The sequence below is a fragment of the Fictibacillus sp. Mic-4 genome, assembly GCF_049843615.1.
GTDB classification, from domain to species: Bacteria; Bacillota; Bacilli; order Bacillales; family Fictibacillaceae; genus Fictibacillus_A; species Fictibacillus_A gelatini.
On sequence record NZ_JBBHZM010000003.1, the window covers coordinates 57,672 to 115,342 of the forward strand.

The window sequence follows — 57,671 nt, forward strand, 5'->3', positions numbered from 1 at the left end:
TTCGCTTGCTATTTTTACAGGAATGATGGAAGAAATTACGGTCAATAAAGATAAAATGGAAAAAGCAGTCTCGCAAGACTTTTCCAATGCGACAGAACTTGCTGATTACCTCGTCAATAAAGGCATTCCGTTTCGTGAAGCTCACGAAATTGTTGGCAAGCTCGTTCTAACATGTATTGAAAATCATATATACTTATTGGACTTGCCAATGAACATATATAAAGAAGCGTCCTCTTGCTTTGAAGAAGATGTGTATGATTTCCTTCACCCATACAAAGTGGTAGAGCGAAGAAATTCTTTAGGAGGAACCGGTTTCAGTGCGGTCCAGGCAGCCATTGAAGAAGCAAAAAAACGAATCTAAAAAGATGAGGCGTATATGCCTCATCTTTTTTGACGAGACGAAGTTGAATTCGGAGAATAGCCAATTTTATCTTATTCAACAATTAACTTCAACTAGTGCTTTAGCTATTGTTTCGTGTTTACATTTCAATTGAATAGGGTAAAGATACAATATACCCAACACCTGGATGAATTCATAAGATGAAGGAGACGATCGAAGATGGATACAAAAACACTCTTATTACCGAACTTGGAAATGGCATATGTTGATGAAGGGGAAGGAAAGACTATCGTTCTTCTTCATGGTTTTTGCGGAAGTCATAAATATTGGACAAAACAAATTGAAGAACTGGCAAAAGACTACCGCGTCATTGCACCTGATCTTAGAGGTCATGGGAAATCGACAATTACAAATGAAACAACAACAATAGAAAGCATGGCGGATGATATCAAGTGGCTACTTGATAAGCTGAACATCGAAAAAGTAACGATGTTTGGCCATTCGCTCGGAGGATACATTACTCTGGCATTCGCCGAAAAATATGAAGAGATGTTAGAAGGCTTTGCGCTCGTTCATTCGACCGCCCTCCCCGATTCAGAAGAAGCGAAAAAAGGAAGAATGCTTAACATTGAAAGAGTCAAACGAAATGGTATTCATTCGTTAGTGGATCACTTAATTCCGAAGCTGTTTTCTGCAAAAAATGTAGAGGAGAAGGCAAAAGCGGTGGAAGTGGCGAAGGAAATCGGTTATGTAACTTCGCCGGAGGGCGCGATTGCCGCACTGGAAGCAATGAAAGACCGCCCGGATCGAAATAGCCTACTTGAAAATACATCTTTGCCTGTATTATTAGTTGCCGGTAAAGAAGACAGTGTGATCCCGCTGGAAAATGCGTTTTCTGCAACAAAAGAAACCATTATTCAATATACGATAGAAAAGGCAGGCCATATGAGTATGTATGAAGAGCCGGACGAATTGATTCATGTGATGCGGAGCTTTTTGCGATCCCATTAAATGAGATGACTGTGGAATATTGGAATAGTAACATTTCCTTCGTTGATAAACAATAAGTGATGATGTCACTTTTGAGGAGGAAATGGAGAATGGAAAAAGATAAAAAAAATCAAACGATAGAATTTGATGCTGAGGGTGTTGAAACTGTCAGCCAACAAATTCAAGAAGCTTATCAAAGCGGTGTTATTGATCCAATCGGGCAAAATGAAAGAAGAACACAACTTGATGAAGAAGAAAGCTTAGATTAAAGCTTAAATAAAGAATCATCCGAAAGGATGATTCTTTATTTGATAATATGAAGTTCTTTAGGAAACTTAGTCAGGCTTTCAGGACCATTTTCAGTCACGTAAATGTCGTCTTCAATACGAACACCGCCGATATCTGGCACATAAATGCCCGGTTCAATCGTAAAGGTCATTCCCGCTTTAACTTGCTCATCATTATTTGAACTCATCGATGGGAATTCATGAACTTCCAGTCCTAAACCGTGGCCGATTCGGTGAGGGAAGTATTCGCCATAACCTGCTTCTTCAATCACTTTTCTTGCCGCCAGGTCAATGTCACCAAGCCGGGTTCCCGGTTTTGAAACAGCGATTGCAGCTTCTTCAGCTTTTTTTACAATTTCATAAATTTCTCGTTGCTTTTCGCTTATACTTTGGTAAGCAAACGTACGGGTAATATCTGAACAATATCCGTCTACTACAACACCGAGGTCAAACAATACGAAATCGCCCGGTTGAATTTCCCTTAACCCCGGGGTGCCATGAGGCTGGGCGGACTTCTCGCCAAAAAGAACCGTCGTTGAAAACGACATTTCCGATACACCTTTTTTCTTTACTTCAAATTCGATTTGTGCCACCATTTCTTGTTCCGTTTTCCCTTTTGCAATAGTAGACATGCCAACTTCTACGGCAAAATCGGCTAATCGAGCTGCTTCTCTCATCGCTTTAATTTCATCTTCAGATTTAATGATTCTCATTGCATTTAACTGATGTTCAGCAGAAACGAGCTCAGCATTTGGGAAAAGCGATAAAAGATTCAATCCGCGCTCGTACGAAATCTGTTCTTTTTCAACCGCAATGGACTCAATAGCCCTTATATTACGTTTGCTAACGGCTTTACCAAGCAAGTCCCATGGATTTTCAGAATCAGAATAACCGATAATTTCGTCTTTAAATCCAGCTGCTCTTGCCTGAGGAGCTTCCATGCCAGGACAAACAAGGATCGGTTCTTGATCCGGGAAGACCATTACCCCGAGCAATCTTTCATGAGGATGGCAAAGAAAGCCTGTCAAATAATATACATTTGCTGTGGAAGTAACGAAAGCACAGGAAATGTTTTGTTCACGTAACGAATTCGCAAATAATTGAATACGTTCTTTCATGGAAATGTACTTCCTTTCTTTTAAAATAACTCCATAGTTACTGTACCACTTAGAAAATGGGTTGTAAAATGAAGCTTATTTAATACAAAATTTGCAGGAAATCGGGTATGATGGACGAAAAGATATAAGCGAAGGAGTTGATTGTATGAAGGTCACTTATCACGGCCATTCAGTTATTGAAATTCAAACGGAGAAACACAACATTTGGATCGACCCGTTTATTTCGGGAAATAAACTTTGCGATGTAGAAGCCGATCAAGTGAATCCGGATGTCATTTTATTAACTCATGGACACGGAGATCATGTTGGAGATACATTTGAAATTGCAAAGAGAACGAATGGTCTTGTCGTAGCACCAAATGAACTTGCGAATTATATCGCAAGTAAGGGGATTGATAGTCATCCGATGCACATTGGTGGCGGCTATCAGTTTGAATGGGGCTATGTAAAACTGACTCAGGCTTTTCATGGGTCAAGCTATACGGAAGAGGACGGGACGATTATTTATACCGGAATGCCCGCCGGACTTTTGTTTACCGCCGAGGGCAAAACCATATACCACGCGGGTGATACCGCCTTATTTTCCGATATGAAACTCATCGGTGAGCGAAACAAAGTGGATGTGGCATTTTTGCCAATTGGCGACAATTTTACAATGGGTCCTGAAGACGCTTTAACCGCAGCCGAATGGATAAACGCCGGTCTTACTGTCCCGATCCACTATAATACGTTCCCGATTATTAAACAAGATCCGAATGACTTTGTATCGCGTTTAAACGTGAAAGGCAAGGTGATGGAACCAGGAGAAGCTTTGGAACTTTAAAACAAAGTTGCTAATGGCAACTTTATTCGTCTACCTCCCTCTGGACTTGCATAAAGTACTAATAGGGAGGTAATTTCATATGATCAACATGTCAATGTTTCGTATTTTAGCGATGATCGTCTTGCTTTATTATGCAATCCCTCGTTTAGATTTCTCCGGAAATGGCCTTTCATTTGCTTTTTCGGTAACTTGGTCAATTTATGCAGTTCTCGTCATCGGTGGACAAGTGTTGGCGATCAAAGAAGCCTCTAAGAAGCGGCTAAACGTCCAGTCCGGTAAATCGAAGGAAAATAAGCCACAAAAATACCGTTCGTATAGTAGATAGAATTGTCTTTCCGTTCAAATATCTGTATACTTAAACCTGTATCAGTACACTAAAGTATAACAGGTTATACAGATAGTAAACTAAAGGAACGGTGAGAAGTTTGGCAACCAAACACGAACAAATCCTTGAATATATTGAATCGCTAACGATTGGTGAGAAAATTTCCGTAAGGCAAATCGCAAAAGCGCTTTCCGTCAGTGAAGGGACGGCATATCGTGCCATTAAAGAAGCGGAGAATCAAGGCATTGTCAGCACAATTGAACGGGTTGGCACGATTCGCATTGAACGAAAAGTAAAAGAAAATATTGAGAAACTTACCTTTGCTGAAGTCGTTAATATTGTAGAAGGCCAGGTTCTTGGCGGACGTGAGGGCCTTCATAAAACGCTGAATAAATTTGTAATCGGGGCAATGAAACTTGATGCCATGATGCGTTATGTGGATCCTGGCAACCTGCTTATTGTTGGGAACCGTACAAATGCCCATCAACTTGGTTTAAAAGCGGGTGCAGCCGTTCTTATCACAGGTGGTTTTGATACGGATGATGAAGTAAAAGAACTGGCTGATTCGCTAAAACTTCCTGTTATTTCTACAAGCTACGATACATTTACAGTCGCAGCTATGATTAACCGGGCGATATACGACCAATTAATTAAAAAGGAAATTGTCCTCGCCTCCGATATCTTAATTCCCATTTCCAAAACGTACTTTTTACATGCAACGGATCGAATAGAAAAATGGCATGAATACAATCAAAAAACGAACCATAGCCGCTATCCTGTTGTGGATGACAATTTAAGGGTCGTCGGTGTTGTTACATCGAAAGATATTATTGGAATGGATAAACACCTGTTGATTGAAAAAGTAATGTCGAAATCGCCGATCACAGTCAATGAAAAAACGTCAGTCGCCTCATGTGCACATATGATGATTTGGGAAGGGATCGAACTCCTTCCGGTTATCAATCAATCACATAAATTGCTTGGCATTTTGACGAGACAGGATGTATTAAAATCGCTTCAAATGATTCAAAAGCAGCCTCAAGTTGGAGAAACGTTTGATGACCTTATCACAGCAGGTTTAACAGAAATAAAAGATTCTCATGATGTGAAATACCGCTGTGAGGTAACTCCGCAAATGACGAATTATTTAGGAACCGTTTCTTATGGCGTCATAACAACATTAGTGACAGAAAGTGCAAGCAGGGCACTCAGAAAAGTAAAAAAAGGGGACCTCGTCGTCGAGAATATTACCTTTTATTTTATTAAACCTGTCCAAATTGAACATACGATTGAGATTGTTCCAAAAGTGCTTGAAGTAAGCAGGAAATTCGGAAAAGTGGATGTCGAAGTTCATCATGAAGGGGTTGTCGTTGGAAAGGCTCTTCTAATGGCGCAAATCATTGACCATCGATCATAAGAAAACCATGCTCAGGTACATGGCTTTCCTTATGATTTTGCTTTAGTCGCTTCCTCAATCGCAAGAGGCAACAGGTGGCGGTACATTTTATAACCGAATATCATCATGACTAGGCCATATAAAGAAAAGATAATCGCTACCCATAACTGGATTCGGCCCTCCAACATGGAAAGTTGATTAAGGCCAAAAGAGAATAAGAAACAGCCTAAAGCGATTTTTCCTTTTGATCCGACCCATCTTTTTTCAAAAGGAGCTTTCGTTCGGAATTCCTTCGCTTTAAAAAAAATATAGAGACTAAAAGAAATAACGATGAGAATTACAAAAACCGGCATTCGATAACCTCCATTTCTTATTCTATTGTATAGGTTCTTAAAAAAAAATGCCAGATTCCAAAAAAGGATTTTATTAATCGCTTGCGGAAGTTAGGGGGATGCAAATGAAAGAAAAAATACTGAAAGAAATTCAAAACTATGAAACGATTATTATTCACAGACACGTTCGTCCTGATCCAGATGCTCTCGGGTCACAAGGGGGACTTGGGAAAATTATTCAAGCGAGCTTTCCGGAAAAGAACGTCTATTTGGTTGGCGAAGAGGATGAATCGTTAACCTTTTTAGTAGAAATGGACCATATTGCCGACAGTGCCTATGATGGCGCGCTTGTCATTATATGCGATACGGCAAATGTTCCGAGAATTAGTGATGATCGCTATACGTTAGGAGACAAACTTATTAAGATTGACCATCATCCGAATGAAGATCCTTATGGCGATATTATGTGGGTTGATCCTACAGCAAGTTCGGTTAGCGAAATGATTATGGAGTTTTATGAATTTGGCAAAGATAAGGGGCTTGTTTTGTCCGATGATGCGTCAAGACTGTTATATGCAGGAATAGTTGGAGATACCGGAAGATTTTTATATTCCAACACGAGCGAAAGAACGTTCCAATATGCTGGAAAACTGATCCAAAAAGATTTTTCTCCGCAAGCGATTTATGACAAAATGTATGAAGTAAGAGAAAATGTTGTACGATTAAACGGATATGTTTTGCAAAATTTTTCAATCATTGACGGGTGTGTTGGCTACATTTATCTTTCGAAAGAAATCTTAAATGAATTTAATGTCACTGTTAGTGAAGCATCACAGCTAGTGAATAGCTTTTCGAATGTGGCAGGACTTAGGGCATGGGTGTTTTTTGTAGAAGAGCCCGATCAAATTCGGGTAAGGCTCAGGTCAAAAGGGCCGGTAGTCAATAAACTGGCAGCGAAGTTCAATGGAGGAGGCCATCCGCTGGCTGCAGGAGCGACCGTTCATACGATGGATGAAACGAAACAAGTGCTCGAGGAATTGCGAATGGTATGCAAGGAATATTATAAACAATAAAAGACCTCTCAAGGTTTACTCTTGAGGGTCTTTTTTACGTGAGGATTTTAGTTCTTCTCTTGAGGAATGAACCAGGAACCAAGATCTGTCACATCCTCATGAACAGGGATTTGAAGTTTTTCAATCTCCTTTTTGATTAATTGAGCTTCTTCTTTTGTATCAGCAAAAGCGGAAAACCCATTTTGAAGTTCTTTTACTTTTGCCCGGGCAATTTCTTTACGATTAATAATCATACAAATTACCCCCTTTTAAATGAGTTACTTTTATTTTATACAATAACAACTTGAATTGCTATTAATCTGTTTGAATTGTCACAAAATAGTAAAGAAAGTCTGCCAATAATCGCAATTATTTTATGAGGGGGATCACTTTCACATGAACTTCCATCGTTGTGTATAAAAATAAATGTTGGACGACCACTCTGTATTTGTTATCATCTACAATGAATTCTTTATTTTGCAACGTTCGGATCACAAGATCTTTCATTGCTGCAAGAGATTCGATATTTTTGCCAAGCAAGTTTTCTAATTCATCTTGCACTTCCTGGGAGATTTCATACATTGTGATGCCGGGCAGGCGCAGGTCGTTTTTGTTCGTAATTTGAACTTGAATTTCCTGCAGCTTTAATTTTTTTTCTTGCTCCTTGTTACTTTTTTCATATTCGCCGATCCAATGTTTGATTTTACCGTTTAAATCTTGAATTCGATCCTGGTACTTTTTGATTTCGTGAATGTAATATTCCTGGAGATTGCCGAATTGAATTAAAAAAAATACCCAGCCAATTAGAAAGCCCAGGAGCACACCGGCAAAAAAACGCTGATATCCCTTTCTTGTAAAAAAGTAAGACGGAATCCTCATAAATTCAAACTCTCCTGTGTCAGCCACTTAATTAATAGCGTCCCCGTATTGGCTCCGGCCATCGCAACAAGTATAATGATGATTTGTTTAATGATTTCAGTAGAAACGCCATGGAAAAAATTCCGTTCAAATAGATTAAATGTATCAAATGTTCCGCCAATCGCTGAAACAATTGCCCAAATTTTTAGCTGATCGGCGATTTTCACCGTTTCTAAAATAGGAGCTTTACCGACTAAAAACGCTGCAAGGCCTCCAATGATTGCACCGCCAAGAATGACGCCGAATGATGTAAAGAAACTTATCACTACTTTCGCTACATAATTCGCTATCGATTCTTCCATACATCATCCCTCTCTCTTTTAAAAAGATGTTTCGTGTCTCTAGTTTATAAGTATGGGACAGGGAGGGTGAGTATGCTTGTTTTATATGTGGGCCAAAAAGTTGTACAATAGTTGTTAGAGATGCAAGAATATAAGGATGTGTACAAATGGGAATGGTTCCATTGCATATACATAGTGAATACAGTTTACTTGAAAGTTCATGCCGGATAAAAGAACTTGTCTCCCGTGCAAAATCACTCGGTTATAAGGCGCTTGCCATTAGCGATAAGATTAACATGTACGGTGTTATCCCTTTTTATAAGGAATGTGTTAAGCAAAATATTCAGCCGATTATTGGCTTAGAGATAAATGTGCTTTTAACGCCTGGCGAAAATCACCTTAAACCAGCAGAGATAGCGAAATTGCTCTTCTATGCAAAAAATCAAAAAGGATACGAAAATTTGTTGCAGATAAGTTCTCTTTTGTTATCGAATCCCTCTTATCGCGAGCCTTACTTGCAAAAAGAAACCATTTTTCGGCATAAAGAAGGTTTAATTGCTATTTCTTCGGGAATAGAAGGAGAAATTCAACAGCTTATTCTTCGCAACAAAAAGGAGCGGCTGCAGGAAGTATTAGAGCTTTACAAAGAGTGGTTTAAAGAGGACTTTTATCTAGGGCTTGAAGATCACGGGATCGGAAAAGAGAGAATGCTAAACCTTGAGCTTGTCAAATTGTCCAGGGCGAAGGGCATCCCGCCTGTCGTTTCAAATGAAATCTATTATTTAAAAAAGGAAGATGCGAAAGCTCACGACATACTTCTTTGCATTAAAAATGGGCAGAAAATAACCGACCAGAACCGAATATCCTTGCCAGGGAACGAGTTTTATTTAAAATCAGAAGAAGAGCTTTTTGAAAGTTTTGAATATGTGCAAGAAGCGATTGATAATACAAGGAAAATTGCAGCTTCCTGCCAGCTTAACCTGGCATTTGGACAGAAGCTATTGCCAGAGTATCCGCTTCCTCCCGAAGTTTCTGCTTCCGATTATTTACGCAAGTTATGTTTAAACAATGTGAAGGAGCGCTTTTCCCATGTTTCAAATGCCGTAAGAGAGCGGTTGGACTATGAATTATCGGTTATTGATAAAATGGGGTTTGCCGATTATTTCTTAATTGTTTGGGATTTTATGAAATTTGCCCATGAGTCCGGAATGATCACAGGACCAGGAAGGGGATCGGCAGCAGGATCGCTTGTCGCCTATGTGCTCTATATAACTGATGTTGATCCTCTCCAACATGAATTGCTGTTTGAGCGGTTTTTGAATCCGGAACGTGTTACGATGCCGGACATTGATATAGATTTTCCCGACACGAGGCGGGATGAAGTCTTGCAATATGTAGCTTCGAAGTACGGTAGAGATCGGGTTGCGCAAATTATTACGTTTGGGACGTTAGCTGCTAAAGCTGCTGTAAGGGATGCAGGAAGGGTGATGAACCTGCCCGCTTCATTAATCGATTCCGTCTCAAAACAGATTCCTTCTCGTCCGGGAATGTCGTTAAATCAAGCGATAGAAGAATCACCCGGGTTAAAAAAATTAATCACCGAGTCTAAAGAAGTTAAAGCATTGATGGATATCGCCATGAGCCTTCAAGGACTGCCAAGGCATGTTTCGACACATGCGGCCGGTGTCATTATTAGCGGAAGGCCATTAACGGATATTGTTCCCGTTCAATCCGGACATGATGGCATAAGCTTAACTCAGTATAGTATGGAATGGCTTGAGGAAATCGGCTTATTGAAGATGGACTTTCTCGGCCTTAGAAACCTTTCTTTAATTGAAACGATTTGTACGCTTATTGAGTCAGGCACTGGAAAAAAAATTGACCTCAAGTCCATCCCATTTAATGATCAAGCGACTTTTGAATTATTAAGCCTTGGAGATACAACAGGCGTTTTTCAACTTGAATCCGATGGAATGAGACGGGTCCTGCAGCAGCTTAAGCCGACAGAATTTGAAGATATTGTTGCGGTCAACGCTCTTTATCGGCCCGGGCCGATGCAAAACATACCAACATATATTGCTGTCAAACATGGGAAGAAGAATGTTCAATATCTTCATCCGGATCTTGAACCGATTCTCCGTTCGACACATGGGGTTATCGTTTACCAGGAGCAAATTATGAAAATCGCGTCAACGATGGCAGGGTTTTCATTAGGTGAAGCTGACCTTCTGAGACGGGCCGTCGGAAAGAAAAAGCGTGAAATTCTTGACCGGGAACGCACCCATTTTGTTACGGGGTGTTTAAACAAAGGGTATGATGAGAAAACGGCGAATGATTTATATGATTTAATCGTTCGATTTGCAGATTATGGCTTTCCTCGCAGCCATGCGGTCGCCTATAGTGTCATCGCCTATCAGCTCGCCTATTTAAAAGCGAATTTTCAGCTTTATTTTATGGCTGCACTACTTTCGAGCGTAATTGGCAATGCTGATAAAGTCGAGCAATATGTCAAAGAATGCAAGGAAAAAAATATACGTGTACTTCCGCCTTCCATTTTGCATAGCCATTCTTATTTTTCGGTAGAAGGCAACAACATTCGATTTGGTTTGCTCTGCATAAAAAACGTGGGGCATCAGGCGATCGGTCATTTAATACGTGAACGGAAAAAACAACCTTTCAAAGATCTATTTGATGTTTGCGCCCACTCTCCTGCGAAGATGGTGAATAAGCGAACGTTGGAGTCCTTAATTTTCGCCGGGGCAATGGATGATTTTGGAATAGACCGGGCGAGTTTAATTGCAACATTAGATACTGCTATTGAATACGGGGAAACGGTCCAGAACGCATATGAAGAAAACCAAATGCGGTTGTTTAACGATCGTGAAAACATGAAAAAGCCGTCCTACATTGAGGTACCTCCTTTTTCAGAAACAGAACGTCTCCGTTTTGAACATGAGGCGCTGGGATTTTACTTGACAGGCCATCCAATCGAAAAGTTTACCGAAAAGATCAACCAGCTTGGCGCAATTACTGTTCGAGACGCCGCGCAGTTTGAGAAAAAGGTGATAAGGATGGCAGTTATGGTTATAAAAACAAGAATAATTAAAACCAAAAAAGGTGACATGATGGCGTTCTTGACAGGTAGCGACGAGACCGGGGAATTGGAAATGGTTGCATTTCCCGAGCAGTACCACATGTACCACCCCCTTTTGCAGAAAGGCGTATTTCTTTTGCTGGAAGGGAAAATAGAAACAAGAGGTGGTTCGGCCCAGCTTGTCATTCAGAAGGCAGCCCGTCTTGAAGAAATTAACATACAAAAAAAGCCGACATTATATTTAAAAATCAGAGAGCAATCGACAGACCATTTAAATAAACTTAAATCTTTGTTAGAAAATTCTAAAGGAAATACAGAAGTTGTGTTGTATTATGAAGTTAATAGAAAAACTGTGAAACTAAAAACAAAGATTCACATTTCGCAAACATTGCTTTATCACATAAAAGAGTTAATTGGCAAAGAAAATGTCGCTTTAAAGGAGCAATAACTTCTTTACAGCAAAATGTCATCTGTTATAATGATAAGGTCAATCGTGGTTAGACCACTTTCTGTGCGAACTTGTTTACTATTAAACAAAAAACAATACAAATAGATCAATTTAGGAGATGAAATAATGTCTACTTTACGCGAGGAAGCATTGCACATGCACAGGGTAAATAAAGGGAAATTAGAGTCAAAATCTAAAGTTCCTGTACGTAACGCAAAGGATTTAAGTTTAGCCTATTCACCCGGCGTTGCTGAACCGTGCAAGGATATTTATGATGACAAATCGAAAGTTTATGAATATACAATGAAAGGAAATACTGTAGCTGTAGTATCTGACGGTACAGCCGTACTCGGCCTTGGAAACATTGGACCTGAAGCTGCGCTTCCTGTAATGGAAGGAAAAGCGGTATTATTTAAAAGTTTTGCGGGTGTTGACGCATTTCCTATTTGTTTAAATACTGCAGATGTGGACAAAGTTGTTGAAACCGTAAAATTGCTCGAACCAACTTTTGGCGGAGTTAACCTTGAAGATATTGCCGCTCCAAGATGCTTTGTAATTGAAGAACGATTGAAAAAGGAAACGAACATTCCTATTTTTCATGACGACCAACATGGAACGGCAATTGTAACGCTTGCCGGACTTGTTAATGCCTTAAAATTAACCGGCCGTGAAATAACCGAAACGAAAGTGGTGATTAACGGAGCTGGTGCTGCGGGAATCGCGATCATTAAGCTATTAAACCGCTTCGGTGTGAAAGATATCGTCATGTGTGATACGAAGGGCGCGATCTATGAAGGCCGTCCGTACGGAATGAATGCGGTAAAAAGTGAAGTGGCGAAATTTACTAACCGTACAAGGAAAGAAGGAACGCTTAAAGACGTAATTGCTGGAGCTGATGTATTTATCGGGGTTTCGGTAGAAGGAGCGCTCACTCCTGAAATGGTCAGCTCAATGAATGAAAATGCCATCATTTTTGCAATGGCCAACCCGACGCCGGAAATTATGCCTGATAGCGCAAGAGAAGCAGGGGCGAAGGTTGTTGGAACCGGGCGTTCGGACTTCCCTAACCAGGTCAACAACGTTCTTGCATTCCCGGGCATCTTTAGAGGGGCGTTAGATGTCAGGGCCACCCATATCAACGAAGACATGAAAGTTGCGGCCGTTCATGCGATTGCAAACCTTGTTTCAGAAGATGAGCTTCGTCCGGATTATGTAATTCCTGCACCATTCGATCCACGGGTAGCGCCTGCGGTTGCTGCTGCAGTTGCAAAAGCTGCTATGGAAACGGGCGTTGCGCGTATTCAAGTGGATCCGGAACAAATAGCTGAAAAGACGAGAACTCTTGCGATTATTGGAAAAGAGTAAGACGGAGTTTGAAAAAGGTGGTGTTACCTTGCTAAAAGATTTTTTCTCGAAAAACGCCAAAAAGAAAAAATATGCCACAATACCTACAGCAAAAATAAAACATGATGTTCCAGAAGGCTTAATGTCAAAATGTCCGGAATGCAAGCACATCATGTATACGAAAGAATTAAAAAAGAACTTGCTTGTTTGCCAGTCTTGTGGCTATCATTACCCAATGAATTCATATGAGCGAATTAACAGTTTGCTCGATGAAGGCAGTTTTATAGAGTATGATAAGGAAATGATCTCTGATAACCCATTGAATTTTCCCGGCTATTTGGAAAAGCTTGAAGGAGATCGAAAAAAAACCCAATTGAATGAAGCAGTCGTTACAGGTGAAGGAACGATTAACGATTTCCCGCTTGTCATAGCGGTCATGGATTCCCGTTTTCGGATGGGAAGCATGGGGTCCGTGGTCGGGGAAAAGATCACAAGAGCCATCGAGAAAGCCGTAGAAAAGAAACTTCCTTTTATCATCTTTACGGCTTCCGGCGGCGCACGTATGCAAGAAGGCATTTTGAGCCTAATGCAAATGGCCAAAACGAGTGTTGCCTTAAAGCGATTAAGTGAAAACGGGCAGTTGTTTATATCCGTGATGACCCATCCGACTACAGGAGGGGTATCCGCAAGCTTTGCCTCGGTAGGCGATTATAATTTTGCCGAGCCGGGCGCTTTGATCGGATTTGCCGGCAGACGAGTCATCGAACAAACGATTCGCCAGGAGTTGCCGGAGGATTTCCAAACGGCTGAATTTTTATTTAAACACGGCCAATTGGATAAAGTAATAAAAAGAAGCGAATTGAAAGAAACGTTGACGAAAGTCTTGAAAATCCACGCAGGAGGGAGGGAATAGGCATGACGACGGAACTGGAATTTGAACGTCCGATTCGTGAACTGAAAGACAAGATTGCGGAATTGCAATCGTTCATGAAAGAGAAAGACATTGATTTAACCGAAGAAATTACCCGCCTAGAAGAAAAGTTAAACAATCTAGAGAACGAAACATATGAACATATGAAACCGTGGGATCGTGTGCAAATTGCCCGTCATGCTGAACGCCCGACGACCCTTGACTATATTTCGTATTTGTTTACGGATTTTATTGAGCTCCATGGAGACCGCCTGTTTGCCGATGATGAAGCGATTGTCGGCGGCATTGCCATGTATGAAGATCTGCCAGTAACAGTTATCGGTCATCAGCGGGGGAAAGATACAAAGGAAAATATTCGCCGCAATTTCGGAATGCCTCATCCTGAAGGCTACCGAAAGGCATTACGTTTAATGAAGCAGGCGGAAAAATTCAACCGTCCGGTCATTTGTTTTCTTGATACAAAAGGAGCTTATCCAGGAATGTCTGCGGAGGAGCGCGGTCAGAGTGAAGCCATTGCGCGAAACCTTGTAGAAATGGCGGGACTCACAGTGCCTATTGTCTGTTTCGTTATCGGTGAAGGGGCAAGCGGTGGAGCTCTTGGGATTGGAGTAGGAAATCATGTACATATGCTTGAGAATTCATGGTATTCCGTTATCTCCCCAGAAGGAGCGGCTTCTATTTTGTGGAAAGATGCGACGAAAGCGAAATTAGCGGCCGAATCAATGAAAATTACTGCACCTGATGTAAAGGAACTAGGTATCATTGATGAAGTGATTGAAGAAGTTAAAGGCGGCGCCCACCGTGATCCAAAAGAACAGGCCGAACGGATTAATGTTGTTCTTAAGGCATCCCTTCAAGAACTGTTAAAATTATCAAAAGAAGAGCTTGTTGAACAACGTTATGAAAAATACAAAAATATGGGACAATTTACGTTTGTAAACGATTCCATTGGTGTAAATTAAAGAATGTGCTTTCTCCCGGCGGAGAAAGCACATTCTTTATCGTTTTCGTTTGTTGTGTTAAAGCAGTGAAAGTGATATTTTAAAAACATGAGATTACATAAGAGGTGAAAGGATTTCATGAAACGAATTGGCGTATTGACAAGCGGCGGAGATTCTCCGGGAATGAATGCTGCCATCCGGGCGGTCGTTCGTAAAAGCATCTATCATGGCATCGAAGTCTATGGCATTTATAATGGGTATTCGGGTTTAATTTCCGGCAATATAAAAAAATTGGAGCTCGGTTCTGTCGGTGATATTATTCATCGCGGAGGAACAATGCTTTATACGGCAAGATGTGAGGAATTTAAAACAGAAGAAGGGCAAAAAAAAGCTATCGAACAATTAAATAAATTTGGCATTGAAGGTCTTGTAGTCATTGGTGGGGACGGGTCCTTTCAAGGTGCGAAAAAACTAACAGAACATGGCTATCCTACTATAGGAATTCCGGGTACAATTGACAATGATATTCCTGGGACGGATTTTACAATTGGTTTTGATACAGCTTTAAATACGATTATTGAAGCGATTGACAAAATCAGGGACACAGCAACTTCCCATGAACGGACATATGTGATTGAAGTAATGGGCAGGGATGCCGGGGACCTCGCTTTATGGTCGGGACTCGCTGATGGCGCTGAGTCCATTCTAGTACCTGAAGAAAACTATGATATGAACAATATAGTCGAGCGATTGTTGAGAGGCCATGAACGCGGCAAAAAACATAGTATCATCATCGTAGCGGAAGGTGTAGGAAGCGGTGTTGACATTGCGAAACAAATTCAAGAAGCGACAAAGTTTGAAACGCGAGTGACCGTTCTTGGCCACATTCAACGAGGCGGCTCTCCGACGGCTTTCGACCGTGTGTTAGCAAGTCGGTTTGGCGCCCGTGCAGTAGAACTGTTGCTCGAAGGAAAAGCCGGGCGTACAGTGGGCATTCAAAATAACCGGCTTGTTGACCATGATATTACGGAAGTATTAGCTAAAAAACATAGCATTGATCATCAATTATATCAATTGTCACAAGAACTTTCTATTTAATAACAAAACAGGAGGCTTTTTATGAGAAAAACGAAGATTGTATGTACGATTGGCCCGGCAAGCGAAAGTGTTGAAACATTAACGGAACTGATAAAAGCTGGTATGAATGTCGCCCGTCTGAATTTCTCTCATGGTGATTATGAAGAACACGGGGCAAGGATTGAAAATATACGAAAAGCGGCCAAACAATTAGGAAAAACGGTTGCCATTCTTTTAGATACAAAAGGCCCTGAAATCCGGACGCAGAACCTGGAAGGGGGAGAAGCACACCTTAAAGCAGGTGAAGAACTGATCATTTCGATGTCCGAAGTTTTAGGAAATGAGAAAAAAATTTCCATTACCTATCCTGGTTTAATAGAAGACGTCCATGTCGGTTCTAAAATTTTGCTTGATGATGGATTAATCGAACTTGAAGTTACAGCAATCGGAGATAATGAGATTACGACGAAAATTTTAAATAGCGGTACATTAAAAAATAAAAAGGGCGTCAACGTTCCGAATGTGAGCGTAAAATTGCCCGGGATTACGGAAAAAGATGCGAAGGATATTGAATTTGGAATTGAACAGGGCGTTGATTTTATCGCTGCATCGTTCGTAAGAAGAGCAACGGATGTGCTTGAAATTCGTGAAATTTTGGAAAAGCATAACGCAACGGACATTCAAATCATTCCAAAAATAGAAAACCAGGAAGGTGTCGACAACATTGAAGACATTCTGGCGGTATCCGATGGATTGATGGTTGCCAGAGGCGACCTTGGCGTCGAAATACCGGCTGAAGAGGTGCCGCTCGTTCAAAAAGAATTGATCAAAAAATGCAATGATCTTGGGAAACCGGTTATTACAGCAACACAAATGCTTGATTCGATGCAACGTAACCCGCGTCCGACCCGCGCTGAAGCAAGCGATGTAGCTAATGCGATTTTCGACGGAACGGATGCGATCATGCTTTCAGGAGAGACAGCTGCGGGCAACTATCCGGTTGAAGCAGTTAAAACGATGCATAAAATTGCAGAACGGGCCGAGTCTGCCCTCGACTATCGTACGATTCTTCAGCAACGAAGCAAAGAAAGCAAAACGACAATTACGGATGCCATCTCTCAATCGGTTTCGTTTACGGCGCTGAATTTGGAAGCAAAAGCGATCATTACGGCGACGGAAAGAGGGCTAACCGCACGAAATACGGCGAAGTACCGTCCGAAAGCTCCGATTATTGCGGTAACGAGCTATGAGGAAGTCTGCCGGAAATTAGCGCTCGTATGGGGGGTTAATCCGGTTCAAGGAGAAAAGGCAAAGACGACGGACGAAATGTTCCAAATTGCGGTTGAAACGGCATTGGACAACCAATTAATCGATCATGGTGATTTAGTCGTCATTACTGCTGGTGTTCCTGTAGGCGAAACAGGCTCAACGAACTTAATGAAAGTCCATGTCATCGGGGACGTATTGGCAAAAGCGCAAGGAATCGGTCAACAATCCGCGTCAGGAAAAGTTGTTATTGCAAAAAGTGCAAAAGAGGCTGTTGAAAAAATGGAGGATGGCGGGATCCTTGTAACGATAGGCACAGACCGGGAAATGATGCCTGCGATCGAACGGGCCTCTGCAATTATCACAGAGGAAGGCGGAATTACAAGCCATGCCGCCATCGTTGGAGTCAGTCTTGGCAAGCCTGTCATTGTAGGTTTGAATGATGCAACGAGGCTGTTTAAAGACGGTCAAGTGATAACCGTTGATGCTTCTAAAGGCGATATTTATGAAGGCAGGAAAAATATATTGTAATATATAAAGAAGGGAGTCCCCCTTCTTTTTTATTTTTTCATAATAAACGCATACAATTCGTGAAAAACGTTAGCCAAATATAAAGCGCGGATAATGACAAGAAGGACAGGACCAATAATGAGACCGAGAAACCCATACCATTGAAATCCGACAAAGAGTGCTATTAATGTGGCCAGCGGATCAAGGCCAATGGAAGAGGATAGAATTTTCGGCTCCATAATTTGCCTTTGCACAATAACGACACCGTATAGTATCGCAAGACCGATCGTAAGCGGGTAATCGCCGGTAAAAAAGCAATAAGCGATCCAAGGAACAAAAACGGTGCCGGTTCCGAGATAAGGCAATAAATCGACTGCGCCAATAATGATCGAGATGGTAATGGCATATTCGATCTTTAAAAGTAAAAGTCCAATCAATACAATACACGTTGTAAACGAAATTAACGTTAGCTGCGCTTTTATAAATCCAACTAACGCTTTTTTTAATTCATTGAACACACTCTGGCTGCTTTTCATCACCTTATCGGAACAAAATTTTTGAATGAGGCCAAGCAACCTGTACCAATCTTTTGAAATAAAAAAGGCGGCAAGCAATGAAAAAACAAAAACTGTTAAAAAATTGGGAAGGCTGACGATTATCGAAGAAAGGCCATTAATAACAGCTTGGGCAACATTGCCGACAGTAGTTGAAATATTGGTACCGAATCTTCCGATATTGTCCATAATTTTTTGCTGATGGCTTTCCTCTAAACTGTTAAACAATGAATGAATATTTTTATAAAGCGGTAAAATGTGGCTTTTGAAAAAATCTTCAACAAATTGCGCAAGCTCCCTAATGTAGGCAGGAAGGCTGCTTGCGAGATAAGCGAAACCTGTCATCATTTCCTTAACGAGTAGAAGAACGATTCCGGAAAGAGCCGCCATTAAAACGACAAGGGTAATCAATACAGCAATTCCCCGCTTAAATTTTGCTTTTTTTTCAAGAAAATTTACCATCGGGTTAATAAAAAGCGCAATTATTCCTCCGATGATAAATGGATAGGCTACTTTTGAAATGGAATAGATAATAAATAGGAAAAGCATGCAAATACATACAATAAGGAGAAGGCGTAAAAAACGATAGAGATACTCTATATTCAATGAACATCACCGTCCATCTTCAGCTTTCGATAATTAACAGAAAGGTTGTGGAACATGGTTGAATCGAGCTTATTTTTAATTGCATTGCTCGTTGTTGGTTTTATTGCGAAAAACCAATCGCTTATGATCGCTGTCGGTCTATTGCTTGCTCTAAAATTTACCGGACTTGGAGAAAAAGTTTTTCCTTTTATCCAACAAAAAGGAATTAACTGGGGAGTTACGATCATCACTGTAGCAGTCCTTATTCCAATTGCTACAGGAGAAATCGGAATGAAACAGCTTCAGGAATCATTAAAATCGGTATTTGCGTGGGTTGCGCTTGCTTCAGGAATTATTGTCGCCATACTTGGAGCAAATGGCATAAAACTGTTGCAAAGCGATCCGCAAATAACGACAGCTCTTGTCGTCGGAACGATCCTCGCTATCGCGGTTTTCAATGGGGTCGCGGTCGGTCCTTTGATTGGAGCGGGAATCGCTTATTTTATAATGAGTATTGTCCGATTTTTTGGATCGTAATTTTCATCATATTTTGAGTAATTATGATATAAAAGTGCATAATCGTTCACAAAGTTTAATTTTTTGTTTATAATTAATATGTATGTTGATAACCCTTTAAATAGTCTTAAGTTTTGTTGATGTCGACATGTAAGCTCTTACTTTTAAAGAGGTTACTTTTAAACTTTCTCAAATGGGGAATAGTAATTTAGACACATTTTGAATTCCCTCTTTTTGAGAAAATGATAAGAAAGGGAGAGAAAGCCATGACAACTACAAAAGGATTAGAAGGAATTGTAGCGACAACATCCTCAATAAGCTCTATCATTGACAATGTACTTACATATAGAGGGTATAGCATTGATGATCTTGCCGACCACGCAAGTTTCGAAGAAGTGGTGTACTTATTATGGAATGGCAGCTTGCCAAATAAGAGTGAATTAGAAAAATTTAAAGCGCAAATCACCGAAGAAATGGAAGTTCCGAATGAATTGTTAGAACATTTGAAATCACTTCCGCTTAAAGGCGTACATCCAATGACCGTTCTTCGGACAATGGTTTCAATGCTTGCTTTTTATGATGAAGATGCAGAAGATATGTCACCTGAAGGAAATTATAAAAAAGCCATCCGCTTGCAAGCAAAGCTGCCTACGATCGTAACAGCATTTACTAGAATTCGTGATGGGAAAGAACCAGTTTCCCCGCGTAAAGATTTAAGTTTTGCCGGGAATTTCTTATACATGTTAACTGGAAATGAACCTGATACGATTGCTGAAACAGCTTTTAATAAGGCGCTTGTCCTTCATGCAGATCATGAATTAAATGCGTCCACTTTTACAGCACGTGTCTGTGTAGCGACATTATCAGACATGTACTCTGGAATTACAGCCGCCATCGGCGCTTTGAAAGGTCCGCTACACGGCGGTGCGAATGAACAAGTTATGAAGATGCTTTCAGAAATTAAAGAAGTGGAAAATGCTGAAAGCTACCTTCGCAATGCAATCGCAAATAAACAAAAGATTATGGGCTTCGGGCACCGTGTTTATAAAAATGGCGATCCGCGTGCAAAACATCTTCGTGAAATGTCTAAACAACTTACATCTATTACCGGTGAAGAAAAATGGTATAAAATGTCGGTTAAATTAGAAGAGTTAATGAAAGAAGAAAAAGGGCTATTGCCAAACGTCGATTTTTATTCCGCAAGCGTTTATCATAGCCTCGGGATTCCGCATGATATTTTCACGCCGATTTTTGCCGTAAGCCGTGTATCCGGTTGGAACGCCCATATTCTTGAACAATATGAGAACAATCGTTTAATCAGGCCTCGTGCGGAATATACAGGGCCATCTAAGCAAACGTTTATTCCTCTTGAAGAACGCTAATTTCGCATTTTTGAGTTTTTTTAAGAGAAGGGATTCCCCCCTTCTCTTTTCCTCGGAAATTCAGTAGGATAGAAGAGTGAGTTTTATACAGGTAAGTGTTTAAAAAGCCCGGTCTTTTTGAACAGCCTTAATAAAGAGATAGGAGTGACTACATATGTCTATTGGAGAACGTATTACTGTTGATAACGGGAAGTTAAATGTACCTGATCAGCCAATTATCCCTTTTATTGAAGGTGATGGGACGGGCCCTGACATTTGGGCAGCAGCTTCGCGCGTTTTAGAAGGAGCTGTAGAAAAAGCATATAACGGTAAAAAGAAAATCGTCTGGAAAGAAGTTTTAGCTGGAGAAAAAGCATTTAATCAAACTGGTGAATGGCTACCGAATGAAACACTTGAAGTCATCCGTGATTACATCATTGCGATTAAAGGGCCTTTAACGACACCGGTTGGCGGTGGTATTCGCTCATTGAATGTTGCTCTTCGCCAGGAATTGGATTTATTTACATGCTTGCGTCCAGTTCGATACTTTAAAGGTGTTCCTTCTCCTGTAAAACGGCCTGAAGATACAGATATGGTCATTTTCCGTGAGAACACGGAAGATATTTATGCAGGTATTGAATATGCAAGCGGAACCGAAGAAGTAAAGAAAGTCATCCGCTTCCTTCAAGAAGAAATGGGAGTAAAGAAAATCCGTTTCCCTGAAACGTCAGGAATCGGAATTAAGCCGATTTCATCAGAAGGAACAAACCGTCTTGTTCGTGCGGCTATTCAATACGCAATCAATGAAGGCCGTAAGAGCGTAACGCTCGTTCATAAAGGGAATATTATGAAATTCACAGAAGGTGCTTTCAAAAACTGGGGATATGAACTTGCTGAAAAAGAGTTTGGCGATAAAGTGTTCACATGGGCCCAGTATGATCGTATTGCTGAAAAAGAAGGTAAGGAAGCGGCGAATAAAGCACAGGCTGAAGCTGAAGCAGCTGGGAAAATTATCGTTAAAGACTCGATTGCAGACATCTTCCTTCAACAAATTTTAACGCGTCCGGCAGAATTTGATGTAGTGGCAACGATGAACTTAAACGGTGATTACATTTCTGATGCGCTCGCTGCTCAAGTTGGCGGTATCGGAATTGCACCTGGAGCAAACATCAACTATGAAACAGGACATGCAATCTTTGAAGCAACGCACGGAACTGCTCCAAAATATGCTGGTTTAGACAAAGTTAACCCATCATCGGTTATTCTTTCCGGCGTGTTAATGCTTGAGCATCTTGGATGGCATGAAGCAGCAAAATTAATCATGGCTTCAATGGAAAAAACGATTGCAAGCAAAGTAGTTACGTATGATTTTGCACGTTTAATGGAAGGCGCTACTGAAGTTAAATGTTCGGAATTTGCAACTGAGCTCATTAAAAATATGTAATGCCCGTAAAGTCAATTTGTATCCAGAGTTTCAAAAAATAGAGCGTATTGACATGGAGGGAATTAGAATGGGAACCCAACGTAAAAAGATTTCGGTAATTGGAGCAGGTTATACAGGAGCAACTACAGCGTTTCTCGTAGCCCAAAAAGAGCTTGGAGACGTCGTTCTTGTTGACATCCCGCAAGCGGAGAATCCTACAAAAGGCAAAGCGTTGGATATGCTTGAAGCAAGCCCTGTCCAGGGATTTGACACAAACATTATCGGGACGTCCAATTATGAAGAAACAGCAAATTCCGATATTGTTGTTATTACTGCTGGAATTGCCCGCAAGCCGGGAATGAGCCGTGATGACTTAGTGAACACGAATGCAAAAGTAATGAAAAGTGTAACGAAAGAAGTCGTCAAATATTCTCCAAATTGCACGATTATCGTTTTAACAAACCCTGCTGATGCAATGACCTATACGGTACTTAAAGAATCCGGTTTTCCGAAAAACCGTGTAATTGGCCAATCCGGTGTTCTTGATACGGCTCGTTTCCGTACATTTGTCGCTCAAGAATTAAAACTATCTGTTAAAGATATTACGGCATTTGTTCTTGGTGGACACGGTGATGATATGGTTCCGCTTATTCGCTACTCTTTTGCCGGTGGAATTCCTTTAGAAAAATTAATTCCACAAGAACGTCTGGAAGCGATTGTTGAACGCACGCGAAAAGGCGGCGGTGAAATTGTCAGCCTTCTTGGAAACGGAAGTGCATACTACGCTCCAGCTGCTTCTTTAACTGAAATGGTAGAAGCCATTCTCAAAGATCAACGAAGAGTACTTCCAAGCATCGCATATCTAGAAGGAGAATATGGATACGAAGACTTATGCTTAGGTGTACCAACAATTCTTGGTGGTAACGGATTAGAACAAATCATCGAACTTGATTTAACAGATGAAGAGAAAGCTGCTCTCGATAAGTCTGCAAATTCTGTTCGCAATGTAATGAAAGTATTGTCATAAGGAAAGAGATTCGGGTTTCCCGAATCTCTTCTTTAGAACAAAGGGGAAAACGCTTTCAAAAAGTGGACTGCAAAGGGGGGCTTGCTATGTTATTGGGAAAAAAACGAAAGTTAGGCCGTAAACTGGAAGAAATAAAAGTAGGAGAAAAGCTCCAGATGTCCGAAACGGTTGAAGATAAAGACCTTCTTCTTTATCTTGGCTTAACCGACGATAATAATCCGCTTTTTATTCAGCATGACTACGCATCCTTAACGCCTTTTAAAAAGCCGATTGTCCCGCAAATTATGCTTACTGGTTTTGTAACGTCAGCCATATCAAAATATTTGCCGGGGCCGGGAAGCAGCATTCGCTCTCACACTCTTTCGTTTCCGAAACCCGTTTACCATTATGAAAAAGTGAACTTCTTTTTTGAAGTAGTAAACATTCATACCGAATCTCACATGATTGAAATCGAAGTGGAAGGAAAAAATGAAGCTGGAGAGACGGTTTTGAAGGGGACATTGGACGTTTGCCCCCCGTATCCGCCAAAATCGATCACTTCAACAACATTTGATAATTTTTAAGGAAATAAAATCCGGGGAGACTTCAACTCCCCGGATTTTATTTGTCTTTACAATATCTTAACAATTTGTTAAAACGAAATTCATAAAGAACCAGTATCCTTAATTTGTAGAGAGAAAAGAAGCTCAGGGGGACTTTAAAAATGAAAATAAAAAAGATGATGAAAGTAGCTTTTCTACTATCATCTTTTGTCTTTCTTTTGACAATAATCACAGCTTGTACTAACGATGGAGTATTTAATTCCGACAAAGAAAAGATGGAGAGCGGCCGAATTAAAATTGATGGTTCATCGACCGTATTTCCGATCATGGAAGCTGTTTCAGAAGAATTTCGTTTAAAATATCCAAAGGTTGAGGCACCTGTTGGAATTTCCGGAACGGGCGGAGGTTTTGAAAAGTTTGTGAAAGGTGAGACGGATATAAGCAACGCTTCTCGCCCAATGAAAAAGAAAGAAAAGAAAGCGGCAAAAGAAAACAAGATCAACTACACCTCATTTGAATTGGCTTACGATGGCCTATCTGTTGTCGTAAACAAAGATAATCATTTTATTAATCATTTAACAATAGATGAGCTTAAAAAGATCTTTCTTGAAAAAAATAAAGCAAAAACGTGGGCAGATGTAAGAAAAGGATGGCCGAATAGAAAGATTGAGGTCTTTAGTCCGGGTACGGATTCAGGGACATATGACTATTTTGATGATGTCATTCTTCAAGGAAAGCCATTGCGGCGGGATGCCGAGCTTTCAGAAAATGATAACATACTCGTTCAAGGTGTATCAGGTTCAAAATATGCGATTGGATTTTTCGGGTTTGCATACTATGCAGCAAACAAAGATAAGTTAAAAGCAGTTCCGATCGATGGAGGCAGGGGGCCAGTTGAACCAGATGCAGAGACGATTAAATCAGGGAAATATTCCCCGCTTTCCAGGCCGCTCTTCACATATGTCAATAATCAATCGCTGAAAACAAATAAGGCCGTTTATGATTATATTGAGTTTACACTTAAAAATGCAGGAAGACTCGCTTCATCAGATGATATTGGCTATGTTGCGCTGCCAGATGAGAACTACAAAAAACAGCTCAAGATATTAAATGAGCTGGTGAAAAAATGAGCTTTAATAGTTTAGCCGGACAACTCATACAATTTTAGAGATGAAAGATTTCTAATCATCCTAAAGTTGCTAAAGAAGTGGAGGTCCTGGCCATTGTCCAATGACATAAGAAATTATTCGATAAAAGAATTAATAGAGAGAAAGAAAAGAAGGCGGGCAAAAGTATCATTTGTTGAAAGTTTAGCGCCGAAGCTATTAGCGTTATGTGCGATCATTTCAGTTTTAACGACTATGGGAATTCTCGTTACATTATTAAAGGAAACAGCAACATTTTTTAGTAAAGTTTCAGTTGTGGAATTTTTAACGAGCCATAAATGGTTTCCCTTTGCATCCGGGTCGTATGGGGAATTTGGCATTTGGCCGCTCGTCTTAAGCACGTTGAAAGTAACGATGATTTCGATGTTCATCGCGATTCCGGTCGGTCTTTCGTGTGCCATTTATTTAAGCGAATATGCATCCGTTCAAACAAGAAAAGTCATTAAACCGATACTTGAAGTATTGGCTGGTGTTCCGACAATTGTATTTGGCTTTTTTGCTTTAACGTTTGTCACACCGTTATTAAAAATGTTTATTCCGAGCCTGTCACTTTTTAATGCGCTAAGTCCGGGAATTGTTGTTGGGGTAATGATTATTCCGATGATCGCCTCACTTTCGGAAGATGCGATGAAAGCCGTTCCGGAAAGCATAAGGGAAGGAGCCTTTGCGATTGGTTCAACCCGTTTTGAAGCCGCCATAAAAGTGGTGCTTCCTGCAGCAAGCTCCGGCATTATCGCCTCATTTGTCCTTGGAATATCCCGTGCCCTTGGTGAGACGATGATCGTCACTATTGCAGGAGGTGCCAGGCCAATTGCTTCTTTGAATGTCACAGAATCGATTCAAACAATGACAGCCTACATTGTTCAAGTAAGCCAGGGGGATGCCGGGTATGGAACAACCGTATATTACAGTATATATGCAGTCGGTATGGCCCTTTTTATCTTTACATTGCTTATGAATCTATTCGCACAGTATATTTCTCGCCGTTTAAGGAGGAATCAGCATGATTCATAAGAAGATCAAGATTCGAAAGGCTATAAACCATCTGGCGAAATTTATGTTTTTACTTGCCACTTTGCTCACATTAAGTGTGCTTGGAATTCTTCTTTGCCAAATTTTTTTAGATGGGAAAGAATATGTAACGCTTGATTTTATAACGAGCTTTCCTTCCAGGTTTTATGAGAAGAGCGGCATTTGGGCAGCAATATGGGGAACGATCTGGGTAATGGCCGTGACTATCCCGCTATCCTTTATGATCGGAGTCGGGACTGCCATTTATTTAGAAGAATATGCAAAAAAAACGATGTTCGCCACGTTCATCCAAATGAATATTGCCAATCTGGCCGGCGTTCCATCCATTGTTTTTGGATTGTTAGGATTAACCATTTTCGTTCGTTTCATGGGGTGGGGACAAAGCGTTCTCTCCGGTGGATTGACGATGACGCTCGTCGTTTTACCGATAATTGTCGTAGCTGCACAGGAAGCTATAAAAACAGTGCCAAAAGAACTTAAAGAAGCATCATTTGCAATGGGAGCGACAAAATGGCAGACGACTATCCATGTTGTTTTGCCTGCCGCGCTTCCCGGGATTTTAACCGGTACGATCCTTGCCATCTCCCGGGCAATCGGAGAAACCGCCCCGCTATTAGTCATTGGAGCAATGGCGTATGTCGCCTTCGTGCCGGATGGGCTTCTTTCCGCATTTACTGTACTGCCGATTCAAATCTTTAATTGGACGACGCGGCCCCAGGAGGAATTTCACGGTCTTGCTGCCGCCGGAATTATTGTCTTAATGATTATATTATTCATTATGAACGGACTGGCCATTTGGCTTCGGAATAAATTTCAAAATACGTCGAGGAAGTAGAATTACGAGGAGGATGAACAAAATGGAAATTACGATTAATCGTAAGCCGCTTGATAAAGTAACTGAATCAGAAAATGAGGGGAGACAGGCTGTCCATTCAATAAAACTTGAACAAGCGAATACAACGGAGGAACTGCCTGCGGTTTTTAAAATTAACGAGCTTAATTTATGGTACGGACAGGACCATGCATTAAAAGATATCCAGTTTACGATTCCTGAAAAACAAGTGACAGCAATCATAGGGCCGTCCGGCTGTGGGAAATCGACCTTTATTAAAACGTTAAACCGAATGGTGGAGATGGTGCCATCCGTTCGCATGTCTGGAGAAATCTTGTATCGCGGGCGCAATATTTTTGACTCTAAGTATAGTGTAGAGGAATTGAGGACAGAGGTCGGAATGGTATTTCAAAGACCTAACCCGTTTCCAAAATCAATTTATGAAAATATCGCCTATGGACCAAAAATCCATGGCATAAAAAATAAAAAAGTATTGGATGAAGTTGTGGAAAAAAGTCTTCGCCAGGCTGCCATCTGGGATGAGGTAAAGGATCGACTTCATGAAAATGCGGTTGGGCTATCAGGAGGGCAGCAACAGCGACTATGTATCGCCCGATGCCTGGCGGTGGAACCGGACGTCATTTTAATGGACGAACCGACTTCTGCCCTTGACCCCATCTCAACATTAAAAGTCGAGGAACTTATACAAGAACTTAAGAAAAATTACAGTATTGTCATTGTGACGCACAATATGCAGCAAGCAGCAAGAATATCGGATAAAACCGCCTTCTTTTTAAATGGGGAAGTAATTGAGTTTCGCGATACAGGCACGTTGTTCTCTACGCCATCTGATAAACGGACGGAAGATTATATAACCGGACGTTTCGGATAAAAAATAGAAACTACAAAGGATAGGAGCTTAAAAACATGGTTGTTCGTGAAAATTTCCAAACGCAATTGGATGACTTGAAAAACTCGATAGTAGAATTAGGAAAGCTGGCTGAAAAGGCATTAAGAGACTCAATCCAGGTGTTGAATTTTCAAGACTTTGACCTGGCGCTTGAAATCATTGAGAATGATCAGCGCATTAATCATCTTGAAGAAGAAATTAATGATACGGCCATCCTATTAATTGCTAAACAAGCGCCTGTAGCTTCAGATTTAAGAAAAATCATTTCGGCGATTAAAATTTCTTCGGATGTCGAAAGAATGGCTGATTTTGCCGTCAATATTGCAAAATCGACGATTCGTATCGGGAAAACAGAACGGATTAAGCCGCTTGAAGAGATTGCTATTATGGCGGATTTGGCGATACAAATGCTGTCGGATGCGATCACTGCTTACTATAATGAAGACGTCGTGCTTGCGAAACGTCTGGCTGATATTGATGATCAGGTCGATGAAATGTATGGCAAAACCATTCATGAACTTCTTACGATCATGACTAAAAATACGGAATTAGTCCCGCAGATCACTCAGCTTTCATTTATATGCCGGTATATTGAACGTACCGCAGATCATGCGACAAATATTGCCGAAAGCGTCATTTATCTCGTAAAAGGAAAGAGATATGGCTTAAATGAGTAGAAAAAGCCGCGGCTTGTTCACTTTAAACATTCGCTATAGTATGATATACGAAAAAATAGTTTTTTAATAAAAGGATGGGAAATGAATGAGCCAAAAAATTATGGTAGTAGAAGATGAACAATCAATCGCAACATTGCTGAAATTCAACCTGGAACAAGCGGGGTTTGAAGTAATCACTGCCTCCGATGGCAAGGAAGGTTTAAGCCTTGCGGAAATGGAAAAACCGGATTTGATCATTCTCGACCTTATGCTTCCAGAGATGGACGGAATGGAAGTTTGTAAACAGCTCCGTCAAAAGCATATTTTTGTCCCCATCTTAATGCTAACAGCAAAAGATGATGAATTAGATAAAATATTAGGATTAGAACTTGGTGCGGATGATTATATGACCAAACCTTTTAGTCCACGTGAAGTGCTTGCACGGGTAAAAGCGATCCTTCGGAGAATGACTCAAATCCCCGGTGAACAAGCGGCTCCAAAGCATGCAGAACATGAAAAGATTGTAATTGGCGAAGTTGAAATTTTCCCGGATAACTATGAAGCTTTTTATAAAGGGAAAGAGCTTGAATTAACACCGAAAGAATTTGAACTGCTCGTATATTTAGCGCGCAATAAAAAGCGGGTATTAACACGGGAACAGCTCTTATCATCGGTCTGGAACTATGATTTCGTCGGGGATACGCGAATAGTTGACGTTCATATTAGCCATTTAAGGGATAAAATTGAAACGAATACCCGAAAGCCAATGTATATTAAAACGGTCAGGGGACTTGGCTATAAGTTAGAGGAACCGAAATAATGTATGATCTTCGGAATCGAGTGCTCTCTTTTTTCTTAATCGGCATTATGCTCGTTTCCATGCTTCTTGCGATTCTTGTTGGTAATAGTATGCACCATATGGTGAAAGAAAAGCGGGAACATTTCTATGAAGGAGAGCTCAATCTGTTAGCACTGGCGGCGAAATCGGAAAATACCGCACTTCTGGCCAATCAAATTACAAAAGCGGAGGAAGATTTGAAAGGAAGCGTCGTTTATTTATCCCCTGCAGGAAACGTGCTCGTATCTTCCGGCAGGAAAAAGATCAACGTTTCTGAATATCCGCTTTATGCCGATGAGAAACTGGAAAATTCAAAAGTGTATAAGACGAAAAAAGCAGGAAATGTATTTTATACACTGCCGATTAAACAATCGGGTGATGACCGCATGCAAGGTTATATGCAGCTCATTATCCCAATTCATGTCGCAGAAGCTGCTGAACATTCCATCTGGCAAACGATGTCCGTTGGCTTTTTGCTATGTTTCGTTCTCGTTCTGATCATATCCATACGTGTGATTAACCGGCTTGTGAAACCGGTAACGGATGCGGTCTTAACCGCGAAGGAATTGGCAAAAGGAAACTTCAAAGCGAGAGCATATGAATTCAAGGAAAAGGATATTGGCGAGCTAAATCATTCGCTCAATGTCCTTGCCCGAAACCTGGATCAAATGACACAAAGCTACGAATCGCAACAAAACCGGTTAACGACGTTGATTGAAAATATGGGGAGCGGATTGATTTTAATTGATGCGAATGGGTATGTAAATTTAGTGAACCGCGCCTTTAAAGAGATATTTCAAACGGAAGATTGGACTGGCCAATTATTTGAAAAAGTTTTCCCTTACCAGGAAATAAAGGAACTTGTGGAAGAAACGTTTATTGTTGAAAGCAATGTCCGAAAACAGGTCGTATTGCCAATACGGATTGTCCGGAAGCATTTTGACGTTTATAGCGCCCCGGTCCTTGACAGCCATGAAAAACTAACAGGAATTGTCCTCGTCTTTCATGATATTACGGAGTTAAAGAAGCTGGAACAAATGCGCAAAGACTTCGTTGCCAACGTGTCGCATGAATTAAAAACGCCAGTCACTTCATTAAAAGGATTTGCTGAAACATTGCTCGATGGAGCGGCGGAAAATCCTGAAGTCCGCACTGAATTTTTGAAAATTATTTGGCGTGAAAGTGAACGCTTGCAAGAATTGATTCAAGATTTACTGGAACTGTCCAAGATTGAACAAAATTTCTCACTAAATTGGGAGGAAACTGACATCGTCTCTATTGTAAACGAAGTCGTCGTCATGCTTGAACCAAAAGCGAGAGAAAAAGAAATCGAGTTAAATGTTGTGACTGAAGGAGATGCAATCATTGAAGGAGATTCGTCACGTCTCAAGCAAGTATTTATCAATTTAATTAATAATGCTCTTGTTTATACCTCAAAAGGCGGAAAAGTGACAGTCGGTTTAAAAGAAGAAAAAGAGACGGTGAAATTTTACGTAAAAGATACGGGAATCGGGATTAAAGAAGAAGAAATCCCCCGCATTTTTGAGCGTTTTTATCGAGTTGATAAAGCCCGGAGCAGAAATTCCGGCGGTACAGGACTTGGCCTTGCTATTGTCAAGCACTTGATCGAAGCCCATCATGGCCGAATTGATGTAAAGAGCAAGCCCGGCGAAGGTTCTACGTTTACGATTACGTTTAACAAAAAGAGAAAAAGTTAATAGATGTCCCCCTGATAACGAACTTATTTTCCCTTTTCACTTGTAAATGGTACAATGGAGAAAGGAAAATAAGGACTTGGGGGTTTTTTATTTTGGCAAATAAATTAATATTAATTGACGGGAACAGTATCGCCTACCGGGCATTTTTTGCCCTTCCTTTGCTGAATAACAACAAAGGCGTATATACGAATGCAGTGTACGGATTTACGACGATGCTTTTGAAAATATTAGAAGAAGAAAAGCCGACCCATATTGTTGTTGCCTTTGACGCGGGGAAAACAACATTCCGCCACAAAACATTTAGCGATTATAAAGGAGGGAGGCAAAAAACGCCGCCGGAATTATCTGAGCAATTCCCGTTCATTCGAGAGCTATTAGATTCGTTTGGGATTACACGGTACGAACTTGATAACTATGAAGCGGATGACATTATCGGAACACTTTCAACACAAGCGGAAAAAGACAATTGGGAAGTTAAGGTTTTCACAGGGGATAAAGACCTTCTTCAACTCGTGACGGACCATGTGAAAGTCGCATTAACCCGAAAAGGGATCTCTGAAGTCGAGACATATGATGTGAAGCAAGTTGATGAACGATACGGTTTAACACCGGAACAAATTATTGATATGAAAGGACTGATGGGTGATCCGTCCGACAATATTCCGGGTGTTCCCGGTGTCGGTGAGAAAACGGCCATAAAGCTTATTAAACAGTTTGGTTCGCTTGAGAAAACCCTTGAATCGATCGATCAAGTATCCGGTGCCAAATTGAAAGAAAAGCTTATGGAACATAAAGAGCAGGCGCTAATGAGTAAAAAGCTTGCAACGATTACCCATGAAGTGCCTCTTTCTATAACGCTTGCCGATTCGGAATATAAAGGGTATCAAACAGAAAAAGTGCAGGCGCTGTTTAAAGAGCTTGAATTCAACTCATTACTTGAGAGGATTGGCACAGATGCTGCGGGTCCGGAAGCTGCTGGCGAAAAGAAAGAACTTTCGTTTGAAACGGTAACAAAATGCACGAAAGAAATGTTCATTTCCCCGTCTAGCCTCATTGTTGAAACGATGCCGGAAACGTATCATAAAGCTGAAATTCTTGGGTTTGGCCTTGTAAATGATAACGGTCATTTTTATATTCCAACCGAAGTTGCCCTCTCGTCTGGCTTGTTTAAAGAGTGGGCAGAAAATAAGGAGCAAAAAAAATATGTGTTTGATGCAAAACGGGCGTACGTTGCGCTTGGCTGGAACGGTATTTCTTTAGCTGGAGTCGAATTTGACCTTTTAATTGCATCTTACTTATTAAACCCGTCTGAATCCGCCGATGATGTTGCCAGCGTGGGAAAAAGGCATGGCATTTCGGATGTCGACAGCGAGGAAGCGGTCTACGGAAAAGGGGCAAGGCTGAAAGCACCGGAAGAAGAAGTGTTAAAGGAACACATCGTTCGCAAGGCAAATGCGGTCTATCAGCTTAAAGAGGAATTTGTCAAAAACCTGAAAGCAAACGAGCAATTTGACTTATTTGCCAACCTCGAACTGCCGCTATCGCTTGTTCTTGGCGATATGGAGACAACCGGGGTAAAAGTGGACACTGACCGTTTAAAGAAAATGGGCCACGAGTTAACCGATCGCCTTCATGCATTGGAAAAAGAAATTCATCAGCTGGCCGGAGTTTCTTTTAATATTAACTCGCCGAAACAATTAGGAGAAATTTTATTTGAAAAATTGAACCTTCCTGTCATTAAAAAAACGAAGACGGGCTACTCCACATCGGTTGATGTACTTGAAAAACTCGAAGGCAAGCATGAGATCATTGGCAAAATCCTCGTTTACCGCCAGCTTGGCAAATTGAGCTCAACTTATATTGAAGGCTTGCTGAAAGTAGTGGACAACGATACGGAAAAAATTCATACCCGCTTTAACCAGGCATTGACGCAAACAGGAAGATTAAGTTCAACGGAACCGAATTTGCAAAACATCCCGATCAGGCTTGAGGAAGGTCGCAAAATCAGACAGGCCTTCGTTCCATCCAAACCTGATTGGATGATTTTCGCGGCAGATTATTCCCAAATCGAATTGCGGGTGCTGGCGCATATTTCTCAAGACGAAAACTTAATGGAAGCCTTTAAGAAAGAAATGGATGTTCATACGAAAACAGCGATGGATGTATTTCATGTTGGTGAAGATGAAGTCACACCGCAAATGCGCAGGCATGCAAAAGCTGTTAACTTCGGAATCGTATACGGTATTAGTGACTATGGATTGTCGCAAAGTCTTGGCATCACGAGAAAAGAAGCGGCTGACTTTATTGATCGCTACTTAAAAACATTCCCGGGTGTAAAGCAATATATGGAAGAGATTGTACAGAAGGCGAAACAAAATGGATATGTAGAGACATTGCTTCATCGCCGCCGCTATTTACCGGAAATTACGAGCCGCAACTTCAATTTAAGAAGCTTCGCTGAACGGACCGCGATGAACACGCCTATCCAGGGAACGGCTGCGGACATTATTAAAAAAGCGATGGTTGAAATGGATAAACGGTTGAAAGAAGAAAAAGTAGAAGCAACAATGCTTCTTCAAGTGCACGATGAGTTGATTTTTGAAGCTCCCGAACACGAGATTAAAGTATTGAAACGGCTTGTACCGGAAGTGATGGAATCAGCACTTAAGCTCGATGTTCCGTTAAAGGTTGACATCAATTATGGAAAGACATGGTATGACGCGAAATAAAGAAAGAAACCAGCGCTGCTTTCTAGTAGCGCTCATTTTTTTGGCAAGGAGGAAGGAAGATGCCGGAATTACCAGAAGTGGAAAATGTCAAAAATACGTTGAATCGCCTCATTCGAGGCAAAACGATCGCTGATGTTAAAGTTTTATGGCCGAATATTATAAAATACGAAAACCTTGATGAATTTAAGCTGCGTCTTATCGGGCAAACGATTGAACTCGTCGAACGCCGAGGAAAGTTTTTGAAAATCCATTTAAATGAAGATACGCTCGTTTCCCATTTGCGGATGGAAGGCAGATACGGGTTATATGAGGCGCAAGAAGAATTTGATAAACATACACATGTCTTTTTTACCTTTACGGATGGGACAGAATTAAGGTATCGCGACGTAAGGAAATTTGGAACGATGCACTTGTTTGTTCGCGGGGAAGAGGAAAGACAGGCCCCGCTTTCCAAACTCGGGTATGAGCCATTTTCAAATAAGTTTACGGTAAATGTGTTAAAACAAGGGCTTTCGAAAACAAATCGATCGATTAAAGCCGCCCTTCTCGACCAATCAATCGTCGTTGGGCTTGGGAATATTTATGTTGACGAAGCCTTATTTAAAGCGGGCATCCATCCTGAAACAAATGCAAACAAATTATCATTGCCAAAAGTAAAAACGCTTCATCAACACATTATTGAAACATTGAAAGAATCTGTTGAAAAGGGCGGAAGCACGATCCGATCCTATGTGAATTCCGTTGGAGAAGAAGGTTCGTTTCAACTAGAGCTGTTTGTTTATGGAAAAAAAGGCGAGCCGTGCAAAAAGTGCGGCACCATGATTTCTAAAACCGTCGTAGCAGGACGTGGAACCCATTTTTGCCCGAAATGTCAAAAGTGAAAATAACAGAATAAAGGCTCCTTTCATATAATACTAAACGTTAGTAGAGAAAGGAGCTATTTGTTTAATGATGATTTCCATCTCAATGCTGTTATTAGCCGTAGCCGTTAGCCTGGATAGTTTTGGTGTAGGACTCACATATGGAATAAAAGGAATTAAAATCCCGATAAAGTCAATCCTTATCATTTCTTGTTGCTCCGCATCGACGCTCTTGATCTCGATGGGATTTGGGCATATCATTGAACAATTTCTTTCGCCAAAAGTTGGGGAAGTTTTTGGGGGACTCATTCTATTTTTAATTGGCACGTACTTTTTATTTCAAGTACTTAAACCGAAAAAAGAAAACGAACAAGTTGAACAAAGTGAAAAAACAATAGTAAAATTAGAAATAAAAAAGCTTGGGATTATGATCCAGATTTTAAAAAAACCTGTCATTGCTGACCTTGATCAATCAGGTTCGATTAATGGATGGGAAGCAGTATTATTAGGTGTGGCGCTTTCTCTTGACGCTTTCGGAGCAGGTATCGGGGCAGCTCTTATTCACCTTCCTCCGATATGGACGGCTGTTTTTGCAGCGGCCATGAGCTCGATCTTCGTCCTATTTGGAATGCGTCTTGGCTTTATTTTTTCAAAAGTAAAATGGGTGAAGAAACTTACAATCCTTCCGGGGATACTATTAATGATCATCGGATTATTGAAAATGTAGTTAAATGAAAAAGGGGATATAGTTTTGATTATTGGATTAACAGGCGGTATTGCCAGCGGAAAAAGCACGGTATCAAACATATTTAAATCGTACGGCATCCCCGTCGTCGATGCGGATGTGATCGCGAGACAGGTCGTTGAAAAAGGAATGCCCGCATATAATGAAATTGTAGCTTCATTTGGGAAAGAGATCCTTGATGAAAATGGCGACATTCATCGAAAAAAGTTAGGCAGCATTGTTTTTCATGATGACGAAAAACGCATGCTCCTCAACAGCATTGTCCATCCGGCTGTACGGCAAGAAATGAGGCGTCAAGCGGATCAGTTTTTAGCGGAAGGATATGAGACAGTCGTTCTTGATATACCTCTGTTGTTCGAAAGTAAGTTGACACATATGGTTGATGTGACACTGCTTATTTACGTCGACGAAGAAGTCCAATATGAACGATTGATGGCAAGAGATCAAATGACGTTTGAAGAGGCGAAAGCAAGAATCACATCACAAATGCCGCTAAAAGAAAAGCGTCAACTGGCCGACGCCGTCATCGAAAACAACGGAACATTGGAACAATTAAAAGAAAAAGTGATCAATCAACTGCATGAATGGGGTGTACGATAGACTCGGGATGAACCGGGTCTATTTTTGCGCCTATTTTTAAAAAAAGTATGTTCCATTTCAGTTGAAATATGTTATACTAATTACAGTCAAAGAGAGAAAACAGTATAACATATATATGGAAGGAGCAACACCATGAAAGCAAAAGTAGCGATTAATGGACTTGGACGTATCGGAAGAATGGTTTTCCGTATTATGATGGAGAAAAATGAACTAGATGTAGTAGCGATAAATGCAAGCTATCCGGCAGAGACACTTGCTCATATGATAAAATACGATTCTATTCATGGGGTTTTTAACGGTGAAGTGATTCCGTATGACGGCTATTTAATGGTAAATGATAAAAAAGTGCTATTATTAAATTCAAGAGACCCGAGAGAACTTCCGTGGAAAGAACTCGGTGTCGACATCGTCATCGAGGCAACGGGGAAATTTAAATCAAAAGAAACAGCTGGCTATCATCTTGAAGCGGGTGCGAAAAAAGTAATCATTACCGCTCCTGGAAAAGAAGAAGATATTACGATCGTAATGGGCGTCAATGATAACGATTACAATCCTGATGAACATCATATTATTTCAAACGCTTCTTGTACGACAAATTGTTTAGCGCCGGTTGTGAAGGTGCTTGATGATCAATTTGGCATTGAATGCGGCATGATGACAACGGTTCATGCGTATACAAATGACCAAAAAAATATTGACAACCCTCATAAAGACTTGCGCCGTGCACGGGCTTGCGGACAATCCATCATCCCGACTTCAACAGGTGCAGCGAAGGCGATCGCTAAAGTATTGCCGCATCTTGAAGGCAAATTAAATGGAATGGCATTACGCGTGCCTACGCCTAACGTATCTTTAGTTGACCTCGTTGTTGATTTAAAAAGAGAAGTGACGGTTGAAGAGGTTAATACTTCCTTGCAAATGGCTGCTGAAGGATCTATGAAAGGTATTCTTGCATTCAGCGAACTGCCGCTCGTTTCCATTGACTATAATGGAAATGGACATTCATCGATCGTAGATGGACTTTCAACAATGGTAATGGAAGGGAAGAAAGTTAAAGTTCTTGCCTGGTATGATAATGAATGGGGTTATTCTTCCCGTGTTGTTGATCTTGCGAACATGGTTGGAGCTCGTTTGATCAAAGGATCAAAAGTATCCATGATCTCCTAATAAGAAAAACAGAGCGCGTTTTTCTTATTTAAAAAATCAGGTGTCGCCAGCGATACCTGATTTTTTTTATAATGTCAAGAATAAAATATTAAAACTAGATGTTGCAAAACATTATAAAAGAAAGTATACTATGTTTCGTGAACTTCAATTAAGGCAATTAAGGCATTGAGTTCTACTTAAAGGGTTAGGACCTCTTTGGACTAACTTTCCCCCGTGGTAGATATTCTTTTGCCGCATGCTTGAAGGCATGATTATTATTTAAAGGGGGACTATGCGAATGGATACAATGGGAAGACACGTAATTGCTGAACTATGGGGATGCGACAGTGAAAAGCTAAATGACATGAAATTTATTGAAGAAACGTTTGTAGATGCTGCTCTTAGAGCTGGGGCAGAAATACGTGAAGTTGCTTTTCATAAGTTTGCGCCACATGGTGTAAGCGGAGTTGTTATTATTTCTGAATCACATTTAACAATTCACAGTTTTCCAGAGCATGGTTATGCAAGTATTGACGTTTATACATGCGGGGATCGAATTGATCCGAATGTAGCGGCTGATTATATTTCACAGGCTCTCGGAGCGAAAACCCGTGAGAACCTTGAGGTGCCACGCGGTATGGGTCCTGTAAAGGCTGCTAAGACAAAAGTATCAGCTCAGTAAAAAATGAATGACGAAACGACGAGAGGTGTGGATAGCACCTCTTTTAATATTTAAACCGAAAGGATTGTCCCTTCGGTTTTTTTAAATGCTTTCATTTCAAAAGCAATTCTATTGGTTGAATGGGTCATTTCGGGTTACAATTATTGAAAACAATCTTTAGGAGTCGATTTCAATGTTGAAAAAAATGCGAACTTTTTTGACCAATAGTGCAGAAACGCGCGAAAATCATAACGACCCCGAATTTCAAACCCATTATTTTAAAGCGCGGCAAGCGGATGTGATGAAAGCGATAAGCGGAATCATTCAGAAAAAGCCGAGTTGCCGGTTATTGGGAATTTCTGAAGAGCGGGGGGAAATTGCTTTTGAAATGACAAAGCCAAGAAAATCCTTCGTTGTGATTACGGTAATTACCGTCAAACCTTTTAGGGTCGCCGTTGATTTAAACGTATCTACGGAAACCTCTCTTCCGTTTGATTTTGGCAACTCAAAAAAGATTATTTCTAATTTTTATCGTGAACTAAAAGAGGAACTTGAATTTATTGGCACCTCTCTTGCAGAAAAATAATAAGAGAACAACCTTGTCACATACCGTTCTTTTGACTAAGATAGAAGTAGATAAAATTGATTTCAAATCTGGGGTTGATGCAATTGCGTTGTCCGTCCTGCCAACATAATGGCACAAAAGTGCTTGATTCTAGACCTGTTCATGCGGGTAGATCCATAAGAAGGAGAAGAGAATGTGAAGAGTGCACCTATCGCTTCACAACCTTCGAAACCGTTGAGGAAATGCCTTTAATTGTTGTGAAAAAAGAAGGGACAAGGGAAGAATTCAGCCGGGAAAAAATTTTGCGAGGTCTTATTAGAGCGTGTGAAAAGCGGCCGGTTCCGCTAGAAGTTCTCGAGGACATTGTTGACAATATCGAAAAAGATTTACGTAATCAAGGAACTTCCGAAGTAAAAAGCAAAGAAGTCGGAGAAAAGGTCATGGATTATTTAGCCAAAACGGATGAAGTCGCTTATGTCCGGTTTGCTTCCGTTTATCGGCAATTTAAAGACATTAATGTTTTTATCCAGGAACTGAAAGAATTGATCAAAAAAGAAAACAGTTAAAAAGTGCGTGAGACGTGTTCGGAAGGTTTTACGCTCTTTTTTTACGACCTTTTACAAAGAGAGTTCGCTTAAAAAAGAAAGGTGAGTTTAATGAGTATACACTGGAAAGAAGTTGTACCGGTGGATACGTATGTCATACAGATGAACGGATTGCTTCATGAATATGACAGAAAAGTATTGACCTTATTATATCAGCCGCTCATAGGAGGATTCGCATATAGTCTTTATATGACGTTTTGGTGCCTTGCACAAACAAGTGTTGACGAATATACACATCAATATTTAATGAATATGACCCAGTTTTCATTAAAAGACATTATCCAGGCAAGAAAAAAATTAGAAGCGATCGGCCTTTTAAAAACATATAAAAGAGAAGACGCGACGAGCCGCAAGTATATTTATGAACTACACGCACCACTGTCTCCCCATGATTTTTTCAATGACGGAATGTTGAACGTTTATTTGTACAATCGGCTTGGAAAAACAAAATTTGTAGAGATGAAGGAAGCGTTTCTTCTTCCTGATATAAAGAAGGAAGGATTTATTGATGTCACTTCATCTTTTAGTGATGTTTTTACTTCCCTTCACCCATCCGAAATGGTTGCAGGCGTCTATTCGGAAATGAATGAAGGATTGGGAGGCACGGAAGGAAAGGTGGCGAAAAACGCCGAATCAAGCCCTCCTTCTATTGGAATGGACGAGTTTGATTTTGATTTGCTCTATGCGAACTTGTCCAGTTTTATTCTGCCTAAAGAAGTAATTACAGCATCAATTAAAGAAGCGATTATAAAATTGGCCTATGTTTATCAAATGGAACCGCTCGAGATGAGCAAACAAGTGCAAAATGCCTATTATGCAAACGGTGAATTAACGGTTGAAAATTTGCGTAAAGAAGTTCAAAAATGGTATCGGATTGAACATCAAAATGAATTGCCAATATTGGCTGAAAGGACGCAGCCATTAAAGTATAGGATGATGGCAAATAAAGAGCCTGTTAGTGAAGAAGAAAAATTAATTAAATTTTTTGAAGAGATCTCTCCGTATAAATTGTTAGAACTTCATGAAGGAGGAAGGCCTGCTAGTAGTGATTTAGCCATTGTCTCTCATTTAATGCTCGAGAAAAAAATGAATCCGGGTGTCATTAATGTTTTGTTAGATTATGTATTAAAAACAATTGATGATAAATTGCCTAAAGCTTATATAGAAAAAATAGCAAGTCACTGGGCACGCAAAAAAGTGGTTACCGTTAAAGAGGCGATGGAACTTGCGAGGAAGGAATTTAACACGTATAAAGAGACGCAAGCAAATAAAAAGAGGATGTCTGCTAGAGGCAACCAAAAAAGATCGAAGCGTTTGACAGCATTGCCGGATTGGCTTCAGGAAAAAGATGACGATCAACAAGAGAATCCAAATGATGTGAACGAATTAACCGAAGAAGAGAAAGAAAATCAAAAGTGGCTTGAAGACTTGCTTAAAAATTTTTAACAACTTCAAGGAAGGAGGAAATTAGATGGAATCAATTAAAGAATCCTTCAAACAAATACCAGGGTATGCAAAATTCCAAAAGGACTATAATGCGTTAAAGTTTAAAGTCTTGAACGACCCGACGGTTGCTTCGTTTATTGAGAGCCATCCGGAACTTACGCAGGCAAGCATTGAGAGAAGCTTGCCAAGGCTTTTTGAATATATACAGGAACAGGCGAATTGTGCCAATTGCCCGGGGCTCGCCAATTGCCCGAACATGATGAAAGGCTATCAGCCAAAGCTTGGCGCAGGCAGAAATACCATTGATTTGTCGTATGAAAAATGCGAATTAAAGCTGCAAGAGGATAAACAAAAGTCGATCGTATCACTTATCAAAAGCTATTTTATTCCGAAAGAAATTTTAGAAGCGACTTTTGATAAATTGCACCGAATTGATAAGGAGCGCAAGGAAGCGATCTTTTATGCGACCCAATTTGTTACGGATGTATGTTCTGGAAAAGAAACGAAAGGACTTTATTTTTACGGCAAGTTCGGTGTCGGGAAAACATTTTTGCTTGGAGCGATAGCGAATAAACTTGCAGAACGGCAAGTGCAGTCATTAATTGTTCATACGCCGGAGTTTTTACGAGAGATTAAAAATAGCCTTTCAGAAGGAACATTTCAAGAAAAAATGGACCTTTTAAAAAAGGTGCCTGTTTTGATGCTTGATGATATTGGCGCGGAGAATATGTCGCCATGGATTCGCGATGAAGTGTTAGGCGTCATCCTTCAATTTCGCATGATGGAAAAGCTTCCCACACTTTATTCTTCAAACTTTGATTTTGATTTGCTTCAGGAACATTTTTATTGCTCGGAAAAAAGCGGCTTGGAAGAAGCAAAGGCGAAACGGATAATGGAACGTATCCGCCACATCACCATTCCTGTCTTTATTGGCGGCAGCAAGAATTTTAGAACGCTATCCTAGGAAAATCGTTACAGACGATTTTCCTTTCTTATTATGATAGAATGGAGAAGGAGAGGATGTATCCTTATTGGAGGTAAGATAAATGAGTATTGATGTCATATTACAAAAAGCATTAGACGGTATTCGTTTGACCGTAGATGATGCGATAAAGCTGTATGAGAGCGATGAAGTCGAGAAGATGGGCAAAGTCGCCGATACGATTATGAAACGCTGGCATCCCGAGCCGATTACAACGTTTGTTATTGGAAGAAATGTCAATTATACAAACGTATGTGATACATATTGCCGGTTTTGTGCTTTTTATCGGGCGCCAGGAAAAGAGGGCGGCTACGTGCTGGACGATGATGTGATTTTGCAAAAGATCCAGGAGACGGCTGATGTTGGTGGAACCGAAATTTTAATGCAGGGCGGTACGAATCCGAATTTGCCTTTTTCATATTATACCGATTTGCTAAAAAAAATTAAACAACGTTTCCCAGGAATTACGATGCACTCATTTTCTCCCGCTGAAATTTGGAAAATGGTTGAAGTGTCAGGCTTATCGCTAGAAGAAGTGCTACGCCAATTGAAAGAGGCGGGATTAGATTCACTTCCCGGAGGAGGTGCGGAAATATTAGATGATCGCACACGTAAGCGTATTAGCCGTTTAAAAGGTTCATGGACGGAATGGATCGACTGCATGAAAACCGCTAAAAAAGTCGGATTGCACTCGACAGCGACAATGGTTATTGGATTTGGTGAAACATTTGAAGAACGCGCCTTGCACCTTCAGCGGGTCCGCGATGCTCAGGACGAAACGAACTGCTTCCTGGCGTTTATTTCATGGACGTTCCAACCGGATAATACAAATTTAAAAGGTGAAAAAACCTCGCCAAGAGAATATTTAAAAAATGTAGCGATTTCTCGCATCTTTCTTGACAATATACCGAACTTCCAATCTTCGTGGGTCACAATGGGACCAGAGGTTGGAAAGCAATCGCTCCATTACGGTTGCAACGATTTTGGCAGCACGATGATGGAAGAAAACGTCGTATCAGCCGCAGGAACGACGCATAAAGTAAATACGAATCTGACCCTTCGCCTCATTCGTGAAGCCGGAAAAATCCCGGCACAACGAAATACAAAATATGAAATTCTCCATATTTTTAAAGAAGGTGAAACGGCCGAAAAAGACTTCGTCATGCAAAATTAATTTTAAGGCTTTCTAGCTCCGAAAAGAGTTAGAAAGCTTTTTAATTCTCTGTGAAAATAGTTCATGTTTTATGCTTCTATCCCATATATATTATCAAAGAAGTGAGAGGGAGGGGCAAGATTGATTGAACTCATTTTTACAGATCAAGAAGAATGTTATCAAGTACGTAAAAAAATATGTAATCAGGCGAGCCTAAAACAGATGAATCCTTCCTTTGTAGAAGTTTTACATACAGACCCGCACATTTTACATATAAAAAGCTTCGAGCATATGAATGTTATTATCGATATAGTGGCCGGCTATATCCAGGATAAAGTAGAGGAAGATCATCTTTTATATTTGATAGAAAATGTGTTTTTCTTTAAGGACAAAGAGGAACAACAGGAAATTTTAGTTATCGCTAAATCGATAATGAACGGCGAAATTGAAGATATTCCAGGCACGAGTAGCATGGTGCCGGGTGAACAGTTAATTAAAAAGGAACTCAGTAAATTATTTTTAGAAAATCGAAGGAAATTTACAATTGATTCATTTATCCAGTTTCGTCTAAAAGATTATTTTCAACAGTTGCTAATGTATGTAGAGTGGGCGATTGATGAATATAAAATGGAATTGGAATATCAGTCGTTTATCGATCATTTGAGAACATGTGTCAGTACCTACCAGACAAAAGTAAACGCCATTCATGTAACGTTTGATGGGGAAATCCGGATTTATGATGAGGTGCTAAATCCTTTTTCATCTGAAAAGTTGGAAAAAATGTATGAAAAAGCACTGGTGATGACGGAAGAATTGGATTTGGACAGGATATTACTTGGTCCTTTGCTCGGGATTTCACCTAAAATGATTTATTTTTATAGTAACGAAGCCGATCATGCGATAGTACATACGATTCAAAATATTTTTGAAGAACGTTTGATTCATCAGCCATTATCATCATTTGCGGCGCTAAAGCAGCGTATAAATTCATCTAAAACATGATATACTGTCATTTGACTACTTGATTTTCAAATTTTTCACGCATATAATAGAATTACATTTTAAAATGATAATTAGCGTTGATAAGGACATGAGTTATTTATTACGGTTTACAGAGAGGGGAGCACTAGCTGAAAGCTTCCTAACACGGATAAATAATTTACCACCTTGGAGCTTCAGCGGCGAATTGAAGTAGCCGCATGACGGACAAATTACCGTTATCAAGACACGAGTGCCATAGCTTTCTTTGCTATGGAACGAGGGTGGAACCGCGAGTAGAACACTCGTCCCTTTATTAGGGACGGGTGTTTTTTATTATGCCCCGGCATTTTTGTTCAGAAGCGGATAATAAGGTGTAATTCCACTCTAAAGGACAATTTTCCGCTTACGGATGAGGCCACTGAAAAAGTCCAAGAAATTTTCAAAAATGCTTTTTCCTAAAAAATACATCCCCACTTTGGTAAGCGAAATGCATTGTAAACACGATGCTATCCCCCACTTCCTAAGTGAAAAATACTGTTTTTTTGGGTTTTGGTTTTTTAAAAATTTTAGTTTTTTATTAAAAGGAACTTTTTCAGTGGCTTCCTTACGGATCGCATTTTTGTCCAATAGAAGCGATTCTATAGGACAGATGGCTGTTGTATATGCCTCGGCATTTTTTCCTAGAAGCGGAAAATAAGAGGTGTATTTACGCTAATTTTTGTAACATGTAGATTTAAAAGGAGAGAAAAAAGATGTCATCTATTCAATTAACATTTCCAGACGGTTCGGTGAAAAGTTATCCAAAAGGGGTAACAGCCGAACAAGTAGCCGAATCGATCAGTCCAAGTTTGAAGAAAAAGTCCATCGCCGGTAAAGTCAACGGTGAGCTTTATGATTTTACACGGCCGATTGAAGAAGATGCTTCGATTGAAATTATTCCGCAAGACTCCGAAGAAGGGTTGGAAATAACCCGCCACAGTACGGCCCATTTAATGGCGCAGGCGATTAAACGCCTTTATCCTGATGTAAAGCTCGGAATCGGACCGGTTATTGAAAACGGCTTTTATTATGATATCGATATGCCGCATGCTTTAACTCCGGAAGACTTGCCGGCGATTGAAAAGGAAATGCAAAAAATCGTCAATGAAAACTTGCCGATCGTTCGTAAAGTAGTTAGCCGTGAGGAAGCGATTAAAATTTATCAACAAATCGATGATCACTTAAAGCTTGAATTGATTCGCGATCTTCCGGAAGATGCAGTCATTACGATTTATGAGCAAGGCGAATTTTTTGATCTTTGCCGCGGGCCGCATCTTCCCTCGACAGGAAAAATTAAATCGTTTAAATTGATGAGTATCTCCGGAGCCTATTGGAGAGGAAAAAGTGACAATCAAATGCTTCAACGGATTTACGGAGCGGCGTTCCTCAATAAAAAAGATTTGGATCAACATTTAAAATACCTTGAAGAAGCGAAAGAGCGTGATCACCGTAAATTAGGAAAAGAGCTTGGCATATTTACCGTTTCGCAAAAAGTCGGGCAAGGTTTGCCGCTCTGGCTTCCAAAAGGCGCAACGATTCGCCGTATTATCGAACGCTATATTGTCGATACAGAAGTCCGTCTTGGCTATGACCATGTGTATACGCCTCATTTAGGAAGCGTTGAGCTTTATAAGACATCCGGCCACTGGGATCACTATAAAGATGATATGTATCCTGCAATGGAAATGGATAATGAACAATTGGTACTTCGTCCGATGAACTGTCCGCATCATATGATGGTTTATAAAAACTCGATGCACAGCTACCGTGACCTTCCAGTCCGAATTGCCGAACTTGGCACGATGCATCGTCACGAAATGTCCGGGGCACTTGCCGGCCTGCAGCGGGTGCGTTCAATGACGTTAAATGATGCTCACATTTTTGCGAGACCTGATCAGTTGAAGGACGAATTTATTCGCGTCGTGAAACTCATCCAACGCGTCTATGAAGATTTCGGGATTAACGATTACAAATTCCGCCTATCGTATCGCGACCCTGAAGACAAAGAAAAATATGTCGATAATGATGAAATGTGGGAAAAAGCGCAAAGCCTGTTGAAAGAAACGATGGAGGACATGAACCTCGATTATGTCGAAGCTGAAGGCGAAGCGGCGTTTTACGGACCGAAACTTGACGTTCAGGTAAAAACGGCACTGGGCAAGGAAGAAACGTTGTCTACTGTTCAATTGGACTTCCATTTGCCGGAACGATTTGATTTAACCTATAAAGGAAGCGACGGCCAGGACCACCGTCCAGTCGTTATCCACCGCGGAGTCGTTTCGACAATGGAACGCTTTGTTGCCTTCTTGATCGAGGAATATAAAGGGGCTTTCCCAACATGGCTCGCGCCTGTTCAAGTTCAAATCATTCCGGTATCGAGCGTCCATGAAGAATACGCAAGAAAAATAAAAGAAGATTTACAAGAAGAAGGCGTAAGAGCGGAACTCGATCTTCGCGATGAAAAACTCGGCTACAAAATTCGCGAAGCGCAAATGCAAAAAATTCCGTATATGCTCGTTCTTGGCGACAATGAAATTAGCGATAATGCCGTCAATGTGCGCAAATATGGCGAGCAAAAATCAGAAACTGTTCCTTACGAAGAATTTAAAGCGGCAATCCTTCGCCAAATTGCTGAGCGTAAGTAGACATGTGAATAGAGAAAGGTGATGATAAGGACATGAACTATATTTTACGGTTGATAGAGAGGGAAGTCCCGGCTGAAAGCTTCCTAACACGAAAATATAGCTTACCACCTTTGAACTTCGGCGGTGAAACCAATTAGCCGCTGACGGAACTTGCCGTTATTAAGCCAAGTGCTATAGCTTATTTGCTATGGAACGAGGGTGGAACCGCGAGATAAACACTCGTCCCTGTATGAGGGACGAGTGTTTTTATTTTTTATAAAGGAGAGGAACCATGATGTCATCTATTCAATTATCATTTCCAGACGGTTCGGTGCGTAAATATCCGAAAGGGGTAACAGCCGAACAAGTCGCTGAATCGATCAGTCCAAGTTTGAAGAAAAAGTCCATCGCCGGTAAAGTCAACGGTGAGCTTTACGATTTTACGCTGCCGATAGAAGAAGATGCTTTAATTGAAATCATTCTAACTGAATCTGAAGAAGGATTAAAAATTATTCGCCATAGTACGGCCCATTTAATGGCGCAGGCGATCAAACGTCTTTATCCGGATGTGAGACTCGGGATCGGGCCGGTCATTGAAAACGGTTTTTATTATGATATTGATATGCCGCACGCCTTAAACCCGGAAGATTTGCTGGCGATTGAAAAAGAAATGCAAAAAATTGTGGATGAAAACTTGCCGATTGTCCGCAAAGTGGTTAGCCGTAAAGAAGCGATCAGCATTTATCAAAAAGTCGATGATCATTTAAAGCTTGAATTGATTCGCGACCTTCCTGAAGATACGGTCATTACGATTTATGAGCAGGGGGAGTTTTTCGATCTATGCCGCGGTCCACATGTTCCTTCCACAGGCAGGATAAAAGCATTTAAATTAATGAACATTGCCGGCGCCTATTGGCGAGGAGACAGTAACAACCAGATGCTTCAACGCGTTTACGGGGTGGCCTTTTTAAACGAAAAAGATTTAAAGGAGTATTTGCAGTTTCTTGAAGAAGCGAAACAACGAGACCACCGTAAGCTGGGAAAAGAGTTAGAGTTATTCATGTTCTCTGAAGAAGCTCCGGGTATGCCGTTTTACCTGCCGAAAGGGCAGACGGTTCGATTAGAACTTGAAAATTTTTCGCGTGAACTGCAAGAGCAGGCGGGCTATGAAGAAGTGAGGACACCGTTTATGATGAATCAAAGGCTGTGGGAACAGTCCGGTCATTGGCACCACTACCGCGAAAATATGTATTTTTCAGAAGTAGATGAAACACGTTTTGCAATGAAACCGATGAATTGCCCCGGGCATATGTTAATTTTCAAAAATAAGCTTCGTTCTTACCGGGAATTGCCGATCCGTATCGCTGAATTCGGCCAGGTCCATCGCCATGAATTCAGCGGGGCGTTAAACGGAATGCTGCGGGTCCGTACATTTTGCCAGGATGATGCGCATATTTTTGTAAAGCCTGACCAGATTGAAAGCGAAATAAAAGCCATCTTTCAATTGATCGATAATATCTATCGTACATTCGGTTTTAAATATTCAGTCGAACTTTCCACTCGGCCGGACGATTCGATGGGCGATGACCGGCTCTGGGAACAGGCGGAAAGAGCACTTCAAAACGTGCTGGAAGATCTTAAGCTAGACTATCACGTAAATGAAGGAGACGGCGCGTTTTACGGACCGAAAATCGACTTTCACATTAAAGATGCATTAAGGCGTTCCCACCAATGCGCGACCATTCAGCTTGATTTTCAAATGCCGGAGAAATTTGATTTATCGTACATTGATGAACATAATGAAAAGGCGCGTCCGGTCGTCATTCACCGTGCGATTTATGGATCGATTGACCGTTTCTTCGGTATTCTGATCGAACATTTCGGCGGTGCGTTTCCAACATGGCTGGCTCCGCTTCAAGTGAAGTTGATTCCGGTCTCCGGCGTACATGCCGATTATGCTAAAAAGCTAAAAGAAGATTTGCACGAGCATGGTGTTCGAGTAGAAATCGATGATCGGGATGAAAAACTAGGCTACAAAATTCGTGAAGCGCAATTGCAGAAAATCCCTTATATGCTTGTGCTTGGGGACAAGGAAGTAAGGGAGGATGCGGTGAATATACGTAAATACGGTGAACAAACGTCAGAATCTGTTTCCTATGATCAGTTTAAAGAACGAATAGTAGAGGAAATTCAAACACGAAAATAAAAAACTGCGAATTGCTCGCAGTTTTTTATTGCACAAATCCATAGTTTTACGTTATAATCAAATTCGTTGTTGTGAAACTTTTATTATTTGACAATGATGAAAAGTCATGGTATAGTAATCTAAGTAACTAAATAAATGGAAGTTTCGATAAGCAGAAGCACCCGCTTCTCACCTGATTGACGCGAAAAGCTGTTAACTGGTAGAACGAACATACAGGCATGAATTGCCTTGTTTAGTGTGGGTGTAGTATGCACCGACGCTTTTTTTATTGGTTTACAAAAGCCTGAGCATACTTGGCTCACGTAAATTTTTGGAGGTGACTTACTATTAGTAAGGACATGTCTGTCAATGAGGGCATTCGTGCTCGTGAAGTAAGGGTCATAGGACCGGACGGAAGCCAGTTAGGAATCAAGACGCGCTATGAGGCGCTCGAGCTTGCGCAAAAATCCAACCTTGATCTTGTGCTTGTTGCCGCAAACGCAAAACCACCAGTATGCCGAATTATGGATTACGGTAAGTTTAAGTTTGAGCAACAAAAGAAAGAGCGGGAAGCTCGTAAAAACCAGAAGGTTATTACGACAAAGGAAATTCGCTTAAGCCCGACCATCGAGGAGCATGATTTCAATACGAAATTGAAAAATGCCCGTAAATTCCTTGAAAAGGGCGACAAAGTTAAAGCAAGCATTCGATTCCGTGGACGTGCGATTACACATCCTCAAATCGGACAAAAAGTTTTGGAACGATTGGCTAAGGAATGTGAAGATCTTTCCAACGTTGAAGTTAAACCAAAAATGGAAGGACGCAGTATGTTCCTCATTCTTGCACCAAAAAACGACAAATAATGATTACCAGGGAGGAATCCGATCATGCCTAAAATGAAAACACATAAAGGTGCTGCAAAGCGCTTTAAAAAGACTGGAACAGGTAAATTAAAACGTGGCCGCGCATTTACGAGCCACTTATTCGCGAACAAGTCTACAAAAGCAAAACGCAAGCTACGTAAAGCTAAGCTTGTTCACAGTGGTGACTTCAAGCGCATTAAAACATTATTAACGTATAAGAAAAAATAATCGCGATTTAAAATATAGGAGGTTTTAATTATGCCAAGAGTAAAAGGTGGCTATGTGTCACGTCGTCGTCGTAAAAAAGTATTAAAATTAGCTAAAGGTTATTTCGGTTCGAAACATAAATTATTTAAAGTTGCTCAACAACAAGTATTTAAATCCCTTCAATATGCTTACCGTGACCGCCGTCAAAAGAAACGTGACTTCCGTAAGCTCTGGATTACTCGTATCAATGCAGCAGCGCGTACAAACGGACTTTCTTACAGCCGTTTAATGCACGGATTAAAAGTTGCGGGTATCGATATTAACCGTAAAATGCTTGCTGAAATTGCAATCACTGATGAAAAAGCATTCGCTGAATTAGCTTCTAAAGCAAAAGAAAGCTTAAACGCTTAAATGATAAGACCATTTCCACGATAGGAAATGGTCTTTTTTTAAATAAAAAAAGTGGACACAGCATAAACGGCTCGTCTCCTGTCATAAAATGACGTCAAAGGAGGGGAGGACAATGGAGCAAAAGCTTAATGAGATTATTCACATCTTACGGTATGCAGGATTGTTTGCTCCGCTTATCTTTATCGCTCTTCACGTTTTACGCCAATTTTTATTTATTCCGATTGGTTTGATTTGTGTTATCGGCGGGTTGTTATTCGGGTCTTTGTCGGGTTCCCTGTATTCCATTATCGGCATTACATTATCAAGCATTATGTTTTATGGTCTGCGCAGGGTGATGCCAAAAATGTTTAGCAAAATTACAGGTTTGAAAAACAAATGGATCGGAAAAAGAATACCTTTTTCACTCGGGCAAATTACAATTTTAAAGCTTATTCCGTTTGTTCATTTTCAATTGCTGTCCTATTGTTTAATCGAAATGACATCCGATTTTAAAGAGTATACAAAAGCAAGCCTTATCTCAAATATACCAGTAGCCATCGCGTATACAACGTTTGGAAACTATATTTTACATTTATCGCTTCTCTGGGGTGGAGCGGCTCTTGCAGTATTATCCATATTGTTTTATTTGCTGCGGAGAAAAGAATGGATATTCAAGTGGAACGAATTTTTCGAACGGGAAGATAAAGAAGAAGTCAAACATGTTAAAGTCAGAGGTGCGTAGACAGTCGGCAGATAGCCGGCTTTTTCTTTTGGAAAAAAGCTTCTGTTTGACATATGAAAGGAAGTAATGTATTTTTTCCATGAAGCAAAAAATGAAAATATAGAAGGTGAATCCATGGGATTTGATAAATTGTTCGAACTGCAAAAAAGGCTGAACGAACGGATTGTTCGCGAGCATCATCTGGAAGAACGGTTTTTATTTGAAGAACGAATTTTAGCTTTACTAGTAGAGCTCGGAGAACTGGCGAATGAGACACGCTGTTTTAAATATTGGAGCTTAAAACCTCCTTCCAAACGCGAAATCATCCTTGAAGAATATGTGGATGGATTGCATTTTATCCTATCGGTTGGACTCGATTTAGGAATAGATTCTTATAATGGCTCTGTACATTACAGTAATGAAAGGCTAGTTCAACAGTTTTTGTCCATTTATGAAATCATTCAAAAGCTGCGGTTGTCTAAGGAAACCGCTCATTTTGAGCAACTGTTTTCAGAGTATCTTGGGCTTGGAAAATTACTTGGTTTTTCTTCAGAGGAAATTGTCGATGCATATTATAGAAAAAACGAAATTAACCATATTCGGCAGGACAAAGGATATTAAACTTGATCTGTTGAAATCAATCGTTCCTGTAAATTGTAAATTTCTTTTTCGTGTTTGACAAATCGGCTTTCAAGAAATTTGACTTCTTTATCAAGCTTCGAATGAATACTTGCAAGTTGGCTATTTACGTTATTTTCAAGAGAATCAATGCGACCGTGAAGTTCTTTTTCAACCTGGTCAAAATGATTGTCAACCTCGTCAAAGCGTTTATCAATAGCTGTAAAACGCTTGTCAACCTCGTCAAAGCGTTTATCAATAGCTGTAAAACGCTTGTCAACCTCGTCGAAACGTTTATCAATAGCTGTAAAACGCTTGTCAACTTCTGCAAAACGCTTGTCCATCCGTTTGTCCATTTCTTCAAGAAGTTTCTTGTTGTTTTCTTCCAACGCTAATTTCATGGCCTCCATAATTTCTTTTAAATACTCCATTTTATAGCCTCCTTTCTACAATGGAACCGGCTGCTACTGCTGGTTCTATTTTTTATTTTAATTCATGCAGCGTAAAATAGTAAAGTTGTTAACATGCGATATGATTCATGGTCATGATATACTAAACTTGAGCAAAATTCATATTGCTCTGATAGTTTTTTGGACATACTACTTATCTATACATAACAAATGTGAAAGGAGAAAATCCAATGGCAAAGTTAGATGAAACATTGACGTTATTGAAAGATTTGACCGATGCAAAAGGGATTGCCGGGAACGAACGCGAGCCCCGTGAAGTGATGAAGCGATATGTTGAGCCTTATGCCGAGGAAGTGGTGACCGACAATCTTGGCAGCTTGATTGCCAAAAAAACAGGGGACGGAAGCGGTCCTAAAGTTATGCTCGCCGGCCATTTAGACGAAGTCGGTTTCATGGTATCGCAAATTACCGATAAAGGATTCCTCCGCTTCCAACCGGTTGGTGGCTGGTGGGGGCAAGTCATGCTCGCGCAACGAGTAACGGTAGTGACGAAAAACGGAGAAATTCCAGGTGTCATCGGTTCTAAGCCGCCGCACATTTTATCGCCTGAAGCGCGAAAGAAACCGTTTGAAATTAAAGATATGTTTATTGACATTGGAGCAACGAGCAAAGATGAAGCGCTTGAATTCGGTGTTCGGCCAGGAGACATGATTGTCCCTTATTGTGAATTTACCGTTATGAAAAATGAAAAATTTTTACTGGCTAAAGCCTTTGATAACCGTGTCGGTTGTGCCATTGTCGTTGACGTCCTTCGCCGGCTCAAAGAAGAAAAGCACGCGAATACCGTATATGGGGTAGCTACCGTTCAAGAAGAAGTCGGCTTGCGCGGAGCAAAAACAGCTGCCAACTATATCGAACCAGACATTGCGATTGCTATTGATACGGGCATTCCTGGCGATACTCCGGGAGTAACTGAAAAGGAAGCGCTATCCAAATTAGGAGATGGGCCGCAAATTATTTTATACGATGCATCCATGGTTTCCCACAAAGGGCTGCGTGATTTTGTCATTGCAACAGCAGAAGAATTGAACATTCCATATCAATTGGATACTACTCCAGGCGGTGGAACAGATGCAGGAAACATTCATTTAACAGGTACAGGCGTTCCGACCCTTGCCATGAGCGTGGCAACCCGTTATCTTCATACGAATGCCTCGATCATCCACCGTGATGACTATGAAAACAGCGTAAAATTAATCGTCGAAGTGATAAAACGTCTCAATGCCGAAAAAGTAAAAGAAATTAAATTCAGTTAAGTAAAAATCCCGGGAGAGATCCCGGGATTTTACTTTAATCCATTTGACAACGTATCGAGCATTTCATCTTTTTTTGTTTCATTGGAATTATTCCAAATGACCTCAAATAATACACCAAGGCCAGGAAGCATTTTTTCTTCGCCGCTTTGAATCGCTTCAACAATTGTACTTTCAAGTTCTTGTTTGTTATTACCCGAAACATTTGCCAGAATGGCCTTTCGTAAATCGATATTCATAGTCGTCACCTCTACGTGAAGATAATCAGTACTTCTCTAGTATGTACTTATACTTTATTTTTCATTAACAGTGAATGGATTATGCATGGCGAAAAAGATATAATAAGAAAAGATTTGAAGGTGGAGGGAATTATGAAACGAATTGAGTCAGAACAAAATGCATCGGTAAAACAATGGAAAAAGCTATATACAAAAAAAGAACGTGAAAAAACGCGTACATATTTAATTGAAGGACCCCATTTAATTGAAGAGGCGATCAAACATGATGTACCGGTCATTCATTTGATTGTGGAAGAGAGTTTCGAACTTCCAGGTACCTGGGATGCTTACGCGTTAAATACGTGGGTCGTTACTAGAAAAATTATGAAGGGCTTGAGCGACACGGAACATCCGCAAGGTATATTAGCCGTTTGTGAAATGCCGGACGAAGAAGAAACGTTGGAACCGAAAGGACGTTTTCTTTTAGTGGACGGCGTTCAAGATCCAGGGAATTTAGGCACCATTATTCGTACAGCTGACAGTGCGGGTCTTAATGGAGTCATTCTTGGCGAAGGAACGGTCGATCTTTATAACAGTAAAGTTCTCCGGGCGACTCAAGGATCATTGTTTCACCTGCCTGTTATAAAAGGTCATTTATCAAAATGGATTTCTTCATTTAAAGAAGAGGGTGTCCCTGTTTATATAACTGCATTAAAAGGAGCGACTTCCATGAGAGAAGTGGCTTCACCGGAACAGTTTGCCCTTGTCATCGGAAATGAAGGCAGCGGTGTCCGCTCGGAAATTATGAAAGAAGCAGATGAGCTGGTTGCCATACCAATATACGGTCAGGCGGAATCTCTTAATGTTTCGGTTGCAACTGGAATACTGCTATATGAATTACAGCGGAATCGAAAATAAATCGGCATGTTTTTTTAGATAAAGAATACTATAGATGTCAAAATTTATTTGCTTCAATGACTGGATTTAGATATAATAAAAAACAGTTAAATAGGGAATAAAGCGTTGAAGGAGAATAGTAAATAACCCCTCGCCAATCAGGGAGGAAATGCCGTGACTGAAAGCGTTTCTTTGGCTCGAGCTTATTGAATTCACTCCGGAGCTGTCGCCTGAACTTTTCGCATGGCCTGAAAAAGTAGGGTGGACCGGCAAATCTGTCGTTATAGAAATGAAGTGAACAATAATGAATTGTTAATTTGGGTGGTACCGCGAAATCCTCGTCCCTTGTTTGGACGGGGTTTTTTATTTTTATAAAGAAATTGTGTTTCAAAGGAGGAACATGTTATGAAGGATCGATTGCAGGCATTAAAAGAAGAGGCATGCTTAAAAATCGAGCAAACAGAAGACTTGAAAGAATTGCAAAACATTCGAGTCGCGTACCTTGGAAAAAAGGGACCGATTACTGAAGTGCTAAAAGGGATGGGGAGACTTTCGAGCGAAGAGCGACCTATCATCGGCGCTTTTGCCAACGAAGTTCGTGATGCTATAACTGCCGCCCTTGATCAGAAGCAAGAGGAACTTGGAAAACTTGAAATTGAAAAAAAATTAAAAGCAGAATCGATTGATGTAACGCTTCCGGGCCGCCCGGTGAACAAAGGAAATAGCCATCCGCTCACAGCTGTCATTGATGAAATCGAAGATCTATTCTTAAGTATGGGCTTTACCGTTGCAGAAGGGCCAGAAGTAGAAACCGATTATTACAATTTCGAAGCGCTAAATTTGCCAAAGGGGCATCCGGCACGCGACATGCAAGATTCTTTCTTTATCACGGAAGATCTTTTATTGCGTACGCAAACGTCGCCAGTGCAGGCGAGAACAATGGAAAAGCATGAAGGAAAAGGTCCTGTTAAAATTATATCGCCGGGCAAAGTATACCGCCGTGATAATGATGATGCGACGCACTCCCACCAGTTCATGCAAATTGAAGGGCTCGTCGTAGATAAAAATATCCGGTTAAGCGACCTTAAAGGAGTGCTTACGGCGTTTGCGAAAAAAATGTTCGGTGAAGAGCGGAAAATCCGACTCCGGCCAAGTTTCTTCCCATTTACGGAACCTTCCGTCGAAATGGATATATCTTGTTTTAAATGCGGCGGAAAAGGTTGCTCGATCTGCAAGCAGACCGGTTGGATTGAAATACTCGGAGCGGGCATGGTTCACCCGAACGTTTTAGAGATGGCAGGATTTGATTCGAAAAAATATACCGGATTCGCTTTCGGAATGGGGCCTGAACGGATTGCGATGTTAAAGTACGGCATTGATGATATCCGTCATTTTTATACGAACGACATCCGTTTCTTAAAACAATTCAAAAAGGCTTAAATGGAGGGGAGCACATGTTAGTCTCATATAATTGGTTAAAAGAATTTGTGAAAATTGATATTTCTGCTCATGAATTAGCGGAGAAAATAACGAAGAGCGGCATTGAAGTAGAAATAGTAGAGTCATTAAATAAAGGAGTGTCCGGGGTTGTCGTTGGTTCCGTTCTAGAATGCGTCCAGCATCCGAATGCAGATAAGCTCAGGGTTTGCCAGGTCGACATCGGTGAAGAAGCACCGGTGCAAATCGTTTGCGGCGCGCCAAACGTTGCGGCAGGTCAAAAGGTGGCAGTTGCAAAAGTCGGGGCTGTGCTTCCAGGAAACTTCAAAATTAAAAAAGCGAAACTTCGCGGCGAGGAATCGAACGGCATGATCTGTTCTTTAGAAGAGCTCGGGGTAGAAACGAAGCTCGTTCCAAAAGAATATACGGATGGAATTTTCATTATGCCGGGTGATGCTGAAGTTGGAGTAGATGCGCTTGAACTTTTGAATCTAACGGATTTTGTTCTTGAACTTGGCCTGACACCGAACCGGGCAGATTGTTTAAACATGATTGGTGTAGCCTATGAAGTGGCCGCCATTTTAAACGAGGAAGTAAAGATTGCGGACATTGAAATTACGCCGACAGCCGAAAAGGCATCCGATTATATTTCCGTTCAAATCGAATCAGAGGAAGACAATCCGTACTATGGGGCGATGATCATTAAAAACGTCCATATCGAACCATCCCCGTTATGGATGCAAAACCGTTTAATGGCTGCAGGAATCAGGCCGATTAATAATGTCGTTGATATTACCAATTACGTTTTGCTTGAGTACGGCCAGCCACTTCATGCTTTTGATTATGACCGTCTTGGTTCGAAGGAAATTGTCGTTCGTCGTGCTAAACAAAATGAAGAGATTGTTACATTGGATGATGTGAAACGACAATTAAACGAAAATCATCTCGTTATTACAAACGGTAAAGAGCCCGTCGCTGTAGCCGGAGTAATGGGAGGGGCAACATCGGAAGTTCAGCAAGATACAACGACGATTCTTTTGGAAGCGGCCTATTTTAATAGCCAACGTGTTCGTGCCGCTTCAAAAGACCTTGGTCTTCGTAGCGAGTCCAGCACCCGTTTTGAAAAAGGAATTGACCGTAACCGCGTGTATGATGCCGCTCGCCGGGCCGCATCTTTAATGGCGGCCTATGCCGGCGGAGAGGTTGTCAGCGGGATTGTTGAAGCGGGAAGCCGCATCGTTGAGGAAATCAACGTAAGCGTAACACAAACGAGGATCAACGGACTGCTTGGCACGAACATTTCCCTTGATGAAATCGGTGAAAAGTTAAGCCGCCTTAAGCTTCCATACGAACAGAGTGGTGAAACGTTCACAGTAACGGTCCCGACCAGACGACCTGATATTACGATTGATGCGGATCTTGTGGAAGAAGTCGGGCGAATCTATGGCTACGATCGTATTCCGGCCACTTATCCGTTAAGTGAAGCAAGGCCGGGCGGATTGACACCATTTCAAGAGAAACGAAGAAAGGTTCGTCGTTATTTAGAAGGAGCGGGGCTTTACCAGGCTGTCACGTATTCTTTGACAACCCCGGAAAAAGCAAAAAGTTTCTCTTTTAAGAAGGAAGATGTTTATCCGATTTCGGTTGCGCATCCGATGAGCGAAGATCGGAGTACATTGCGTTTGTCCCTCATTCCACAGCTGCTTGAAGTGATTTTATACAATCAAAATCGGGCGCTTGAAGACATCGGCTTTTATGAAATTGGCTCTGTTTTTGTGAATAAAGAGCAAGAGCTGGTTAATTTGCCTGAGGAAAGAGTTTATCTTGCCGGTGCTTTATCGGGAATGTGGAACGAACACCCGTGGCAGGGGGAAAAGAAAAAGGTCGACTTTTTTGTTGCTAAAGGCATACTCGAAGGACTGTTTGCCGAACTTGGCCTTAGCACCCGGATTAGTTTCGAGAGTGGGGACGTCAGCGGAATGCACCCGGGAAGAACAGCTATTATTAAACTCGATAGCATTAAGATTGGATTAGTGGGCCAAATTCACCCGGCAACACAAAAGGAATGGGACATTAACGAAACATATGTGTTCGAGCTCGATTTAGGAAAACTGTTAGAAGCCGAAGTAGAACCGACTGTTTATTCCACATTGCCGCGCTATCCTTCGGTAACGCGCGATATTGCCTTAGTGATTGATGAAGACCTTCCGGCGGGTGACTTATATACGGTCATTCAGGAAGCCGGCGGAAATCTTTTAAAAGAAGTGAATTTGTTCGATCTATATCAGGGAGAGCGGATGGAACAAGGAAAGAAATCGCTCGCGTTTTCATTAAAATATTTCGACCCTGAACGGACGTTGACGGACGAAGAAGTTCTAAAAGCACATGAAAACGTATTGAAGAGCCTTGAAGAACGTTTCGGCGCTACATTGCGTAAATAAGGAAAAGTGTGACGAAAAGTCACACTTTTTTATTTTGAAAAATAAATCCGATAGAAATACTTGACTTTCTATTTTGAACAAATTAAAATGTTAAACAACAAACCAAACTTATCAAGAGCGGCAAAGGGAACTGGCCCGATGATGCCCGGCAACCTGCAGATTATGTAAGGTGCCAATTCCAGCAAAATGGTTGCCATTTTGA

The 57,671-nt window shown here is 40.9% G+C and carries 56 protein-coding genes, 1 riboswitch and 4 other annotated features (2 of these 61 cut by a window edge); of the genes, 48 read left to right on the top strand and 8 right to left on the bottom strand.

The genetic code is table 11. The annotated features are described in order from the left end of the window. The 3 genes from argH to WD019_RS04055 all read left to right on the top strand — a co-directional run. Positions 1-361, top strand: partial view of an argininosuccinate lyase gene (argH, locus tag WD019_RS04045; RefSeq protein ID WP_425710730.1) — the final stretch only. It extends 1,010 nt beyond the left edge of the window; 361 of the gene's 1,371 nt are visible here — the last part of the coding sequence; the start codon falls outside the window, past its left edge; it ends in the stop codon at positions 359-361. Between the two features lie 198 nt (positions 362-559). Continuing rightward, positions 560-1,351, top strand: a complete 792-nt coding sequence (locus WD019_RS04050; RefSeq protein ID WP_425710731.1) for an alpha/beta fold hydrolase — start codon at positions 560-562, stop codon at positions 1,349-1,351. 89 nt (positions 1,352-1,440) lie between these two features. After that, complete coding sequence (locus WD019_RS04055; protein WP_425710732.1) at positions 1,441-1,599, top strand: hypothetical protein; 159 nt, start codon at positions 1,441-1,443, stop codon at positions 1,597-1,599. Positions 1,600-1,634: 35 nt separating this feature from the next. On the opposite strand, the gene WD019_RS04060 is transcribed toward WD019_RS04055, so the two are convergent. Then, entirely contained in the window at positions 1,635-2,735 is a 1,101-nt protein-coding gene (locus tag WD019_RS04060) for a M24 family metallopeptidase (RefSeq protein WP_425710733.1), read from the bottom strand. A 145-nt stretch (positions 2,736-2,880) separates the two neighbouring features. Here WD019_RS04060 and WD019_RS04065 point away from each other — a divergent pair, with 145 nt between their 5' ends. The 3 genes from WD019_RS04065 to WD019_RS04075 all read left to right on the top strand — a co-directional run bounded on the left by WD019_RS04065 (position 2,881) and on the right by WD019_RS04075 (position 5,300). Further along, the gene (locus WD019_RS04065) at positions 2,881-3,558 is read left to right on the top strand and encodes a metal-dependent hydrolase (protein ID WP_425710734.1); all 678 of its coding nucleotides are present in this window, start codon (positions 2,881-2,883) and stop codon (positions 3,556-3,558) included. 79 nt (positions 3,559-3,637) lie between these two features. Beyond that, positions 3,638-3,883, top strand: a complete 246-nt coding sequence (locus tag WD019_RS04070; protein WP_026676580.1) for a hypothetical protein — start codon at positions 3,638-3,640, stop codon at positions 3,881-3,883. 100 nt (positions 3,884-3,983) lie between these two features. Next, positions 3,984-5,300 (top strand): DRTGG domain-containing protein, encoded by a 1,317-nt coding sequence (locus tag WD019_RS04075; RefSeq protein ID WP_425710735.1) that lies wholly within the window; start codon positions 3,984-3,986, stop codon positions 5,298-5,300. A gap of 29 nt (positions 5,301-5,329) precedes the next feature. Here the strand turns inward: WD019_RS04075 and WD019_RS04080 are convergent, their stop codons facing one another. After that, positions 5,330-5,632 carry a YtpI family protein gene (locus tag WD019_RS04080; RefSeq protein WP_026676578.1) on the bottom strand — a complete coding sequence of 101 codons (303 nt, stop codon included), beginning with the start codon at positions 5,630-5,632 and terminating at the stop codon, positions 5,330-5,332. A gap of 104 nt (positions 5,633-5,736) precedes the next feature. Here WD019_RS04080 and WD019_RS04085 point away from each other — a divergent pair, with 104 nt between their 5' ends. Then, positions 5,737-6,684: a DHH family phosphoesterase gene (locus tag WD019_RS04085; RefSeq protein WP_425710736.1), complete on the top strand. Its 948-nt coding sequence runs from the start codon at positions 5,737-5,739 to the stop codon at positions 6,682-6,684. A 47-nt stretch (positions 6,685-6,731) separates the two neighbouring features. Here the strand turns inward: WD019_RS04085 and WD019_RS04090 are convergent, their stop codons facing one another. The 3 genes from WD019_RS04090 to WD019_RS04100 all read right to left on the bottom strand — a co-directional run bounded on the left by WD019_RS04090 (position 6,732) and on the right by WD019_RS04100 (position 7,883). After that, positions 6,732-6,917 carry a hypothetical protein gene (locus tag WD019_RS04090; protein ID WP_026676576.1) on the bottom strand — a complete coding sequence of 62 codons (186 nt, stop codon included), beginning with the start codon at positions 6,915-6,917 and terminating at the stop codon, positions 6,732-6,734. 115 nt (positions 6,918-7,032) lie between these two features. Then, positions 7,033-7,542 (bottom strand): sporulation membrane protein YtrI, encoded by a 510-nt coding sequence (gene ytrI, locus WD019_RS04095; protein WP_425710737.1) that lies wholly within the window; start codon positions 7,540-7,542, stop codon positions 7,033-7,035. Further along, complete coding sequence (locus WD019_RS04100; protein WP_425710738.1) at positions 7,539-7,883, bottom strand: YtrH family sporulation protein; 345 nt, start codon at positions 7,881-7,883, stop codon at positions 7,539-7,541. Before WD019_RS04100 ends, ytrI begins: the two co-directional genes overlap by 4 nt. 146 nt (positions 7,884-8,029) lie before the next feature. Between WD019_RS04100 and WD019_RS04105 the strand changes: the two genes are divergently transcribed. The 6 genes from WD019_RS04105 (at position 8,030) to pyk (ending at position 17,494) form a co-directional block, all read left to right on the top strand. Further along, positions 8,030-11,404, top strand: a complete 3,375-nt coding sequence (locus WD019_RS04105; RefSeq protein WP_425710739.1) for a DNA polymerase III subunit alpha — start codon at positions 8,030-8,032, stop codon at positions 11,402-11,404. A gap of 126 nt (positions 11,405-11,530) precedes the next feature. Continuing rightward, positions 11,531-12,769, top strand: coding sequence for an NAD(P)-dependent malic enzyme (locus tag WD019_RS04110; protein WP_026676572.1), 1,239 nt, complete (start codon positions 11,531-11,533; stop codon positions 12,767-12,769). Between the two features lie 28 nt (positions 12,770-12,797). Next, positions 12,798-13,661 carry an acetyl-CoA carboxylase, carboxyltransferase subunit beta gene (gene accD / locus WD019_RS04115; protein ID WP_026676571.1) on the top strand — a complete coding sequence of 288 codons (864 nt, stop codon included), beginning with the start codon at positions 12,798-12,800 and terminating at the stop codon, positions 13,659-13,661. 2 nt (positions 13,662-13,663) lie between these two features. After that, complete coding sequence (accA, locus tag WD019_RS04120; RefSeq protein WP_425710740.1) at positions 13,664-14,641, top strand: acetyl-CoA carboxylase carboxyl transferase subunit alpha; 978 nt, start codon at positions 13,664-13,666, stop codon at positions 14,639-14,641. 117 nt (positions 14,642-14,758) lie between these two features. Then, positions 14,759-15,718: a 6-phosphofructokinase gene (gene pfkA, locus WD019_RS04125; RefSeq protein WP_026676569.1), complete on the top strand. Its 960-nt coding sequence runs from the start codon at positions 14,759-14,761 to the stop codon at positions 15,716-15,718. Positions 15,719-15,739: 21 nt separating this feature from the next. Further along, the gene (gene pyk, locus WD019_RS04130) at positions 15,740-17,494 is read left to right on the top strand and encodes a pyruvate kinase (RefSeq protein WP_026676568.1); all 1,755 of its coding nucleotides are present in this window, start codon (positions 15,740-15,742) and stop codon (positions 17,492-17,494) included. Between the two features lie 29 nt (positions 17,495-17,523). Here pyk and ytvI read toward each other — a convergent pair whose 3' ends face one another. After that, positions 17,524-18,633 carry a sporulation integral membrane protein YtvI gene (ytvI, locus tag WD019_RS04135; protein ID WP_425710741.1) on the bottom strand — a complete coding sequence of 370 codons (1,110 nt, stop codon included), beginning with the start codon at positions 18,631-18,633 and terminating at the stop codon, positions 17,524-17,526. A 54-nt stretch (positions 18,634-18,687) separates the two neighbouring features. On the opposite strand from ytvI, the gene WD019_RS04140 reads away from it, so the two are divergent. The 31 genes from WD019_RS04140 to WD019_RS04290 all read left to right on the top strand — a co-directional run bounded on the left by WD019_RS04140 (position 18,688) and on the right by WD019_RS04290 (position 50,756). Beyond that, positions 18,688-19,149: a DUF441 domain-containing protein gene (locus WD019_RS04140; RefSeq protein WP_035350047.1), complete on the top strand. Its 462-nt coding sequence runs from the start codon at positions 18,688-18,690 to the stop codon at positions 19,147-19,149. Positions 19,150-19,394: 245 nt separating this feature from the next. Next, entirely contained in the window at positions 19,395-20,510 is a 1,116-nt protein-coding gene (gene citZ / locus WD019_RS04145; protein ID WP_026676565.1) for a citrate synthase, read from the top strand. Between the two features lie 154 nt (positions 20,511-20,664). Continuing rightward, complete coding sequence (gene icd / locus WD019_RS04150; protein WP_026676564.1) at positions 20,665-21,933, top strand: NADP-dependent isocitrate dehydrogenase; 1,269 nt, start codon at positions 20,665-20,667, stop codon at positions 21,931-21,933. Positions 21,934-22,000: 67 nt separating this feature from the next. Then, a complete protein-coding gene (mdh, locus tag WD019_RS04155; RefSeq protein ID WP_026676563.1) occupies positions 22,001-22,939 on the top strand; it encodes a malate dehydrogenase in 939 nt (312 codons plus the stop codon). Between the two features lie 86 nt (positions 22,940-23,025). Next, positions 23,026-23,502: a MaoC/PaaZ C-terminal domain-containing protein gene (locus tag WD019_RS04160; protein WP_425710742.1), complete on the top strand. Its 477-nt coding sequence runs from the start codon at positions 23,026-23,028 to the stop codon at positions 23,500-23,502. Positions 23,503-23,642: 140 nt separating this feature from the next. After that, on the top strand, positions 23,643-24,611 hold the full coding sequence (locus tag WD019_RS04165) for a PstS family phosphate ABC transporter substrate-binding protein (RefSeq protein WP_425710743.1): 969 nt from the start codon (positions 23,643-23,645) through the stop codon (positions 24,609-24,611). Between the two features lie 93 nt (positions 24,612-24,704). Further along, a complete protein-coding gene (gene pstC, locus WD019_RS04170) occupies positions 24,705-25,661 on the top strand; it encodes a phosphate ABC transporter permease subunit PstC (RefSeq protein WP_425710744.1) in 957 nt (318 codons plus the stop codon). Next, complete coding sequence (pstA, locus tag WD019_RS04175; protein WP_425710745.1) at positions 25,651-26,514, top strand: phosphate ABC transporter permease PstA; 864 nt, start codon at positions 25,651-25,653, stop codon at positions 26,512-26,514. Before pstC ends, pstA begins: the two co-directional genes overlap by 11 nt. Before the next feature lie 22 nt (positions 26,515-26,536). Beyond that, positions 26,537-27,403: a phosphate ABC transporter ATP-binding protein PstB gene (pstB, locus tag WD019_RS04180; RefSeq protein WP_425710746.1), complete on the top strand. Its 867-nt coding sequence runs from the start codon at positions 26,537-26,539 to the stop codon at positions 27,401-27,403. Positions 27,404-27,438: 35 nt separating this feature from the next. Beyond that, positions 27,439-28,098, top strand: a complete 660-nt coding sequence (phoU, locus tag WD019_RS04185; protein WP_026676557.1) for a phosphate signaling complex protein PhoU — start codon at positions 27,439-27,441, stop codon at positions 28,096-28,098. 85 nt (positions 28,099-28,183) lie between these two features. After that, on the top strand, positions 28,184-28,897 hold the full coding sequence (locus WD019_RS04190; protein ID WP_026676556.1) for a response regulator transcription factor: 714 nt from the start codon (positions 28,184-28,186) through the stop codon (positions 28,895-28,897). After that, entirely contained in the window at positions 28,897-30,633 is a 1,737-nt protein-coding gene (gene pnpS, locus WD019_RS04195; RefSeq protein WP_026676555.1) for a two-component system histidine kinase PnpS, read from the top strand. The genes WD019_RS04190 and pnpS overlap by 1 nt, the downstream gene beginning before the upstream one ends. 92 nt (positions 30,634-30,725) lie before the next feature. After that, entirely contained in the window at positions 30,726-33,362 is a 2,637-nt protein-coding gene (gene polA / locus WD019_RS04200; protein ID WP_425710747.1) for a DNA polymerase I, read from the top strand. Between the two features lie 59 nt (positions 33,363-33,421). Next, the gene (gene mutM / locus WD019_RS04205) at positions 33,422-34,243 is read left to right on the top strand and encodes a DNA-formamidopyrimidine glycosylase (RefSeq protein WP_425710748.1); all 822 of its coding nucleotides are present in this window, start codon (positions 33,422-33,424) and stop codon (positions 34,241-34,243) included. A 67-nt stretch (positions 34,244-34,310) separates the two neighbouring features. Beyond that, positions 34,311-34,949, top strand: a complete 639-nt coding sequence (ytaF, locus tag WD019_RS04210) for a sporulation membrane protein YtaF (RefSeq protein ID WP_035350041.1) — start codon at positions 34,311-34,313, stop codon at positions 34,947-34,949. A gap of 18 nt (positions 34,950-34,967) precedes the next feature. Next, the gene (coaE, locus tag WD019_RS04215; RefSeq protein WP_425710801.1) at positions 34,968-35,567 is read left to right on the top strand and encodes a dephospho-CoA kinase; all 600 of its coding nucleotides are present in this window, start codon (positions 34,968-34,970) and stop codon (positions 35,565-35,567) included. Between the two features lie 132 nt (positions 35,568-35,699). Continuing rightward, positions 35,700-36,734, top strand: coding sequence for a glyceraldehyde-3-phosphate dehydrogenase (locus WD019_RS04220; RefSeq protein WP_026676550.1), 1,035 nt, complete (start codon positions 35,700-35,702; stop codon positions 36,732-36,734). A 277-nt stretch (positions 36,735-37,011) separates the two neighbouring features. After that, complete coding sequence (speD, locus tag WD019_RS04225) at positions 37,012-37,395, top strand: adenosylmethionine decarboxylase (protein ID WP_026676549.1); 384 nt, start codon at positions 37,012-37,014, stop codon at positions 37,393-37,395. 172 nt (positions 37,396-37,567) lie between these two features. Further along, positions 37,568-37,960 (top strand): hypothetical protein, encoded by a 393-nt coding sequence (locus WD019_RS04230; protein ID WP_051291264.1) that lies wholly within the window; start codon positions 37,568-37,570, stop codon positions 37,958-37,960. An 83-nt stretch (positions 37,961-38,043) separates the two neighbouring features. Further along, a complete protein-coding gene (gene nrdR / locus WD019_RS04235) occupies positions 38,044-38,505 on the top strand; it encodes a transcriptional regulator NrdR (RefSeq protein ID WP_026676547.1) in 462 nt (153 codons plus the stop codon). A 90-nt stretch (positions 38,506-38,595) separates the two neighbouring features. Then, the gene (locus WD019_RS04240) at positions 38,596-39,990 is read left to right on the top strand and encodes a replication initiation and membrane attachment family protein (protein WP_425710749.1); all 1,395 of its coding nucleotides are present in this window, start codon (positions 38,596-38,598) and stop codon (positions 39,988-39,990) included. Positions 39,991-40,015: 25 nt separating this feature from the next. Further along, positions 40,016-40,954 (top strand): primosomal protein DnaI, encoded by a 939-nt coding sequence (gene dnaI, locus WD019_RS04245; protein WP_425710750.1) that lies wholly within the window; start codon positions 40,016-40,018, stop codon positions 40,952-40,954. Positions 40,955-41,036: 82 nt separating this feature from the next. Next, on the top strand, positions 41,037-42,146 hold the full coding sequence (gene mqnC, locus WD019_RS04250; RefSeq protein ID WP_026676544.1) for a cyclic dehypoxanthinyl futalosine synthase: 1,110 nt from the start codon (positions 41,037-41,039) through the stop codon (positions 42,144-42,146). A 120-nt stretch (positions 42,147-42,266) separates the two neighbouring features. After that, positions 42,267-43,127 carry a putative sporulation protein YtxC gene (locus tag WD019_RS04255; RefSeq protein ID WP_425710751.1) on the top strand — a complete coding sequence of 287 codons (861 nt, stop codon included), beginning with the start codon at positions 42,267-42,269 and terminating at the stop codon, positions 43,125-43,127. A 68-nt stretch (positions 43,128-43,195) separates the two neighbouring features. Further along, positions 43,196-43,419, top strand: a binding site (T-box leader). A 439-nt stretch (positions 43,420-43,858) separates the two neighbouring features. After that, the gene (thrS, locus tag WD019_RS04260) at positions 43,859-45,790 is read left to right on the top strand and encodes a threonine--tRNA ligase (protein WP_425710752.1); all 1,932 of its coding nucleotides are present in this window, start codon (positions 43,859-43,861) and stop codon (positions 45,788-45,790) included. Between the two features lie 12 nt (positions 45,791-45,802). Then, positions 45,803-46,020 (top strand) — a binding site (T-box leader). Positions 46,021-46,061: 41 nt separating this feature from the next. Continuing rightward, positions 46,062-47,975, top strand: a complete 1,914-nt coding sequence (gene thrS / locus WD019_RS04265; protein WP_425710753.1) for a threonine--tRNA ligase — start codon at positions 46,062-46,064, stop codon at positions 47,973-47,975. A 143-nt stretch (positions 47,976-48,118) separates the two neighbouring features. After that, positions 48,119-48,247, top strand: a sequence feature (ribosomal protein L20 leader region). A 66-nt stretch (positions 48,248-48,313) separates the two neighbouring features. Then, positions 48,314-48,817, top strand: coding sequence for a translation initiation factor IF-3 (infC, locus tag WD019_RS04270; RefSeq protein WP_026676539.1), 504 nt, complete (start codon positions 48,314-48,316; stop codon positions 48,815-48,817). Between the two features lie 24 nt (positions 48,818-48,841). Further along, positions 48,842-49,045 carry a 50S ribosomal protein L35 gene (gene rpmI, locus WD019_RS04275; RefSeq protein ID WP_026676538.1) on the top strand — a complete coding sequence of 68 codons (204 nt, stop codon included), beginning with the start codon at positions 48,842-48,844 and terminating at the stop codon, positions 49,043-49,045. 30 nt (positions 49,046-49,075) lie between these two features. Then, positions 49,076-49,435, top strand: coding sequence for a 50S ribosomal protein L20 (gene rplT / locus WD019_RS04280; RefSeq protein ID WP_026676537.1), 360 nt, complete (start codon positions 49,076-49,078; stop codon positions 49,433-49,435). Between the two features lie 112 nt (positions 49,436-49,547). Further along, positions 49,548-50,156 (top strand): TVP38/TMEM64 family protein, encoded by a 609-nt coding sequence (locus WD019_RS04285; RefSeq protein WP_026676536.1) that lies wholly within the window; start codon positions 49,548-49,550, stop codon positions 50,154-50,156. Positions 50,157-50,270: 114 nt separating this feature from the next. Then, a complete protein-coding gene (locus WD019_RS04290; RefSeq protein ID WP_425710754.1) occupies positions 50,271-50,756 on the top strand; it encodes a dUTP diphosphatase in 486 nt (161 codons plus the stop codon). Here the strand turns inward: WD019_RS04290 and WD019_RS04295 are convergent. After that, the gene (locus WD019_RS04295) at positions 50,753-51,184 is read right to left on the bottom strand and encodes a hypothetical protein (protein ID WP_425710755.1); all 432 of its coding nucleotides are present in this window, start codon (positions 51,182-51,184) and stop codon (positions 50,753-50,755) included. The two genes, WD019_RS04290 and WD019_RS04295, sit on opposite strands and share 4 nt — an antisense overlap. Before the next feature lie 209 nt (positions 51,185-51,393). On the opposite strand from WD019_RS04295, the gene WD019_RS04300 reads away from it, so the two are divergent. Beyond that, on the top strand, positions 51,394-52,479 hold the full coding sequence (locus tag WD019_RS04300; RefSeq protein WP_026676534.1) for a M42 family metallopeptidase: 1,086 nt from the start codon (positions 51,394-51,396) through the stop codon (positions 52,477-52,479). A gap of 29 nt (positions 52,480-52,508) precedes the next feature. On the opposite strand, the gene sspI is transcribed toward WD019_RS04300, so the two are convergent. Next, positions 52,509-52,715 carry a small acid-soluble spore protein SspI gene (gene sspI, locus WD019_RS04305; RefSeq protein ID WP_026676533.1) on the bottom strand — a complete coding sequence of 69 codons (207 nt, stop codon included), beginning with the start codon at positions 52,713-52,715 and terminating at the stop codon, positions 52,509-52,511. Between the two features lie 99 nt (positions 52,716-52,814). On the opposite strand from sspI, the gene WD019_RS04310 reads away from it, so the two are divergent. From WD019_RS04310 to pheT, 3 genes are all read left to right on the top strand, one after another. Next, complete coding sequence (locus WD019_RS04310; protein ID WP_425710802.1) at positions 52,815-53,612, top strand: TrmH family RNA methyltransferase; 798 nt, start codon at positions 52,815-52,817, stop codon at positions 53,610-53,612. Between the two features lie 96 nt (positions 53,613-53,708). Then, positions 53,709-53,940, top strand: a binding site (T-box leader). A gap of 56 nt (positions 53,941-53,996) precedes the next feature. Then, entirely contained in the window at positions 53,997-55,031 is a 1,035-nt protein-coding gene (pheS, locus tag WD019_RS04315; protein ID WP_425710756.1) for a phenylalanine--tRNA ligase subunit alpha, read from the top strand. Between the two features lie 14 nt (positions 55,032-55,045). After that, positions 55,046-57,469 carry a phenylalanine--tRNA ligase subunit beta gene (gene pheT / locus WD019_RS04320; RefSeq protein ID WP_026676530.1) on the top strand — a complete coding sequence of 808 codons (2,424 nt, stop codon included), beginning with the start codon at positions 55,046-55,048 and terminating at the stop codon, positions 57,467-57,469. 105 nt (positions 57,470-57,574) lie between these two features. Beyond that, a riboswitch (SAM riboswitch) is annotated at positions 57,575-57,671 on the top strand (it continues 10 nt past the right edge of the window).

Coding starts and splice junctions, on each gene's coding strand:
- infC (WP_026676539.1), top strand. CDS start 48,314: ATGTCTGTCAATGAGGGCATTCGTGCTCGTGAAGTAAGGGTCATAGGA.
- WD019_RS04165 (WP_425710743.1), top strand. CDS start 23,643: ATGAAAATAAAAAAGATGATGAAAGTAGCTTTTCTACTATCATCTTTT.
- WD019_RS04230 (WP_051291264.1), top strand. CDS start 37,568: ATGTTGAAAAAAATGCGAACTTTTTTGACCAATAGTGCAGAAACGCGC.
- pnpS (WP_026676555.1), top strand. CDS start 28,897: ATGTATGATCTTCGGAATCGAGTGCTCTCTTTTTTCTTAATCGGCATT.
- rplT (WP_026676537.1), top strand. CDS start 49,076: ATGCCAAGAGTAAAAGGTGGCTATGTGTCACGTCGTCGTCGTAAAAAA.
- WD019_RS04285 (WP_026676536.1), top strand. CDS start 49,548: ATGGAGCAAAAGCTTAATGAGATTATTCACATCTTACGGTATGCAGGA.
- pstB (WP_425710746.1), top strand. CDS start 26,537: ATGGAAATTACGATTAATCGTAAGCCGCTTGATAAAGTAACTGAATCA.
- mdh (WP_026676563.1), top strand. CDS start 22,001: ATGGGAACCCAACGTAAAAAGATTTCGGTAATTGGAGCAGGTTATACA.
- WD019_RS04110 (WP_026676572.1), top strand. CDS start 11,531: ATGTCTACTTTACGCGAGGAAGCATTGCACATGCACAGGGTAAATAAA.
- pstA (WP_425710745.1), top strand. CDS start 25,651: ATGATTCATAAGAAGATCAAGATTCGAAAGGCTATAAACCATCTGGCG.
- citZ (WP_026676565.1), top strand. CDS start 19,395: ATGACAACTACAAAAGGATTAGAAGGAATTGTAGCGACAACATCCTCA.
- accA (WP_425710740.1), top strand. CDS start 13,664: ATGACGACGGAACTGGAATTTGAACGTCCGATTCGTGAACTGAAAGAC.
- pheT (WP_026676530.1), top strand. CDS start 55,046: ATGTTAGTCTCATATAATTGGTTAAAAGAATTTGTGAAAATTGATATT.
- WD019_RS04060 (WP_425710733.1), bottom strand. CDS start 2,735: ATGAAAGAACGTATTCAATTATTTGCGAATTCGTTACGTGAACAAAAC.
- WD019_RS04100 (WP_425710738.1), bottom strand. CDS start 7,883: ATGGAAGAATCGATAGCGAATTATGTAGCGAAAGTAGTGATAAGTTTC.
- WD019_RS04290 (WP_425710754.1), top strand. CDS start 50,271: ATGGGATTTGATAAATTGTTCGAACTGCAAAAAAGGCTGAACGAACGG.
- WD019_RS04295 (WP_425710755.1), bottom strand. CDS start 51,184: ATGGAGTATTTAAAAGAAATTATGGAGGCCATGAAATTAGCGTTGGAA.
- thrS (WP_425710752.1), top strand. CDS start 43,859: ATGTCATCTATTCAATTAACATTTCCAGACGGTTCGGTGAAAAGTTAT.
- dnaI (WP_425710750.1), top strand. CDS start 40,016: ATGGAATCAATTAAAGAATCCTTCAAACAAATACCAGGGTATGCAAAA.
- WD019_RS04160 (WP_425710742.1), top strand. CDS start 23,026: ATGTTATTGGGAAAAAAACGAAAGTTAGGCCGTAAACTGGAAGAAATA.
- WD019_RS04300 (WP_026676534.1), top strand. CDS start 51,394: ATGGCAAAGTTAGATGAAACATTGACGTTATTGAAAGATTTGACCGAT.
- ytrI (WP_425710737.1), bottom strand. CDS start 7,542: ATGAGGATTCCGTCTTACTTTTTTACAAGAAAGGGATATCAGCGTTTT.
- WD019_RS04065 (WP_425710734.1), top strand. CDS start 2,881: ATGAAGGTCACTTATCACGGCCATTCAGTTATTGAAATTCAAACGGAG.
- icd (WP_026676564.1), top strand. CDS start 20,665: ATGTCTATTGGAGAACGTATTACTGTTGATAACGGGAAGTTAAATGTA.
- WD019_RS04050 (WP_425710731.1), top strand. CDS start 560: ATGGATACAAAAACACTCTTATTACCGAACTTGGAAATGGCATATGTT.
- speD (WP_026676549.1), top strand. CDS start 37,012: ATGGATACAATGGGAAGACACGTAATTGCTGAACTATGGGGATGCGAC.
- phoU (WP_026676557.1), top strand. CDS start 27,439: ATGGTTGTTCGTGAAAATTTCCAAACGCAATTGGATGACTTGAAAAAC.
- mutM (WP_425710748.1), top strand. CDS start 33,422: ATGCCGGAATTACCAGAAGTGGAAAATGTCAAAAATACGTTGAATCGC.
- WD019_RS04140 (WP_035350047.1), top strand. CDS start 18,688: ATGGTTGAATCGAGCTTATTTTTAATTGCATTGCTCGTTGTTGGTTTT.
- pfkA (WP_026676569.1), top strand. CDS start 14,759: ATGAAACGAATTGGCGTATTGACAAGCGGCGGAGATTCTCCGGGAATG.
- WD019_RS04220 (WP_026676550.1), top strand. CDS start 35,700: ATGAAAGCAAAAGTAGCGATTAATGGACTTGGACGTATCGGAAGAATG.
- WD019_RS04055 (WP_425710732.1), top strand. CDS start 1,441: ATGGAAAAAGATAAAAAAAATCAAACGATAGAATTTGATGCTGAGGGT.
- WD019_RS04080 (WP_026676578.1), bottom strand. CDS start 5,632: ATGCCGGTTTTTGTAATTCTCATCGTTATTTCTTTTAGTCTCTATATT.
- pyk (WP_026676568.1), top strand. CDS start 15,740: ATGAGAAAAACGAAGATTGTATGTACGATTGGCCCGGCAAGCGAAAGT.
- pheS (WP_425710756.1), top strand. CDS start 53,997: ATGAAGGATCGATTGCAGGCATTAAAAGAAGAGGCATGCTTAAAAATC.
- WD019_RS04240 (WP_425710749.1), top strand. CDS start 38,596: ATGAGTATACACTGGAAAGAAGTTGTACCGGTGGATACGTATGTCATA.
- mqnC (WP_026676544.1), top strand. CDS start 41,037: ATGAGTATTGATGTCATATTACAAAAAGCATTAGACGGTATTCGTTTG.
- rpmI (WP_026676538.1), top strand. CDS start 48,842: ATGCCTAAAATGAAAACACATAAAGGTGCTGCAAAGCGCTTTAAAAAG.
- WD019_RS04105 (WP_425710739.1), top strand. CDS start 8,030: ATGGGAATGGTTCCATTGCATATACATAGTGAATACAGTTTACTTGAA.
- WD019_RS04090 (WP_026676576.1), bottom strand. CDS start 6,917: ATGATTATTAATCGTAAAGAAATTGCCCGGGCAAAAGTAAAAGAACTT.
- ytaF (WP_035350041.1), top strand. CDS start 34,311: ATGATGATTTCCATCTCAATGCTGTTATTAGCCGTAGCCGTTAGCCTG.
- thrS (WP_425710753.1), top strand. CDS start 46,062: ATGATGTCATCTATTCAATTATCATTTCCAGACGGTTCGGTGCGTAAA.
- WD019_RS04085 (WP_425710736.1), top strand. CDS start 5,737: ATGAAAGAAAAAATACTGAAAGAAATTCAAAACTATGAAACGATTATT.
- sspI (WP_026676533.1), bottom strand. CDS start 52,715: ATGAATATCGATTTACGAAAGGCCATTCTGGCAAATGTTTCGGGTAAT.
- WD019_RS04190 (WP_026676556.1), top strand. CDS start 28,184: ATGAGCCAAAAAATTATGGTAGTAGAAGATGAACAATCAATCGCAACA.
- WD019_RS04070 (WP_026676580.1), top strand. CDS start 3,638: ATGATCAACATGTCAATGTTTCGTATTTTAGCGATGATCGTCTTGCTT.